Source organism: Allobosea sp. 2KB_26, assembly GCF_052115715.1.
Classification (GTDB): Bacteria; Pseudomonadota; Alphaproteobacteria; order Rhizobiales; family Beijerinckiaceae; genus Allobosea.
Genome location: NZ_JBFRHE010000004.1, coordinates 1 through 56,025, shown reverse-complemented (window position 1 = coordinate 56,025; position 56,025 = coordinate 1). Strand labels below are relative to the sequence as shown.

Here is a 56,025-nt window from a genome sequence, read left to right as displayed (position 1 = left end):
AGAATGCGCCAAGGCCGTGCGCTTCGCCGCGCGGCGATGCGCGCGCATCGGCGCCTCGATCGTGCTGCTCGGCGTCATCACACCGCCCGAGCACGAGACCTGGCTGGGTGTCGGTGAGGTGATGCAGGCCGAGGCGGAGGCGGAAGCCGAAAAGCTGCTGGACGATGCTGCAGCAACCGTGCGCGCGCTTGCCGGGCTCGAACCCGAGAAGGTTGTCCGCACCGGCGTGAAGTCGGACGAACTCGTCAAGCTGATCGAGGCCGACGAGGACATCTCGCTGTTGGTGCTCGCCGCCGGCACCGGCCGCGACGGTCCGGGCCCGTTGGTCAGCGCGCTGGCCGGCAAATCGGCCGGCACCTTCCCGATCCCGGTTGCAATCGTGCCCGGCCATCTCGAGGACGAGGAGATCGACGCGCTGGCCTGAGCTGCAAGGCAGGGTTGGCGCTGGAATGATTCCAGCAACGCGCCTATATCGGGCTCAGGAACGGCGGCCTTGACCCGCCGGCACCGGAGGCCACGATGTTCATCCAGACTGAAGCCACGCCGAACCCGGCGACATTGAAATTCCTGCCCGGACGCGCCGTCATGGCGGAGGGCACATTGGAGCTGCGCGACGCCGAACAGGCTGACCGCTCGCCGCTGGCCTCGCGCCTGTTCGCCGTCAGCGGGGTCTCCGGCGTCTTCCTCGGTTCCGATTTCATCACGGTCACCAAGTCAGACGGCGAATGGCCGCATCTCAAGCCCGCAATCCTCGGCGCGATCATGGAGCATTTCATGTCGGGCGCGCCGGTCCTCTCGGACGGCTCAAAGGCCGATGTCACGGACGAAGGCGAATTCTTCGCGCCGGAGGACGCCGCCACCGTCGAGACGATCAAGGATCTGCTGGAGACACGCATCCGCCCGGCAGTTGCCGGTGATGGCGGAGACATCACCTTCCGCGGCTTCAAGGACGGCGTCGTCTATCTCGCGATGAAGGGGTCCTGCTCGGGCTGCCCGTCCTCGACTGCAACGTTGAAGCACGGCATCCAGAATCTGCTGCGCCACTTCCTTCCGGATGTGCGCGAAGTCGAGGCCGTCTGATTCGCCTGGGCATGATCTTGTCCGAACGCCGTTTTGCATTCCTCAGGATCGTGACCTGATGCGCATTCTCGCCATCGACACCGCGCTTGGCGCCTGTTCCGCCTGTGTCCTCGACATGGGTGAAACCACGCCCCTCGCACGCGAACAGGTTGCGATGGATCGCGGCCATGCCGAGGCATTGATGCCGCTGATCGAGCGGGTGATGCACGCCGTCGAAGGCGGGTTCTCCTCGCTCAACCGGGTTGCCGTCACCATCGGCCCAGGCAGTTACACCGGCCTGCGCGTCGGAATCAGCGCCGCACGCGCCATCGCGCTGGCTGCGGGAATTCCCGCCGTCGGCGTGACGACGCTGGCGGCAACCGCCGCGCCACTCATCGGAAAGGAGTCGGGCCGCGTCATCGCCGCCGCACTCGACGCCAAGCATGGCCAGGTCTGGTTCCAGGCACTGAGCTCGCAGGGCAAGCAGCTCGTTTCGATACGGCAGGTCAATTACCGGGACGCTGCGCGCTCGATCGGGGCGGGCCCGGTCAGTCTCGTCGGCTCGTCTGCGCTCGCCGTTGCGAATGAGGCCTGGGCGATCGGGCTCGACGCGCTGGTGATCGACGATGCCAAGGCTCCGGATGTGACCTGGGTCGCACGACTAGGCCTTCTCGCCGATCCTGCCGCCGCGCCGCCGCGCCCGCTCTATCTCAAGGAGCCGGAAACGACGCCGCAAGATCGCGCCCGCTTGCCGCGGCGCTGACGGAGACCGTTTCGAGGTTTTGCCGGCTCCCGGGAACATGCGATCAAGCGGCATGGATTGGCTGCGTAAACTTCTGCACCCTCATGCTGCGCCGGCGCGTACAGCGCGCCTTGACGTGCGGCATGCACGCCATGTTGCGGCGCTTCATCATCTCGGGGGCTTTGCCCGTGGCTGGGAGCCCGGCGAATGCGCCGGGCTTCTCGTGGACGGTGCAGTCGTCGCCGACGGCGTGTTCGCCGGAAACGAGCCCAATCCCGCCGGCTTCGTGATGTCTCGACGGGCCGTGGACGAGGCCGAGATCCTGAGCATCGTCGTCTCACCCCGGCAGCGCGGCAGCGGCCTGGGTCGCGCATTGCTCTCGGCCCATCTCAGCCAGCTTGGAGGCATGGGCGTCGCCCATGTCTATCTCGAGGTCGAGGATGGCAACGCCGCTGCCGACCGGCTCTACCGGCATTTCGGCTTTCGCGAAGTCGGGCGGCGCAAGGGCTACTATCCCAAGGCCGACGGCACGCGCGCCACCGCCGTCACGATGCGGCTCGATCTCGCGTGACAGTGACAGCCACGTCGTCCATGAAGTGCACCGGATTTCTGTCCTTCACACTTTCGCGATCCGCGCGACGGGAGCCACGCCCCGCATGAATGGTCTCCGCCCCGGCGCGATCCTGCGGCTCGTCCTGCTTGGTCTCGGCACGACCGCACTGATTCCTGCGCAGCTCGTCGCATTGCGCTTTGGGCCACAACATGGCTGGACCCTGCCGCGGTGGTTTCATCGGCTGGCCTGCACCTGTCTGGGCGTGCGGCGGCGTGTCCGCGGCACCCCGCCACCAAAGGGCGCAGGTGGACTGATCGTCGCCAACCATGTCTCCTGGCTCGACATTCCCGTCATTGGCGCCGTGCAACCGCTTTCCTTCGTTGCCAAGGCCGAGGTTGCGACCTGGCCGGTGATTGGCTTCCTGGCCTCGGTGCAGCGCACTCTGTTCATCGACCGAACGCGCAAGACCGCAACGGCCGGCATCACCGCCGAGATGGGCAAGCGCATATCAGACGGGCAGGCGGTCGTGCTCTTCGCCGAAGGCACGACCGGGGACGGCACGAGGACGCTGCCGCTGAGGTCTTCGCTGCTCGGCGCCGTTCACGAAGCGCTCGGTCGCAACGACAATAATGGCGACATCACCGTCTATCCACTCTCGATCACCTATACCGGCTTTCACGGGATGGCGGGCGGGCGTGTCGAGCGTTCGTCGCTGGCTTGGTATGGCGATACGGAACTCGCACCCCATCTTAAGGCCATGCTCAATGCTGGCGCGATCGATGTCGAGCTCGCTTGGGGCGAGCCGATCCGCATGGGCCACGAGACCTCGCGGAAGGTCGCGACCCGGCGGGCGGAGCAGGCGATCCGCCGCGCTCGCCGCGAGGCGGTGACCGGACGGCCGCTCGCGTGAAGGTCATTATGCGTATTGGCGCGGATGTTGCTTTGTGAAGGATCGGTCGCGCGAGGTCATTTTCACGGCGCGCGATCCAGAGTAAGGAGACGGTTTGGAGACCCGATCCGAAACGATGAAGAAAGTCCACATCAAGTCCTTCGGCTGCCAGATGAACGTCTATGACGGGCAGCGCATGGCCGATATCCTGGCCGCGCAAGGCTACGAGGAAACGGCGGCGCCGGAAGGCGCGGACCTCATTCTGCTCAACACCTGTCATATCCGCGACCGCGCGGTGCAGAAGGTTTATACCGAGCTCGGCAAGCTGCGCGACCTGAAGAATGGTCAGAATGCCGCCGGCCAGGAGACGAGAATCGTCGTCGCCGGCTGCGTCGCCCAGGCCGAAGGTGCGGAAATCCAGCGCCGGCAGCCCGCCGTGGACCTCGTCGTCGGCCCGCAAGCCTATCACCGGCTCCCCGAGCTGCTGGCGGAGGCGAAGCGCAAGCGCGTCGTCGACACGGACCTCCCGATCGACGACAAGTTTGGCTTTCTGCCCGCGCCCAAACCGGCGGCTATCCGGGGCCGCGGCATCTCCGCCTTCGTCACCATCCAGGAAGGCTGCGACAAGTTCTGCGCGTTCTGCGTCGTCCCCTATACGCGCGGCGCCGAGTTCTCGCGGCCGGTCACGGCGCTGGTGAGCGAGATCGAGCGGCTGGCGGATGCCGGCGTGCGCGACGTCACCCTGATCGGCCAGAACGTCAATGCCTATCATGGCGAAGGCCCCGACGGACAGATCTGGGGCCTGGCGCGGCTGATGCAGCGCGTTGCCGAGATCGCAGGCATTGTCCGCATTCGCTACACGACGAGCCACCCGCGCGACATGGATGACGAGCTGATCGCCGCCCATCGCGACCTGCCGCAGGTCATGCCGTTCCTGCATCTGCCGGTGCAGGCGGGCTCGGACCGCATCCTCGCAGCCATGAACCGCAAGCACACGGCAGACGAGTATCGCCGGCTGATCGAGCGCGTGCGCCAGGCGCGTCCCGATATCGCGTTGTCCTCCGACTTCATCGTCGGCTTCCCCGGCGAGACCGAGGCGGATTTCGCCGAGACGCTGCGGCTGGTCGAGGATATCGGCTTCGCTTCGAGCTACACCTTCAAATACTCGCCCCGTCCAGGCACGCCCGCGGCCGAGCTGGACCACCAGATCGCGCCGGAGGAGATGAGCGAGCGCCTGCACCGCCTGCAGGAGCGCGTCGAGCATCACCGGCAGTCCTTCAACCACGCCATGGTCGGCCGCACCGTCGATGTCCTGTTGGAACGTGTCGGACGTCACCCCGGACAGCTTGCGGGGAAATCGCCATACCTTCAGGCTGTGCAGATCGACACCAAGACGAATCAGATCGGCGACATGGTGAGGGTGCTGATCGAACGGGCTGGCTCCAATTCGCTGTTCGGCCGCGAGGCCGGGCCAGAGGAGCTCGCCGCGTGAGCGCCAGATCACCAGGCCCAGCGTTCGTGCCAGTTCTCAATGCCTGTCATCAGGATGAGATCGACGCGTCCGGATATGCCGAAGGACTACCCGGCCTCACGCCCCTGTTCGGCCGGGCACGCGCGCCAGGGAGACGACTCTATTGGCACAGACTGACCAGGTGACCCCGAGATCCGATCGAGAGCCGCGCCGCGAGGGCGCATCGCCACGCGTCGAGAGCCTGACGCGCGACGGGGTCCCCGCCACGGAAGTCGTGTTATCCTTCGAGGATAATCGGCTGGCCAGTCTGGTCTTCGGTCAATACGACCAGAATCTGGCGCATCTTGAGCGCCGGCTCGGTGTCGTGATCAGCCCGAACGGCAACCATGTCACCGTCAAGGGCCCGCGCGAGACGGCCGAGCAGGCCGGGCGCGTGCTGAAGACGCTCTATACCCGCGCCAAGGCGGGCGCGCCGCTCAATCTCGGCGAGGTCGACGGCGCCATCGAGGAAAGCAACGTCCAGCGTTCGCTGTTCCCGGCGGAGAATACCGGCAAGGCCTCCTTCGAAGCGATCGTCACCCGCAAGCGCGGCCCGGTGCGGGCTCGCAATGCGGCCCAGGATGCGTATCTGCGCCAGCTCAAGCGCCACGAGCTCGTGCTCGCGGAGGGGCCGGCCGGCACTGGCAAGACCTGGCTCGCTGTCGGGCATGCCGTCTCGCTGATCGAGCAAGGCGTGGTCGAGCGCATGGTCCTGTCACGTCCGGCGGTCGAGGCAGGCGAGCGCCTCGGCTTTCTGCCCGGCGACATGCGCGAGAAGGTCGATCCCTATCTGCGTCCGATCTATGACGCGCTGAACGACTTCATGGAGGCGCGACATGTCGAGCGCGCCCTGCAAACCGGCATGATCGAGATCGCTCCGCTCGCTTTCATGCGCGGACGGACGCTGACCAATGCTGTCGTGCTGCTCGACGAGGCTCAGAATGCGACCTCCGTGCAGATGAAGATGTTCCTCACCCGGCTCGGCGAGGGTTCGCGCATGATCATCACGGGCGACCCGAGCCAGATCGATCTGCCACCGGGACAGCGCTCGGGATTGGTCGAGGCCGTGAGGCTGTTGTCCGGCGTCGAAGGCGTCGGCCATGCCCGCTTCGAGGAAGGCGACGTGGTTCGGCACGATCTCGTGCGCCGAATCGTGATGGCTTACGAGGATGCCTCCCGCCGAGAGCGGGATGAGCGCGAGGAGCGCGCCCGTTCCGTCGTCGCCGAGGCGCCGCCTGAGGACCACAGCGAAGGCCTGCGCCGCACATTGTCGCGGGAGAGGCCGCGATGAACGACCGACCTCGTTCGCGGCGCGCGGCGCCGCGAACGCAAAGCCTTGCGATCGATATCCGCCTGCAGTCGCGCCGCTGGCGCGAGCTCGCGGATTTGCGTGAGCGCGTCGCCCAGGCAACAGAGGCGGCGCTCACCGTCGCCGCCATCAAGCCGCTGGCCGAAGCAGAGCTCAGCCTTCTCTTCACCGACGACAAGCGCATCCGCATCGTCAACCGCGACTGGCGTGGTTTCGACAAGGCGACGAATGTGCTCTCCTTTCCGGCCGCAACGCCAGAGCGGATCGGATCGAGCCCCGTCCTCGGCGATATCGTGCTGGCCTATGAAACCGTCGCGCGCGAAGCCGAGAGCGAAGGCAAGAGCATGGGCGACCATCTCAGCCATCTCGTCATCCACGGCCTCCTGCATCTGCTGGGCGAGGATCACGAGACCGAAGCCGAAGCAACGCGGATGGAAGGGCTCGAGATCGCCGCGCTCGCGAGCCTTGGCATCGCCAATCCCTATGCCGGCACCGAACCAGAAGCCGCTCCAGCGGCACAGACCAAGGCAGATCACCCCGTACCATGAGCGACGACAGTAGACCCTCCCCAAGCGAACCTCCCAGTCGCGGCCTGGCGCAATGGCTGAGCCATTTCCTCGACCGGCTGGGCCTGCGGAACGGGGCAACGATTCGTGAGGACATTACCGAAGCACTCGCCCAGGGGAGTGGCCAGCTCGCCGATCTGAGCCCGCAGGAGCGGGCGATGCTCTCAAATGTTCTGAGCCTGCGCGAGCGCCGCATCGCCGATGTCATGGTGCCGCGCGCCGACATCATTGCGGTCCAGTCCGAGGCAACACTTGGCGAATTGCTGGCCCTGTTCCGCACCGCCGGCCATTCGCGCCTCCCGGTCTATGGCGAGACGCTCGATGACCCCCGCGGCATGGTCCATATCCGCGATTTTCTCGACTTCATCGCAGCCCGCGCCAAACCTGGTCGCCGTGGCGCACAGCCCGGAACCGCCGGCCCCAATCTCGGTGCGATCGATCTCTCCGTCACCCTGGCTTCCGCCAAGATCCTGCGGCCCGTGCTCTATGTGCCGCCGTCGATGCCTGCCGTCGACCTGCTGGTCAGGATGCAGGCCACCCGCACGCATATCGCCCTGGTCATCGATGAGTATGGCGGCACCGATGGCCTGGTCTCGATCGAGGATCTGGTCGAGATCGTGGTCGGCGATATCGAGGACGAGCATGATCTCGACACCGCGCCGACGATCGCAGTGGCTGGCGAGAACCGTTTCACCGCCGATGCCCGCGCGACGCTAGAAGATCTCAAGGACGCCACGGGGATCGACCTCTCCGAGACTGATGTCGCCGAAGACGTCGACACGCTCGGCGGCCTCATCGTCACGCTCGCCGGGCATGTCCCGGCGCGGGGCGAGTTGATCCAGGGACCCGAGGGACTCGCCTTCGAGATTCTCGACGCCGATCCGCGCCGCATCAAGCGGCTGCGCATCCATCGGAATGTTCCTGCCGCCCCCGAGGCTCAAGCGGCGACGGACCCCGGCTGATGCGTTTCGCTGCACTGGCAGACAGGGTCATCCTCGCCTGGGGCTGGCCGAAGCGCCTGATCGCGCTCATCGCGGGTGCCAGCGGCGCCCTCGCCCTGCCGCCACTCGATCTCTGGCCACTGATCGTCGTGCCGATGACCATTGCGGTGTGGCTGATCGACGGCGCAGTCGGCACGAGCCGCGGGGCACGCTTCCGGGCTGCCATGGCGGCCGGCTGGTGGTGGGGCTTTGGCTTCTTTCTCGCGGGGCTGTGGTGGCTTGGTGCTGCCTTTCTCGTCGAGGCCGATAAGTTCGCCTGGGCCATGCCGCTCGGCGTCATCGCCCTGCCCGCCTTCCTCGCCGTCTTTCCGGCCCTGGCCTTCGGCACCGCCCGCCTGGTCTGGCCGCATGGCAGCGGCCGCATCCTCATCCTCGCCGTCGCGCTCGCCTTGAGCGAGTGGCTGCGCGGGCATGTGCTGACGGGCTTTCCCTGGAACGTCTACGGCATGATGCTGGCCGGTCAGCCATGGATTGCCCAGTTCGCCTCGGTCACCGGCCTTTACGGCCTGACCTTGGTGGCGGTCGCGCTCGGCGCCGCACCAGCGGTGCTAGGCACCGGCAAGCCCGGCCCGGAGCGCTGGCAGGCGCCAGTTCTGGCGCTCGCGGTCCTGTGCGGGCTGCTCGGCTTTGGTGCTTGGCGCATTCCGTCTGCGCCATCCCCCACCGTGCCCGGCGTGAAACTCCGTCTGATGCAGCCCAATCTGCCGCAGGACGCCAAGTTCAATCCGCGCAATGGCGAAGCGATCCTCAACCGTTATCTTGCGCTCAGCGACCGGGCGACAAGTCCCACGACTCTGGGCGTCCAGGACGTCACCCATCTGATCTGGCCGGAATCGGCCTTTCCTTTCCTGCTCGGCCGAACCCCCGGAGCACTTTCGCGGATCGCGGCCCTTCTGCCGCCCAACACGACCTTGATCACCGGCGCAGCCCGCGCCGGCGAAACGCTGCCGGGCGAAAGTCGGCCCCCGATCTTTAATTCGGTCCAGGTTGTCGACGATCAGGGCGTGATCGTCGCGAGCTATGACAAAGTCCATCTCGTGCCGTTCGGGGAGTACCTGCCCGCCTTCCTCGAGACATTGATCCGCAGCGTCGGGCTGTCCGAATTCGTCGCCATTCCCGGCGGTTTCACCGCCGGGGCGCGCCGGACACCGCTCGCGGTGCGCGGGTTGCCGCCGGTCGCATCGCTGATCTGCTATGAGGCCGTGTTTCCCGGTGAGGTGATGCCCCAGGGGCCGAGACCCGGCTTCATGCTCAATCTCACCAATGACGGCTGGTTCGGCCAGACGAGCGGCCCTTACCAGCATCTCGCCCAGGCCCGGCTGCGGGCCGTCGAACAGGGATTGCCCTTGGTGCGCGTCGCCAATACCGGCATATCCGCCGTCATCGACGCCTATGGCCGGATCACCGGCAGCCTTCCGCTCGGGACGGAAGGGGTGCTCGACTCCGCCTTGCCCAGTCACGCCTCTGTTACGCCTTACGCGCAGCTCGGGGATGTCTTTTTTGCAGGCCTTGTTGTAATATTCTTGCTTGTCTCGCGCTTGCGACGTTCAAAATAATTCCAACTGGAACTATTCCCAGCACCGAAGATGTCGGTTAAGAAGCAATTTAGTTGAAGCTAGTGTATTGTATTTGACCATAGGACACTGCCGGATTGCGGCTTCGGCAGAATGCCCCTGATCCGAGGCCCGTCGATCCATGCTGAAGAAAATCCCCAATCCGATCGATCGCCATGTCGGCAGCCGCGTCCGGATGCGCCGCATGCTTGCCGGCGTCAGCCAGGAAAAGCTTGGCGAAGCACTTGGGCTGACCTTCCAGCAGGTCCAGAAATACGAAAAAGGCGCAAACCGCATCAGCGCCAGCCGCTTGCAGCAGATCGCCAAGATGCTGGATGTGCCAGTCTCCTTTTTCTTTGAGGGCGCCCCGTCTGGCGACATGCCATCGGGAGGCTTCTCGGACGCCGCCTCCACGACCTATATTTCGGATTTCCTGGCGACCAGCGAAGGCGTGCAACTCACCAAGGCCTTCGTGCGCATTAAAAATGGGCAGGTGCGGCGCCGGGTTATCGATCTGGTTGAGGCCATTGCCGAGGAACACGCCGAAAAGCCGTGATTGAGGCGGCTCAGCGTTCGTCTTGACGAACGTTTCTCCCGATAAACGGATTTGAGCGCTTGACGGCGAACACGTTCGCTGCAAGAACGCTGCGCCCCGCACCGGCAGGGTCCGTGCTGGCGGCCACCAGCTTGCCCGTGCATGAAGGATCCTTCGTCCGTGTCACGCCAGAACTACCTCTTCACCAGCGAGTCCGTTTCCGAAGGTCATCCTGACAAGGTTTGCGACCGGATTTCCGACGAGGTCGTCGATCTGTTCTTCAAGGAAGCCGTCAAGGCCGGGATGGATCCGTCCCAGGTGCGCGTCGCCTGCGAGACCCTGGCCACGACGAACCGCGTCGTCATCGCCGGTGAGGTCCGCACCTCGCTCGACGAGAAGGCGCTGAAGAGCAAGGTCAAGTCGGCAGCCCGCAAGGCGATCCGCGCGATCGGCTACGAGCAGGACGGCTTCCACTGGAAGAAATGCAAGATCGACGTGCTGCTGCACTCGCAATCCGCCGACATCGCCCAGGGCGTCGACGCCGCCGGCAACAAGGAAGAAGGCGCGGGCGACCAGGGCATCATGTTCGGCTATGCCTGCCGCGAGACGCCCGAGCTGATGCCGGCGCCGATCTACTACGCCCACAAGATCCTCGAAGTCCTGGCCAAGGCCCGCCATGCGGGTGAAGGTCCGGCTGCCAAGCTCGGCCCCGATGCCAAGAGCCAGGTCACCGTCAAGTACGAGAACGGCAAGCCGGTCGGTGTCACGCAGATCGTGCTCTCGACCCAGCATCTCGACGACACGCTGAGCTCTGCGGATGTCCGCAAGATCGTCGAGCCGCATATCCGCGAGACGCTGCCCGAGGGCTGGATCTCGAAGGACACCGTCTGGCACGTCAATCCGACGGGCAAGTTCGTGATCGGCGGCCCCGATGGTGATGCCGGCCTCACCGGCCGCAAGATCATCGTCGACACCTATGGCGGCGCCGCCCCGCATGGCGGTGGTGCGTTCTCCGGCAAGGATCCGACCAAGGTCGATCGTTCGGCTGCCTATGCTGCGCGCTACCTCGCCAAGAACGTGGTTGCCGCCAAGCTCGCCGAGCGCTGCACGATCCAGCTCTCCTACGCCATCGGCGTTGCCAAGCCGCTCTCGATCTATGTCGACCTGCATGGCACCGGCAAGGTCGACGAGGCCAAGCTCGAAAAGGCTCTGGGCGAAGTGATGGATCTCAGCCCGCGCGGCATCCGGACCCATCTCAACCTCAACAAGCCGATCTATGCGAAGTCTGCCTCCTATGGCCATTTCGGCCGGAAGGCCGGCCGCGATGGCAGCTTCTCCTGGGAGAAGACCGACCTGATCGACACGCTGAAGAAGGCCGTGGCCTGATCCAGCGCGGATGTTATGACGGGGTTCGGTCTACCGGATCCCGGAAAGGCCGGAGCGAAACCGCTCCGGCCTTTTGCTTTCGCCGGTGACGACGGGGGTTTGGGATCATGAGCGAAGAACGAGACCTGGAGAGAGATCTCGAGCGAGCCTTCTTCGGCCGGCGCAAGGGCAAGCCCCTGCGTGAAGGTCAAAGCGTGCTGATCGAGGGCACCCTGCCGCGACTGCGCCTGCCCGAAGGCGAGATCCTGGATCTGAAGGCGCTGTTCCCCAAGCCCGTCGAGGCGGTGCGGCTGGAAATCGGCTTTGGCGGCGGCGAACATCTGCTCTCCCGCATGCGGGAGAGCCCGGAGATCGGCTTCATCGGCTGCGAGCCTTTCGTCAACGGCATGGCGAAGTTCCTGGCGGTGATCGAGCGGGAAGGCCTTACCAATATCCGGCTCTGGGATGGCGATGCAGCGCTGATGCTGCCGCGCCTGCCTGAAGGCGGCCTCGATGCGATCGACCTGCTCTATCCCGACCCCTGGCCGAAGCGCAGGCAACGCAAGCGCCGTTTCGTCTCGGAGCGGACGCTCGCCCTGTTCGCCCGGGCGCTGAGGAAGGGTGGGCGTTTCCGCTTCGCCAGCGATATCGACGATTACGTCGGCTGGACCTTGTCCCGGCTGCTGCACTCACCCGATTTCGACTGGGCCGACACGCGCGCCGACGACTGGCGCCAACCCTATCCGGGCTGGATCCGCACACGATACGAGGCCAAGGCGATCGCTGCCGGGCGCGTGCCGAGCTATCTCACTGCACGCCGTCGCGCATCCTGAGGAAGCCGAGGACGCGCTGCGCCGTCACCGGCGTCAGGTTGCGGAAGTTCTGCCGGGCCCGCTCGACCGCCGGTGCCGATTTGCCATCGCCCTTGCGCAACGTGATCAGCGCACGGGTGGTCTCCCAGGACCAGCCGAGCCCCCGGCCGACGAGCAGCACGGCATCGCGATCGGGACCGAGGATGATCTGCTCCGTCGCCTGCAGGCCGAGCCTCGCCAGGATGGCAACGCCGCAGATGGCGTGTTCGATCGCGCCCGAAGCGGCGAGCTCGGCGACCTTGGCCTCGTCCAGCTTGCCCTCATCATGGAAGGCCTTGATATCGGCCAGCGCGGCGCTGAACTTGCCGAGATCGTCCTGAAGCTGGTCTTGCGAGGCGACCGCATCGGCGCTGCGCTCGACAGCGCGATCGACGGCACCGCCCATCGCCGGCTCGAACGTCGCGGCGAGCCTGCGGCGAGCCGAGTTCTTCGCAGCCAGTGTCAATTGCTCGACCAGCTCTGCCGGGATGTCGCTCCGGCTTCCCAGCGTCGCCTGCAGGCCGTCATCCTGGACTGCCCGCATCACCAGCACGCCCATGCCGTGCCGCGAGAAGCGGGCGGTCTGGTTGGCCGCAACCGCATGGGTCACGACACGGCCGCCCCGCAGGATGAGGAAATCCGTGACCGGTTCGGCAAGATCCGGACGCTCGGTGATCGCGAGCATATGATCGCGCCCCTTTGCGGCGGAGATCGCAACCAGATCCTGATCTGACAGCACGGGCGAGCCGACCAGAACCGGGCGCGCAACCGCGATCTCGTCGAGCGCAAGCTGCCGCACCACGCCGCCTGGCGCATTCGGCACGACGGACAGCCGTTCGGACAATTCGACACGCGCGCGGGTTTCGATGGCGCGGGCCAGCCTGCCGATCACCACGTCGAAGACGCTGATCTGGTCGTCGCCCATTGTTGCGGCCGTGCTGACGAAGAGATCGGTCAGGCGCATCAGGATCTGGACGCGCTCGTCGCCCGAGCCACGCGACATCGTCGCTTCAAGATCACGCAACAGCGCGCTGACCGAACTCATAACGCAACCTCTTTACGCACCATTAGCCGACGCTAGACGAGAAGAATGACCAGCCGGTTAGCGCAATTGCATAAAGCCGGGCGCGGAAAGGGCGCACCATTGCCGTTACATGGCGTTCCTTTCGACACCCTGCTTCCTGCCAGGACAGCTTTGATCTTGCATGCCCGGCCGTTGCGGACTAAATAGCGACGCAACAGCTCTGGTTTCGGTGTAAGCCGATGATCAAGAGCGGGCCGGCCGGCCCGCTCTTTTTTGTTGGCCGCAAGCCCTGCCGGAGCGAAGGCAGGCAGTCCGAACATGAACGAGCCGACAGCAGCAGATCAGGACAGACGCGTGGTGACCGAAAGCGGTGTGGCCGCGCGTGTCGCTGCCATCATCGAGCCGGCGATCATCGATCTCGGCTACAGGCTGGTGCGCGTGCGCGTCTCCGGCCAGAACGGTTGCACCGTGCAGATCATGGCCGAACTCCCGGACGGCACGATGACCGTCGAGGGTTGCGAAGCGGTGAGCCAGGCGGTTTCGCCGGCGCTCGACGTCGACGATCCCATCCAGGCCGCGTATCATCTCGAGGTGTCGTCGCCGGGGATCGACAGGCCGCTGGTGCGCCCGAGCGATTTCGCGCGCTGGTCCGGCCACCTTGCCAAGATCGACACGCACGAGCCGGTCGGCGGTCGCAAGCGCTTCCGTGGCATTCTGCGCGGCGTTGAGGGTGATACGGCCCTGCTCTCGCGCGACGATGCGAAGACCGAGGAAGAGCGCGACGTCGCGATTCCGATGAACGCCATTGGCGAAGCGCGGCTTGTTCTGACCGACGCTCTGGTCACCGAATCACTGCGGCGGGGCAAGTCTGGCCTGCCGCCCGAGATGCCGCCGGCGGACGAGATCGCCAGCCCGAAGAAGGGCAGGGGCAAATCACTGGGACCGCGCCCGGGCACACAGCCCAAGCCGGCTCCGCAGAACGACAACGAAGAGGAGTGAGCGTCATGGCTGTTAGCGCCAACAGGCTCGAACTGCTGCAGATCGCGGATGCCGTCGCCCGCGAGAAATCGATCGATCGGCAGATCGTCGTCGACGCGATGCAGGACGCCATCGCCAAGGCCGCTCGCTCGCGTTACGGCGCCGAGACCGACGTTCATGCCGAGATCAACACCAAGTCGGGCGAACTTCGCCTGGCGCGCCACCTGCAGGTCGTCGAGCAGGTCGAGAATACCTCGACCGAGATCACGCTCGCCGAAGCCAAGCGCCACAATCCGGCAGCCCAGGTCGGCGACGTCATCTCCGATCCGCTGCCGCCCTTCGATTTCGGCCGCATCGCCGCTCAATCGGCCAAGCAGGTCATCGTGCAGAAGGTGCGCGAGGCCGAGCGCGATCGCCAGTATGACGAGTACAAGGATCGCATCGGCGAGATCGTCAACGGCGCAGTGAAGCGCGTCGAGTACGGCAATGTCTTCGTCGATCTCGGCCGGGGTGAAGCCATCATCCGTCGCGACGAGATGATCCCGCGCGAGACCTTCAAGGTCGGCGACCGCGCCCGTGCCTATGTCTACGACGTGCGCCGCGAGCCGCGTGGCCCGCAGATCTTCCTGTCGCGCACGCATCCGCAGTTCATGGCCAAGCTGTTCGGCCAGGAAGTGCCTGAGATCTATGACGGCATCGTCGAGGTGAAGGCTGTCGCCCGCGACCCGGGCTCGCGCGCCAAGATCGCCGTGATCAGCCGCGATTCTTCGATCGATCCCGTCGGCGCCTGCGTCGGCATGAGGGGCTCGCGCGTGCAGGCCGTCGTCGGCGAGCTGCAGGGCGAAAAGATCGACATCATCCCGTGGTCGCCGGATGTTGCGACCTTCGTCGTCAATGCGCTGCAGCCGGCTGAAGTCGCGAAGGTCGTGCTCGACGAAGAGGCCGACAAGATCGAGGTCGTGGTTCCCGACGAGCAGCTCTCGCTCGCCATCGGCCGCCGCGGTCAGAACGTCCGCCTCGCCTCGCAGCTGACCGGCTGGGATATCGACATCCTGACCGAGGCCGAGGAATCGGAGCGCCGCCAGAAGGAATTCCTGCAGCGCACCGAGACCTTCATGAACGCGCTGAATGTCGACGAGACCGTCGGCCAGCTTCTGGCCTCGGAAGGCTTCCGCTCGGTCGAGGAAGTCGCCTATGTCGACCTCGCCGAACTCGCCTCGATCGAAGGATTCGACGAGGAAACGGCGGGCGAGATTCAGGCGCGTGCCCAGGAATACCTTGCGACGGTCGAAGCCGAGCTTGACGACAAGCGTCGTGCTCTGGGTGTCGAGGACGCATTGCGCGAAGTCGAAGGCATCACCACATCCATGATGGTCGCGCTCGGCGAGAACGATGTGAAGTCCGTCGAGGATTTGGCGGGCTGCGCGACCGACGATCTCGTTGGCTGGACCGAACGCAAGGATGGCGAGAGCACACGCCATTCCGGCTATCTCGATGGGTTCGACCTGTCGCGCCAGGATGCCGAAGCCATCATCATGGCGGCACGCATCAAGGCGGGCTGGGTCGAGGCTCCCACTGAGGAACCCGAGGCCGACAGCGAAGCGGCCGAGGCCTGAGCCAGGGCACGCGTGATGAAAAGGCCGGAAGCGGCGCGGCCCGCGCACAAGGACGGCCCTGAGCGCAGCTGCGTCGTGACCCGCATGGTCAAGGCGCCGGAGGATTTGATCCGGTTCGTGGTCAGCCCCGACGGGGTTCTCACGCCGGATTTGCGCCGCAAGCTTCCGGGCCGCGGCGTCTGGACGAGCCTCAGCGCGGCCACGGTCGCCGAGGCGATCAAGCGCAAGGCCTTCGAGCGCTCGCTCAAGACCAAGGTCACGATACCGCCTGATCTTGCGGTTATGATCGATGGCTTGATGCATCGCGACGCGGTCCAGGCGCTGGCCATGGCCAACAAGGCGGGACTGGTTTCGTCCGGTTTTGCCAAAGTCGAGGCTTCTATTGGATCGGGGCGGCTCGCCGCGGTCATCGAAGCCAGCGATGGTGCCGAGGATGGCCGACGCAAGATTGGACAGGCTCTCAGGCGGGTCGCGGCAGCGCGAGCCGAGGATGGGCTGAAGGTCCGAAACACACCTGTCGTCGCAGAATTCGCGGCGGCTGATTTGGAATTGGCGTTGGGGCGGTCACATGTGATACATGCGGCCCTTGCTCCGGGACCGGCGGCCGAGGGTTTCCTCTCCCGCTGGCGTCGGCTCGTCCGTTACCGGACGGGCGATGCCGGTGCGTTGGGCCCGGAAAGCCCGACGGATTTCGACGAGACAGACGAACACACGACCGAACCGGCAGGACCGAAAGCGGAATGAGCGATACCAAAAACCCGGGCGACAAGACTTTGACGGTCAGCCCTCCGAAGACCCTGACGCTGAAGCGGCCGATCGAGCAGAGCACGGTTCGGCAAAGCTTCTCGCATGGGCGCTCGAAGCAGGTCGTCGTCGAGGTCAAGCGCCGCGTCGGTGGGCCCGAAGTCAAGGAAGCGCCGGTGGCTCGCGCACCGCAGCCGGCCGTGCAGCCTGCTGCCCCGCGTCCGGTCGTACCACAGCCGGCCCCCGCGGCTCCGAAGCCGGGCGGCATGCTGCTGCGCACCCTTTCGGACGACGAGAAGGATGCGCGTCAGCGCGCCCTGTCCGACTCGCGAGCCCGTGAGCTCGACGAGCGCCGTCAGGCCGAAGAGGAAGCACGCCAGCGCGCGCTTGTTGCGGAACGCGAGCGGGCCGAGCGCGAGGCGGCACTTGCCCGCCAGCGCGAGGAAGAAGAGCGCCGTCGTCAGGAAGACGAGCAGAAGCGTCGCGCCGAAGTCGCCGCTCGTCAGCGCGATGATGCTCAGGCCGCCCGTCCGGCAGCTCCCCAGCAGCCGCGTGAGCAGGTCTCGGCCCCGGCCCCATCGGCTCCGCCGCAGCAGCAGGCGCAGCCGTCCCAGCCTTCAACCTACGCTCCCGCCGCACGGCCCGCATCCGGCCCACGCGAGTTCGGTGGCGCCCGTCCGCAGATGCGCGATGTAGGAGCCCGTCCGCCGCGGCTCGACTCGCGTCCTGCCCGGGTCGACGCGCCGCGTCCGCCCCGTGCCGGTGATCCGAGCGCTCCCGCAGAGCCGGCTGTCGTCCGCCCGGCCCGCCAGGCCCCTTCGGCCGGCGCCCCGCGCAGCCGCCCCGATGATGGTGAGGCCAGGCCCGCGTTCCGTCGCCCCGGCGGCGCTCCCGGCGCTGCCAATCGCGGCGCGCCGACCCCTGCCCCGAAGACGCCCAAGGCCGGCGAGAAGCCGCGTGGCCGCCTGACGCTCTCGACCGCTACCGGCGGTGATGACGAGCGGACACGGTCGGTTGCAGCCTTCCGCCGCCGCGTCCAGCGCATGACCGGGCACCGTGCCTCGGACGTCGCCAAGGAACGCGTGATGCGTGAGGTGATCATCCCCGAGACGATCACCATCCAGGAACTCGCCAACCGCATGACCGAGCGTGGCGTCGACGTCATCCGCCTGCTGATGAAGCAGGGTGCGATGCACAAGATCACCGACGTGATCGACGCCGACACCGCTCAGCTGGTGGCCGAGGAAATGGGCCACACCGTCAAGCGCGTCGCCGAATCCGACGTCGAAGAGGGCCTGTTCGATACGCCCGACACCGATGAGATGCTGACGCAGCGTCCGCCGGTCGTGACCATCATGGGCCATGTCGACCACGGCAAGACCTCGCTCCTCGATGCGATCCGCCAGACTCATGTCGTGACCGGCGAAGCCGGTGGCATCACCCAGCATATCGGCGCCTATCAGGTGACGACGCCGACCGGCTCGAAGGTGACCTTCATCGATACCCCGGGCCACGCCGCCTTCACGGCGATGCGTGCGCGCGGCGCCAAGGTGACGGATATCGTCGTTCTCGTGGTGGCGGCCGACGACGGCGTGATGCCGCAGACGGTCGAGGCCATCAACCACGCCAAGGCGGCCAAGGTTCCGCTGATCGTGGCGATCAACAAGATCGACAAGCCCGACGCCAACCCGGACCGCGTGCGCTCCGAGCTGCTGCAATACGAGATCCAGGTCGAGACGCTGGGCGGCGAGACGCTGGAAATCGAGGTTTCGGCCAAGACCGGCCAGAACCTCGACAAGCTTCTCGAGGCTATCTCCCTGCAGGCTGAACTGCTCGATCTCAAGGCCAATCCCGATCGCGCTGCCGAAGGCACCGTGATCGAGGCGAAGCTCGATCGTGGCCGCGGCCCAGTCGCGACCGTGCTCGTCCAGCGCGGTACGCTGCGCACCGGCGACATCGTCGTGGCGGGCTCGGAATGGGGCCGCGTGCGTGCCCTGATCGGCGACACCGGTGCCCAGATCAAGGAGGCGCCCCCGTCGCTGCCGGTCGAGGTTCTCGGCTTCAACGGCACGCCTGAGGCCGGCGACCGCGTCGCGGTGGTCGAATCCGAAGCGCGTGCCCGCGAGGTCACCGATTACCGTGAGCGCCAGAAGCGCGACCGCATCGCGGCTCGTGGGGGTGGATCGGCAGCCGGACGCTCGCTCGCCGAGATGATGCGCGATCTCAAGGAAGGCGCCGGCCGCAAGGAGTTCCCGCTCGTCGTCAAGGGCGACGTGCAGGGTTCGGTCGAGGCCATCGTCGGCACGCTCGAGAAGGTCGGCAACGACGAGGTGCGCGCACGCGTCCTGCAGTCCGGTGTCGGCGGCATCACCGAATCCGATATCACGCTCGCCCAGGCTTCCGGCGCGGCCGTGATCGGCTTCAACGTGCGTGCCCACAAGGAAGCGCGCGAGGCGGCCGAACGGGCCGGCGTCGAAATCCGCTACTACAACATCATCTACAACCTCGTGGATGACGTGAAGGCGGCGATGTCGGGCCTGCTGGCTCCGACCCTGCGCGAGACGATGCTCGGCAACGCCCAGATCCTCGAGATCTTCAACGTCTCGAAGGTCGGCAAGATCGCCGGCTGCCGCGTCACCGACGGCACGATCGAACGCGGCGCGAATGTCCGCCTGATCCGCGACAATGTCGTGGTCCACGAGGGCAAGCTCTCGCAGCTCAAGCGCTTTAAGGACGACGCCAAGGAAGTGGTTGCCGGCCAGGAATGCGGCATGTCCTTCGAGAATTATCAGGACATGCGCGCAGGCGACGTGATCGAGTGCTATCGCGTCGAGGAGATCAAGCGGACGCTGTGATCCGTCGTGGCCGGGTTTGTCCCGACCACCTGACGATGACGAGCGCACGCTCCTTCGCAGAACCTTGACGTCATGGCCGGGCCGAGCCCGGCCATGACGTTTCTACGATCCACGCTCATCCGGTCCGAGTCCGGAGATCGAGAACCATGGCAAAACCAGCAAAACCTAGCGGCCCCTCGCAGCGACAATTGCGCGTCGGCGAACTCATCCGTCACGCACTGGCCGAGATGCTCGCCCGCGGCGACATTCACGACGACGTGCTGGCGAAGCATGTCATCACCGTGCCGGAGGTGCGCCTCTCGCCCGATCTCAAGCTCGCGACGGCCTACATCATGCCGCTCGGCGGCAACGACATCGCGCCGGTCCTGAAGGCGCTCGATGGTCACAAGCGCTATATCCGGGGCGAGATCGCCCATCGGGTGAACCTGAAATACGCGCCCGATATCCGTTTCCGTCAGGATGAGAGCTTCTCGGAGGCCGAGCGCATCGATGCGCTGCTCGATTCCGACACGGTGCGCCGCGACACGCTGCGCCAGCCCCTGAAGATCAACCAAGACGACCATCATGACGACGAATGACGAGACACTGGCGCCTCCGCACGCACAGCAGCCGCGCCCGAAGAAGCGCGACGTGCATGGCTGGGTGGTGCTCGACAAGCCCGTCGGCATGACCTCGACTCACGCGGTCAGCGTGGTCAAACGTGCCTTCAGCGCCAAGAAGGCCGGCCATGCCGGTACGCTCGACCCGCTCGCTTCAGGCCTGCTGCCAATCGCGCTGGGCGAGGCGACCAAGACCGTCCCCTTCGTCATGGATGGCCGGAAGGCCTATCAGTTCACCGTCGCCTGGGGCTCGCAGACCGAGACCGACGATACCGAAGGCCGCGTGATTGCGACCTCGGAGCTGCGCCCGCAGGAAGACGCCATCGCGGCCCTGCTGCCGCTCTTCACGGGCACGATCCTGCAAACGCCCCCCAAATACTCCGCGATCAAGATCGCCGGCGAGCGCGCCTATGACCTCGCCCGGGATGGTGAAGAAGTGGTGCTGCAGCCGCGGCCGGTGGAGATCGATGCGCTGTCGATCGTCAGCCATGACGGCGCGACGACGACCTTCGAGGCCGAATGCGGCAAGGGCACCTATGTACGCGCCATTGCCCGCGATCTCGGCGTTGCGCTGGGCTGCCTTGGGCATGTCGCGCATCTCAGGCGCACCCGCGTCGGTCCCTTCACGGTGACCGAGGCGACAACCGTCGAGACGCTGCGCAGCAGCCAGGAAGAAGCTGAGGGCGCACTCCGGCCGGTCGCAGCGGCGCTTGAGCTCATTCCGGAGATCGTGGTCCATCGCGACGCGGCCCTGCGGCTGAAGCGTGGCCAGAGCGCGCTGCTGCGCGGCCGCGATGCGCCGATCGAGGCCGAGGCCGTCTATGCCACCAGCGGCGGCGTGCTGATCGCCACTGGCTCGATCAGCAACGGCGAGCTGGTGCCGCACCGGGTCTTCAATCTCTAATCCATGGGGTCGGATCTTGTATCCGATCCCACGATTCAACCCTCTGCGTTTGCATCGGCTTTTTTCGAAAGCCGGAATCCACTTTTCGGGCCGATGTTTCAGGCCGGAACGAAACTGACCTGCGTGGCGCGCAAGCGCGGCGCGCCGAATAGGAGGCTGTACTCCCGGCTGAACTGCGACGGGCTTTCATAACTCACCCTGAAGCCCGCCGAGGCGGCATCGAGTGCCGCTCCCAGGATCAGTCGCCGCGCCTCCTGAAGCCAGAGTTGCTTCTGGTACTACAGCGGGGCTCATCGCGGTCACCGCCTTGAAATGCTGGTGCAGGACGGAAGGGTCATGCACGCCTCCGCCTCAACCCTCTCGAGGCTGAACGACTTGTCATAGTTGAGCTTGATCCAGCCCATCGCCCGGTTGACCTGCTGCAGCTTGCCTTCGCCATGGGCGATCTGGCGCAGCCGCGCACCGGCTTCACCGCTGAGCAGGCGGGCACCGCCCCTCATGCCTATGGCTATGGCGTTCACTACGAATCGACCGGTCGCGTCTCTATTTCGAAGACGATACCGGCCTCGTTGCGCCGGGCGAACTGCGCCGCGGCGGCCGCCGCTACGAGAAAGCCTGAATTGCTCGCGATGGTTCAGTAACCGACGGTGAAGCGCTGGCGCGAATGGGCCGGCTTCTCAAGTTCGTCGACCAGTGCGGCCGCGTAGTCCTCAGCCGAAATTGCGCTCTTGCCCTGCGCATCGACCAGAAGCTGATCCTTGCCGAGGCGGAATGTGCCGGTGCGCATGCCGGGCTGGATCAGGGCCGAGGGTGACAGGAACGTCCAGTCCAGTTTGCTCTCACTCTTGAGCAGGTCGAGGAAGGTGCCGCCCTTCTTCGCCTCGGCCAGATAGATCGCCGGGAACTCCGGCGTGTCGAACAGCTGTTTGCCTGGCGCGACTTCGAGACTGCCTGCACCGCCGACAACGAGATAGCGCTTCACGCCGGACTGCTTGACGGCAGCCAGCAGAACCGCCGGGTCGCTTGCGGTGAAATGCACGGCGCTGATCACCGCGTCATGGCCAGCGAGCACGCTGGCCAGCCCGTCGCGATCGAAGACATCGCCCTTCAGCGCGGTCACTCCAGCCGCCGCTGCGACCTTTTCAGGGTTGCGGGTGATCGCCGAAACCGCGTGTCCGCGGGCAGACAGCTCGGCCAGAAGGCGCGAGCCGATGAAGCCGGTGGCGCCAATGAGAGCGATTTTCATGAGATCTGCCTTCAGCTAGTATCTTTCAGGAACCAACATCCTGTGTGATACTAGATGGAGGCAGCGTGGAGCCTCGTAAAGAAGGCACTTTCACGCGACATGGTCACCTCGGGGAAACCACGATGCTGCAACGCCCGGACGCCTTCAACGCCCAATGCCCGACACGTCAGGTCCTCGACCGCATCGGCGACAAATGGGCGGTGCTGATCCTGATCCTGCTCGGAGAGGGGACCTTGCGCTTCAACGAGCTGCGCCGACGCATCGACAACATCTCGCAGAAGATGCTCTCGCAGACATTGCGGAGCCTGGAGCGCGATGGGTTGATCAGCCGCGAGGCCTTCGCCACCGTGCCCGTGACTGTCGAGTATTCGCTGACCGAGCTCGGCCGCACGCTTGCCGCGACCGTGCGCGGATTGACGTGCTGGGCCGAGACCCATATCGGCGAGGTCGAGGAAGCGCAGAGGCGCTACGACCGGGGTCTGCCCCGGCCTGCCTCGTCGCCGCGCTAGCGTTTTACCCAGATTCGTGTATATCCCGCGCCAACCGGCCTTGCGGCTGGCTGCGCATCTCCTCCGCGATGAGGTGGATTGCGGGTTCCGGACCTTGCTGGACGACATCCCGGCCTGGCCCGCCAGATCAACATCCAACTGAAGGATCACACGATGTCGATTACGCCGGAGCGCAAGACTGCGCTCGTGAAGGAACATGCCACCAAGCCGAATGACACCGGTTCGCCGGAGGTCCAGGTCGCGATCCTGACGGAGCGCATCAATAACCTGACCGGTCACTTCAAGTCGCATGTCAAGGACAACCACTCGCGTCGCGGCCTGCTGAAGCTGGTTTCGCAGCGCCGTTCGTTGCTCGACTATCTCAAGGGCAAGAGCGAAGCGCGCTACAGGACGCTGATCGAGAAGCTCGGCATCCGCCGCTGATCGATCGCAAGAGCTTCCCGCCCGGCACCGATCGGTTCCGGGCGGTTTTTCCAGAGCATGATGCCGAAGGGTGGGAATCACTTTTCGGGCGACATAATGCTCCTACTCCAGGGTCTGGCCGCAATGGTGCGGCGCCCTGACTTCAACGCGGCGGCCGCATGGGTGGCTTAGCCGCAGGCCTCCGCCGGACGCCCCGACGTCCATGGCAGGATCGCCGAGCGCTCGGGCGCAATGCTCACCGTCACCCGAGCTTTCCGCCGTCTTGCCCATGGGCTTGAGACGTCCGGACGTGTGCCACATCCGATCCGAAAGAGAACCATGTTCGACATCCAAACCGAAGAGCTGATCTGGGGCGGGCGCAAGCTCGTGCTCGAAACCGGCAAGGTCGCCCGCCAAGCCGACGGCGCCGTGCTCGCCACCTATGGCGAGACCGTCGTGCTCGCCACCGTCGTCTCGGCCAAGGAGCCGAAGCCAGGCTTCGACTTCTTCCCGCTGACCGTGAACTACCAGGAAAAGACCTTCGCCGCCGGCCGCATCCCGGGCGGCTATTTCAAGCGCGAAGGCCGCCCGAGCGAGAAGGAGACCCTGGTCTCCCGCCTGATCGACCGGCCGATCCGCCCGCTTTTCGCTGACGGCTACAAGAACGACACCCAGGTGGTCTGCACCGTGCTCCAGCATGACCTGGAGAACGATCCCGACATCGTCGCGATGGTCGCAGCTTCGGCCGCGCTGACCCTGTCCGGCGTGCCCTTCATGGGCCCGGTCGGCGCCGCCCGCGTCGGTTATTTCGACGGCGCCTACAAGCTCAACCCGCTGGTCGACGAGATCAAGGAATCGAGCCTCGACCTCGTCGTCGCCGGTACCCAGGACGCCGTCCTGATGGTCGAGTCGGAAGCCAAGGAACTCTCCGAAGAGATCATGCTCGGCGCCGTGATGTTCGGCCACAAGCATTTCCAGCCGGTGATCGACGCCATCATCCGTCTCGCTGAAAAGGCCGCCAAGGAGCCGCGCGACTTCCAGCCGGCCGACCAGTCGGCGATCCTTGATGCCGTGCTCAAGGTCGGCGAAGCCGAGCTCCGCGCCGCCTACAAGATCACCGCCAAGGCAGAGCGCTATAAGGCTGTCGACGCCGTCAAGGCGAAGGTCGTCGAGGCGCTGGTCTCGGCTGAGCCAGATGGCGTGAAGACCTTCACCAAGGAGCAGGTCGCCGGCCAGTTCAAGGAAGCCCAGGCCAAGATCGTGCGCTGGAACATCCTCGACGACGGCATCCGCATCGACGGTCGCGACGTCAAGACGGTCCGCAAGATCGTGGCGGAAGCGGGCATCCTGCCGCGCACCCACGGCTCGTCGCTGTTCACCCGCGGCGAAACCCAGGCGCTGGTCGTGACCACGCTCGGCACCGGCGACGACGAGCAGTTCATCGACTCGCTGGAAGGCACCTACAAGGAAACCTTCCTGCTGCACTACAATTTCCCTCCCTACTCCGTCGGCGAGACCGGCCGGATGGGTTCGCCCGGCCGCCGCGAGATCGGCCATGGCAAGCTCGCCTGGCGCGCGATCCGTCCGATGCTGCCGGCCAAGGGCGAGTTCCCCTACACGATCCGCGTCGTCTCGGAGATCACCGAGTCGAACGGCTCCTCCTCGATGGCCACCGTCTGCGGCACCTCGCTGGCGCTGATGGATGCCGGCGTGCCGCTGAAGGCTCCGGTTGCGGGCATCGCCATGGGCCTGATCCTGGAAGGCGAGCGCTTCGCGGTGCTCTCCGACATCCTCGGCGACGAGGATCATCTCGGCGACATGGACTTCAAGGTGGCCGGTACCGCTGCGGGTATCACCTCGCTGCAGATGGACATCAAGATCGCCGGCATCACCGAGGAGATCATGCAGGTCGCGCTTGGCCAGGCCAAGGGCGGTCGTGACCACATCCTCGGCGAGATGTCCAAGGCGCTCTCCACCTCGCGCGCCCAGCTCGGCGAATATGCCCCGCGCATCGAGACGATGAAGATCCCGGTCGACAAGATCCGTGAAGTCATCGGTTCGGGCGGCAAGGTCATCCGCGAGATCGTCGAGAAGACCGGCGCCAAGGTGAACATCGAGGACGACGGCACCATCAAGATCGCCTCGGCCGACGGCAAGTCGATTGAAGCCGCGATCAAGTGGATCAAGTCGATCGTCTCGGAAGCCGAGCCCGGCATGATCTATGACGGCACCGTGGTGAAGATCATGGAGTTCGGCGCCTTCGTGAACTTCTTCGGCGCCAAGGACGGCCTTGTTCACATTTCCGAGCTGGCCGCCCAGCGCGTCCAGAAGGTCTCGGACGTCGTCAAGGAAGGCGACAAGGTCAAGGTGAAGTTCCTCGGCCAGGACGAGCGCGGCAAGATCCGCCTCTCGATGAAGGTCGTCGACCAGGAGACGGGCGAGGATCTGACCGAGAAGCTCAAGGCTGCCCGCGACGCCGAGAAGGCCCGCGAGAAGCAGTCCGCCAGCGAGTAAGCTCCGGCTTCATCGACTGACTAAAGGACGCCCTGCATCTCACGATGCGGGGCGTTTTCTGTTTTGCGGTGCGAAGATGGCTGGCGCTCTCGCTCGCCTGGCAATAGTCTAGACTTATTGGTTCTTGGAGATCGGCATGACCGACCACAGCATCACGTCGCTCGAGACGCTCGCCGCCCGATATCCCAACCCAGTCGCGCCGGCCTCGATCGCCAAGGAGATCGACCATGTCGACGAGAACTATGCTGCGCTGATCGCCGCCTCGCCCTTCATGGTGCTCGCAACCAACGGTCCGGAGGGCCTGGATTGTTCGCCGCGCGGGGATTTGCCGGGCTTTGTCACGGTCCGGGACGCGAAAACGCTCCTGATTCCGGACAGAAAGGGCAATAACCGCCTGGATTCGTTAAGAAATATCCTGTTCGACCCGAGAATCGGAATGCTCTTTCTGATCCCCGGTTACGGCGAAACCCTTCGGGTGAACGGCACAGCGACCCTGTCGACCGACCCCGAGCTCTGCGCGCGCTTCGAGATGGCCGGAAAGCTGCCGGCCTGCGTGATCGTGGTCGATGTGGAACGGGTCTACTTCCAATGCTCACGCGCCGTGGTCCGGGCCGACCTTTGGAACCCGGCCAAGCATGCCGAGAGGCGTGAGCTGCCAAGCGCCGGACAGATCCTGCGTGACATCACGGCGCGGAATGAGGCGATCGAGACCTTTGACGGCGCTGCCTATGACAAGGCGCTGCCGGAGCGCGTGAAGGCGACGCTCTACTGAATCGTCCTGCGCGGCGTTCCTGCCGAGCAGCCGCGTCTTGTGACGCGGCTCATGAAAAAGGGTGTCAAGCTCGGGGCCGGCCCGACCATGACACCCCGAGCCTGAAACCCGATCAGTTCACAGCAGGCCGTTGTCGCCCGCCAGCACCTTCAGGTTCACATCCGGCCTTGCGCCGACATGGCTGATGATCTCGGCAGCGGCGAGCGCGCCGAGCCGCAGCGAGTCCCGCACCTCGCGACCCGAGGTCAGGCCGAAGAGGAAGCCCGCGGCGAAGAGGTCGCCAGCGCCGGTCGAATCGACGATGCGCTCCACCGGGAAGACCGGTTCGGCCACGATGCCGTCCGGCGTCACCGCCAGAGCGCCCTTCTCCGAGCGCGTCACCGCCGCAACGATATTCTCCGCGCGCAGCGCAGCGAGCGCGCTGTCGAAGTCGCCGGTCTGGTAGAGGCTCTTCAGCTCGTGCTCATTCGCGAAGACGATATCGACCAGCCGGTTGCGGATCAGCCCGAGGAATTCGTCGCGATAACGATCGACGCAGAAGGAATCCGAGAGGGTGATCGCGACACGGCCGCCAGCTGCATGGGCAAACTCCGAGGCCTTGCGGAAGGCTTCCTTGGCCGCCGGCGGATCCCAGAGATAGCCCTCGAGATAGATGATGTCGGCGTTCTGGACCGTATCCTTGTCGACATCCGCGACAGTCAGGCCCTGACAGGCACCAAGATAGGTGTTCATCGTGCGCTCGCCATCAGGCGTGACGAAGATGAAGGACCGCGCCGTCGCCGGACCGTCGGCGGCGAAAGCGGTATCGAAGCTGACGCCCTGCGAGGTCAGGTCATGACGGTAGAGCTTGCCGAGCTCGTCCTGCTTCACCTTGCCGATGAAGGCGCCCTTGCCGCCAAAGGAGGCAAGGCCCGCGATGGTGTTGGCGGCGGAACCACCCGAGATGACCTTGGCCGGGCCCATTGCCGCGTAGAGCGTCTCGGCACGGGGCTCGTCGATCAGCATCATCGCGCCCTTGGTCAGCTCATGCGCGACCAGAAAATCCTCTTCCGCGCGAGCGATGACATCGACGATGGCGTTGCCGAGCGCCAGGACATCATAACGGGCATTTTTCATGAAGGAGTTCCGTGGGTTGGCGAGGATAGGACGAATGATGGGCGTTTCGCATCAGGACCCGATGCGGTCAAGCGCGGCCGCGCCGGCGGCTGGCTTGGTCAAGCACGGCGCGCAGCGCGGCAAGTTCGTCGGGACCGAGTTCGGCGATCTCAAGGGCAAGCCGGTTGGCGACCAGCGTCGCCTCCGGTGCGAGTCCCGCAGTATCGACCGTGATGCGGGGGTGGGAGAGCTCGGCGAGACGAACGAGTTCGTCAGCCTCGTCCCAGATCACGCCGAGCAGATGGATCACGCCCTGGATCAGCGCAAAGGTCGGCTGGCCGCGCTTGCCATGCTCAAGGGCCGAGAGATAGGCCGGAGTGACCCCCAGCGCCGCCGCCATTCCGGCCAGCGTCACGCCGCGCGCTGCGCGCAGCTCCCGAACGCGCTGGCCAAAGGGTGTCACGCGCCGCTCTCACGGTGCCGGCGCAGACGGATATAAAGCGCGCCGGCGCCGCCATGGCGCTGCTCTGCCTCCTCGAAGCCGACGACGAAAGGGCGCAGATCCGGTAGCCGCAACCAGTGCGGCACGCTGCGGCGCAGGACGCCACGCTCTTCGCCGAAGATCGCGTCGCCCGCGGCGCCCTTGCCCGTGACGACCAGAGCCAGCCTGGTGCCGCGCGCCTGCTCGCGGCGCAAAAAGGCACATAAAGCTGCATGAGCAGCATCCTGCCGCAGGCCATGCAGGTCAATCACCGCCTCGACGGATTGGGTTCCACGACGCAACTGGGTGCGCAGGCGGCGCTCGAGCGGCGCCAGTGGCGGCGGGGTGGTCCTGGCCGGTTTGACGGCGACGATCAGGACAGGGGCGGCAGCCTCAGTAGGAGGTGGCACTGGGGCCGCTGTGGGCTCCTCAGGGGGCGGCGCGGCACGCCCCGGCAGTGGCGTCACCGAACGCGCAACCTGCCGCCACAGGGCAATGTCGGCCTCCGACAAGGTCTTCTCGCGACGGCGGCGCATCGCTCAGCGCGCCTCCGCCCGCGGCCAGAGCACCGTGAAGTCAAAGGAATGGCGGACCAGCCCGGCGCGATGACCTGCCGCCTGGCCCGAACCAACAAACAGGTCGACCCGCGACGGTCCGACAATGGCCGATCCCGTATCCTGCGCAATCATCAGGCGTGACAGCCGCTCCATGTCGCCGATGCCCGTGGGAATTGTCGCATCGATCCAGGCCGGCAATCCGTAGGGCCAGATAGCGCGGTCGACGGCGATGCTACGCAGCGGCGTCAGAGCCAGACCCGCGCCGCCAATCGGCCCCGACGCGGCCGGCAAGTCGTCCTTGCGGGCAAAGAAGACGAAGGAACGGTTCAGCCGGATCAGATCGCGGGCAAAACCCGCATCGGCCTTCAACCGGGCGACCAGCTTGTCCATGGTCATCTCGGCCGGCGGGATGTTCTCGCGCTCGCTGAGCACCCGGCCGAGCGAGGTATAGGCGTGGCCGTTGCGACCGGAATAGACCAGCCGCACGACCCTGCCGTCCTGCAACCGAACCCGGCCGGAGCCTTGCACCTGCAAGACGAAGCGGTCGACCGGATCGCGCAGCCACGCGATTTCCAGGCCCTGCCCATCGAGCGCGCCGCTCTCGATCGCCGCCCGATCGGGATAAGGTTCGAGGCCCCTGGAGGTACGGCGGGCGGCCGACAAGTCAGGTTCCAGCCCAGGCCAGGCGTCGCCTGCAAGTCGCGTCACCAGATCCGCAGGGCGGGCATAAAGCGGCGTCGGGAACTGGGCGGAGCGGGTGAGCGAGCCCTCGAACTCCGGCTCGAAATAGCCGGTCATGAAGCCGCGCTCGGCGCCGCTCGGCCGAATGCGCCAGAAACTGAAACGCTCCTCGAAGAAGCGCCGCGCCGCCGTCCGGTCGATCGGCCCGCGCGCCGTCAGCCTGCCGGCTTCGGCGCAGATACCGGCGAGGGCGGCGGGGATCGGCGCGCCTTGCCGAAGCGGCGGATCGGCGGCGCAGCCAGCTGCGAAAATCGCAAGCGCAATGCGGTGATCGTCATCGCGCCATCCTGGAATGGCGCCGGGAGAGACGGAATCTGCACGGGCGCCAGGCGGCAAGCTCGGACCGGCGGGCGCCTGTGTCATTGCAGCGGACAACATGGCGGCCACCAGCGCAATGCGCCCGAGGCCACGCGTCACGCGCCGGCTTCGGTCGCGACCAAAAGCCAATTCGGGTCGCGGCTGCCGAGCTGGCGCGAGAAGGTCCAGATATCGTTGACCTCCGAGACCGCCTCGGCGCTGCCATCCACCACGACGCCCTGCGCATCACGGACAACACTGATCAGCTGCGAGACGAAAGCGATCGTCACCTGAGCCGTCTTGCCCTTGACGTCGACGGCCGTGATTTCGGCCTTGTCGATCGAAACGAAGGAGGATTCCGCTTTCTCGCCGCGCTTCTCACGATCGGTGATCGCCTGCTCGAAGCCATCATAGACCTCCTTGGCGAGGAGGCCCTTCAGGACCTTGCGGTCACCGCGGGCGAAAGCGGTGACGATGGTCTCATAAGCGGATTTCGCACCCTGCAGGAAACCCTTCGGGTCGAAATCCTGCTCCTGGCGAACGATGGCCTCGATGCCGGCAATGATCGGCGAATCCGCAGGCGCAATATCCTTCCAGCGCTCGGCCGCCGGAACGACCGTCGCGGCGGGATCATTGGCTGCGCCCGGCAGGCGAATGACGTTGTCGCGCTTGGCTTCGGGAGCGCCGGGCTGATCAGGACGCATCGGCGGTGTCTCACGCCGGGCGAAGGGATCCTTTGGCGGCTGCTCGCTGCCGGTCTTCTGGCCAAGCACGGAGCGAAGCTTCCAGGCGACGAAAACGGCCAGAGCCAGGAAGACCAAAGTCGTCATGTCGAAGGAATTTTGCATCGAACGCTGATCCGGAACCCCAGTGACCGCCTCGCATCAACGGCGGCGGTCGGCCGGCCGCCGCATGCGATATGGTGATCAAGGCTCGTAACATCCACCCCCGAGCTTGTGAAGGCGGCTTCTTGTGCCTGAGGAAGCTCCATGATAGCCGACGCAGGCATTGCACCGGGGAGCGGTGCGCAGTCCCGGGCGCCGGCAAGGCGTGGGATTTCCCGATTAAAGCCTGCCAGACGATGATGGGACCGATGGCCAACGACATCCCCAACGGCAACGGCGCGAGCGAGGCAAACGCTCAGCCGAGCATGAATGCGCTGATCCAGTACACCAAGGACTTCTCCTTCGAGAATCCGAAGGCGCCCCGCGCGCTCGGCCAGCAGAACGAGCAGGGCCCGCAGATGTCCCTGCAGGTCAATGTCTCGACCACCGCGCTGTCGGAGACCGATTACGAGACCGTGCTCCAGCTCGAGGGCAAGGCCGTCCTGAACAACGAGACGCTGTTTGCGTTCGATCTCAGCTATGCCGGTGTGTTCCGGCTGCTGAACATCCCGCAGGAGCACATTCATCCCGTTCTCGTGATCGATTGTGCGCGGCTGCTGTTCCCGTTCGCGCGCCAGATCATCGCGGATGCGGTCCAGACCGGCGGCTTCCCGCCCTTCTATGTTCCGCAGATCGATTTCGCGATGCTGTATCAGCAGCGCATGCAGGAGCTTCAGGCCCAGCAGCCGCAGGCACCCAACGCCTGAGCCAGCCTGCTGCCTCTGCAAGCCAACGATATCGAAAGGGCCCTCACGGGCCCTTTCTTGCATTTCAATCAATAATCGCGCGCATTTCGCAACGCCTTGCGCATCGGCAAGGCAGCCTCCATCTCCCACGTTCATTGAAGCGGGCGCCAATCCGGCGCCCGCCTTTTGCTATGTGGAGACCCGATGGACCATCTGATGACGCTTGCTGCCGACCCCGCCGTCTGGGCGGCTCTCGGGGCACTGATCGCCATGGAGGTTGTCCTCGGCATCGACAATCTGATCTTCATCTCGATCCTGACCAACAAACTGCCCGAGGAGCAACGCTCGCTCGGCCGCAAGATCGGCATCGGGCTCGCCCTGTTCATGCGTCTCGCGCTGCTCGGCACCGTCGCCTTCATCGTGCAATTGACGGAGCCGATCGTTTCGCTCTTCGGCAAGGCCTTCTCCTGGCGCGATTTCATCCTGATCGCCGGCGGCCTCTTCCTGGTCTGGAAGGCGACGACGGAAATCCATCACAAGGTCGACGTCAATCACGGACCCGATGTCTTCGACGGCGGCCGGGCTGCAACCGTGACCTTCGGCGCCGCGATCTTCCAGATCCTGCTGCTTGATCTCGTCTTCTCGATCGACAGCATCATCACAGCCGTCGGCATGACCGAGCATGTCCCGGTGATGATGATTGCGGTGATCGTCGCCGTGCTGGTGATGCTGCTCGCCGCCGACCCGCTGGCGAAGTTCATCGAGAAGAACCCGACGATCGTGATGCTGGCGCTCGGCTTCCTGCTGATGATCGGCGCCACGCTGATCGGCGAGGGTTTCGGCGCCCATATCCCGAAGGGCTATATCTACGCCGCCATGGCCTTCTCGGCGCTGATCGAGGGCCTCAACATGATGTCGCGTCGCGCCGATCGCCGCCGCGACTGACCGACGAAGCTGAGCCGCGTGAGGCGGCTCAGCTCTCCTTGGCCAGACCGAGATAGCCGCTCCAGAGCGGTGTCTTCAGGGTCAGGATGAAGCTCTCATGAGCGGCCATTGCCGCCTCGTCGAGGCAAGACGCGAGCGGGCGCTGGCGCTGCGGCCGCTCTGAAAGATCGGCGAGACCATTGCCGGGACCGGCAGCAGTGACCACGCCAAGTCCGAGATCGGCCTGTTTGCCGCCGATCAGTTCGATATAGACCTCGGCGAGAATCTCGGAATCGAGCAGCGCGCCGTGCTGGGTACGCCTGGTATTGTCGATGCCGTAGCGCTGGCAAAGCGCATCGAGACTGTTCGAGGCTCCGGGATGCTTGCGCCGCGCCATCGCCAGCGTATCGACGACCAGCGAAGGCTCGATCGGGCCCCGGCCGACGCGCCTCATCTCCATGTTCAGGAAGCCGACGTCGAAGGACGCGTTGTGGATGACGAGCCGTGCGCCATCGATGAAGGCTGCAAACTCCTCGGCAATGGCCGCGAAGACGGGCTTGTCCGCCAGGAAGGCATCGGACAGTCCGTGGACCTTGAAGGCGCCTTCCGCCATCGCCCGCTCGGGGTTGATGTATTGATGGAAGGTCCGGCCAGATGGGCAGTGATTGACCAGTTCGACGCAACCGATTTCAACGACGCGATCGCCGCCATTGGCTTCGACGCCGGTCGTCTCGGTATCGAGGACGATCTCACGCATGCCTGGACGCCTTTTCTTGCCGGCTCCGGCCAGGACGGCCGGCCAATGCCTGGAGGATAGAGCGGACCTGCCTGCGTGCCACCAGCAAGCCATGTGAGGTGTCCACAAGGAAGTGGGCGTGCCGGCGCTTCTCGGCATCCGGCATCTGGCGCGCCAGGATCGCGTCCAGCTTCTCCGCCGTCATTTCCGGACGCGCCAGGACGCGGGCGCGCTGCACTGCGGCTGATGCCGTGATTACGACGACGGCGTCACAGCGGTTTCCGGCTCCAACCTCTAGAAGGAGCGGAACATCGAGGACGGCGATATCGCTCCCCGCTGCAATGCAGTTCTTGATGAAAGCGATCTCCTCCTCCCGCACCAGAGGATGGATGATCGCTTCCAGCGCGCGCAGGGCTTCGGGCTTGCCCATAACCATGGCGGAGAGTCGGGCACGATCGACGGCCCCGTTCACCACGGCCTGCGGAAAGGCCGCCGCGATCGGTGCGACCGCCCTGCCCCGGTAGAGCGCATGGACGGTGGCATCGGCATCATGGACAGGCACGCCGTGGGCCCGGAACATCTCCGAGGTGGTCGACTTTCCCATGCCGATCGAGCCGGTCAGTCCCAGGATGAAGGTCATGCGGCACCCAGCGAATCAGGCGCCCAGGATATCGGCTTCGAGCCGGGCCCGCAGTGCAGGCGTGACCTTCGGGGTCACACCGAACCAGCGCGCGAAACCGGGAACGGCCTGATGCAGCAGCATGCCGAGGCCATCGACCGGAACACCGCCGCGACGTTCCGCCTCTTCGAGCAGGGGCGTCCGCAACGGCACGTAGACGATGTCGTCAACGATCGTTCCGGGGCGCAGCCTGGTGAGATCGAGATCGAGCGGCGGCTTGCCGTTCATGCCAAGCGCCGTCGTGTTGACGATCAGATCGGCCGCTTCGACCAAGTCATGACGCCTTGACCAGTCTTGCGCCTCGACCGGAGCTCCGAGCGCCCGGGCGAGTTCCGTGGCTCGTTCCGCGCTGCGGTTGACGAGGACGATCCGCCCGAGGCCGCGTGCCTTCAGTCCAAAGCCGATGGCGCGGGCTGCGCCGCCCGAGCCAAGAATGAGAGCTGTCCGGACCCGCTGGCTCCAGCCGGGTACGCTGCCGTCGAGATGGGCGAGGAAGCCGGCTGCATCGGTGTTGTCGCCGAATAGGCGACCATCGTCACGCCAGATCGTATTCACCGCACCCATCGCGCGGGCGACGGGGCTGAGGTCATCGACCAGCACCAGCGACGCCTCCTTGTGCGGAACCGTGACGTTGCCGCCCGCGAATTCTCCGCTCCTGACCCGGGCAATGAATGACGGGAGCGCAGCCGGTGCGACATCGATGCGTTCATAGGATCCATCGAGCCCATGCTCGGCGATCCAGCTGCCGTGAATGAGCGGCGAGCGTGAATGGGCGATCGGGTGACCGATGACGAAGCAGCGACGGGTCATGGAATTCAGATGTCCGGATCAATCGATGAGAGCACCCTGCTCGCGCAGGGCTTCGAGTACGGCAAGGAGCGGAAGGCCGAGAATGGTGAAATGGTCGCCCTCTATCGTAGCGAAGAGCTGGGAGCCGAGGCCCTCGAGCTGATAGCCGCCAACGCTGGTCAGGATCGCCGGGCCAGCGAGTTCGACATAGGTCGCGATGAAATCCAGCTCCAGTCGCCGCATCGTCAGCCGTGCAGTCTGCCCGCCTTCAGCCAGGATCTCGCCGTCGCGTGCCAGCACAAAGGCGGAATGGAGCTCGTGCGCACGCCCGGCCAGAGTGGCGATCTGCGCAGCGGCGTCAGCGAGATTCTCTGGTTTGTGAAAGATCTGCCCCTCGCAGGTCAACGTCTGGTCGGCCCCGAGCACGAAGCGGCCAGGCTTCATAACCGAGACATGCAACGCCTTGGCGCAGGCAAGCGCCGCTGCGATCGCCTCGCCCTCGACACCCTGTGCGAGCAGCGGCCCCTCGGCAGCTCGCTCGTCGATATCCGGCTTCAGGGTGTCGACAGGGATCCCGGCCGCACGCAGCATGCCTGCCCGGGTCGCACTGCCGGAAGCAAGCAGCAGAGGCTCCGCCGCACGCCAGAGAGAGTGGCTCTTCGTCATGTCGCGATGAACTTCATGCGATGGTCGCGCAACAGGTCGAGGATGGCTGCCGCAGTCTCCTCGATCGAGCGCCGGGTGACATCGATCACCGGCCAGCCCCGGCGGGCACAAAGCTTGCGCGACTGTGCGATCTCATCGGCAACGGCTGTCGGGTCGACATAGGGTGTCTCATCATCCGCCTTCATCGAGAGCAGCCGGTTCTGCCGAATCTGCACAATGCGCTCAGCACTGGCGACCAATCCGACGATCAGCGGCTTTCGGAGCCGCTCGAGCTCGGCCGGCAAAGGCACATGGGGGACAAGCGGCACATTGGCGGTCTTGATACCGCGATTGGCGAGATAGATGCTGGTCGGTGTCTTCGAGGTGCGGCTGATGCCGACGAGAATGATGTCCGCGCTTTCCAGGTCGCCACCGAGCTGACCGTCATCATGCATCAGCGTGTAGTTCATCGCGTCGATGCGGCGAAAATATTCAGCGTTGAGGACATGCTGCGCGCCCGGCCGCGGCGACCCCGCCTGACCGAGATAGGACTGGAACAAGGACAACACCGGGTTCAGCACCGACAGGCAGGGGCAGCCGAGCTCCTGGCAGAATTTCTCGAGCCGCTCCGCCCACTCCGCTTCGACGAGAGTGTAGAGCACGACCCCTGGCGAGGATTCGATCTCCGCCAGGACGCGCGCAAGCTGCGCCTCTGAGCGCACCAGCGGATAGACATGCTCGATGGCCGAGACCGATTCATATTGGGCGGCGGCGGCCCGGCTGACCGCAATCAGGGTCTCGCCGGTGGCATCTGACACCAGATGCAAATGAAAATAGTTGCGCGCCACGTGGGCTCCCGGGGCTTAACGAAGTTGCAACCTCTAGCGCGCCATATCGGCAATGCAAATCGTCGTCCTGGACCGGGACCCCCCAGCGCTAGCCGCGATGAGGGGTCACGCTGGTCATGGGGACTGCTGTGGACAACCGAACATCCGGCCGGCGCCCCGGAGCGCGACTGTATAAGTCCCTCTTTCCATCAACAGGCTGGCCCCTGGGGACACGTGGGGCGATGTTTCACGTGAATCATTTTAACGATCGGCGGCCCCGACGCCGATTCTGATTTCTTACTAATCAGTTAAGGCGCCCTACCCCCCGGTTGATTCCAGCCTGCGACATCGGCTCGCCCTGTGGACCGGTTGTGGACAAAGTTGGGCCGGGCTATTTGCCCCTGACCAAGAGTCAAAACAAAAGAATCTCTCTCTAAGATTCTTTTAAGATTCAGACCTGAAGGGCTGACCGGAGTGGGCATGGCGAACGACGATCCGGCTTTCCTGCGGAGCCTTTCGGGCGAGGTGATGGCAACGCCGCCGATCTGGCTGATGCGCCAGGCTGGACGCTATCTGCCGGAGTACCGCGAGGTCCGTGCCAAGGCAGGTGGCTTTCTCGAGCTTTGCTACAATCCGGCCTTTGCCACCGAAGTGACCCTTCAGCCGATCCGTCGTTTCGATTTCGACGCAGCGATCCTGTTCTGCGACATCCTTGTCGTGCCCCATGCGCTCGGCCAGAAGCTCTGGTTCGTCCAAGGAGAAGGCCCACGGTTGGAGCCAGTGGGCGACGCAAAGAGGCTTGGCGAGATCCATGAGGAGATCGACCAGGACGTGCTGGCGCCGGTCTACGAAACGGTTGCCAAGGTCAAGGCTGCCCTGCCCGACAAGACTGGCTTCATCGGTTTCTGCGGGGCGCCTTGGACAGTCGCGACCTACATGGTGGCGGGGCGGGGCACGCCGGATCAGGGTCCGGCCAAAGAACTTTTCACCCGTGACCCGGAGCTGTTCGCTCGGCTGATCGATCGGATCGTGATCGCGTCCATCGCTCATCTCAACGCTCAGATCGATGGCGGCGTTGATGCGGTGCAGATTTTCGACAGCTGGGCGGGCTCGCTTGGCGAGGCTGATTTCGCGCGCTGGTGCATTGCTCCGACCAAGCGGATCGTCGACGGGGTCCGGGCGCGTCATCCCAAGGCAAAGATCATCGGCTTTCCCCGGGGCGCCGGCCGCCTGATCCCCAGTTATGTCAGGGCGACCGGGGTTGATGCTGTCGGGCTCGAGACGGATATCGATCGCGAATTTGCGCGGACGCAGATCCAATCGCTTGCGCCGATCCAGGGTCATCTTGACCCGCAACTTCTCCGGGCTGGTGGTGCCGATCTGGAGCGGGAGGTCGAGGCGATCCGTACGTCCTTCGGCGCTGGTCCGTTCGTTTTCAATCTTGGGCACGGCATCCTGCCGGATACGCCGATCGCTCATGTCGAGCGTTTGGTTGCGGCTGTCAGGTCATGATGAGGTTGCAGTGATGCTGATCGAATGGATCAAGGCATTTCACGTGATGGCGGTCATCTCCTGGATGGCCGGCATGCTCTATTTGCCTCGGCTGATGGTTTATCATGCGGAGGCGCAGACCGGCTCCGTGCAGTCCGAGACCTTCAAGATCATGGAGCGCCGGCTGCTCAAGGGCATCATCAATCCGGCGATGATCGCGACCTGGGTCCTGGGCCTGTACCTTGCCTGGGCGATCTACGGCTTCAAGGGTGGCTGGTTGCACGGCAAGATTCTGCTCGTGGTCATCCTCTCCGGCATCCATGGCATCCTGGTCGGACGGGTCAGGGCCTTTGCCGAAGATCGCAACGACAAGTCAGCGCGCTATTACCGGATCATCAACGAGGTGCCGGCCCTGCTGATGGTCGGAATCGTGATCCTGGTCATCGTCAAGCCGTTCTGAGCGATGCCGACGTTTCCGGCTTGAGAGTCCACCGGAAACCAGCTATCAAGCGCGACGCGACTTTTTGCGTCCTCCCTGTTGTCGATGGTTTGTGAGCTGGCTGCCGGTGCAGACGCTCATGATGCGCATCCCCTGCGCACTGGCCCTTCCAGGCCCTGTCGAGCCCTCCACTGAGTCCCTGACCTCCGCCATTCGTGTGGGGGCGTTTACGATCCGGGTGCCCCATGCGGGAAATCAAGCTTCACGAACTCAAGGTCAAATCGCCGACCGAGCTTCTTGCCTTCGCCGAAGGCATGGAGGTCGAGAACGCCAGCACGATGCGCAAGCAGGAGCTGATGTTCGCGATCCTCAAGCAGTTGGCCGCCAAGGAAACCGAGATTCTCGGCGAGGGCGTGGTCGAGGTCCTGCAGGATGGATTCGGCTTCCTGCGCTCCTCCGACTCGAACTATTTGCCGGGTCCGGACGACATCTACGTTTCGCCTTCGCAGATCCGCAAGTTCGGCCTGCGCACGGGTGATACGGTTGAAGGGCCGATCCGAGGGCCCAAGGATGGCGAGCGCTATTTTGCGCTGCTCAAGGTCAACACGATCAATTTCGAGGACCCTGAGAAGATCCGGCACAAGATCCATTTCGACAACCTGACGCCGCTTTATCCGGACGAGCGTCTGCGGCTGGAAGTCCAGGATCCGACGAAGAAGGACTTCTCGCCTCGCGTCATCGACATCGTGGCTCCGATCGGCAAGGGCCAGCGCGCCTTGATCGTGGCGCCGCCGCGTACCGGTAAGACGGTGCTGCTGCAGAACATCGCGCAGTCGATCACCAACAATCATCCCGAGTGCTATCTGATCGTGCTGCTGATCGACGAGCGGCCCGAGGAAGTCACCGACATGCAGCGTTCGGTGAAGGGTGAGGTCGTGTCCTCGACCTTCGACGAGCCGGCCACGCGCCACGTTCAGGTCGCGGAGATGGTCATCGAGAAGGCCAAGCGCCTGGTAGAGCATGGCCGCGATGTCGTGATCCTGCTCGACTCGATCACGCGCCTCGGCCGTGCCTACAACACCGTCGTCCCCTCTTCCGGCAAGGTCTTGACGGGTGGTGTCGATGCCAACGCCCTGCAGCGGCCGAAGCGTTTCTTCGGCGCGGCGCGCAATATCGAGGAAGGCGGTTCGCTGACCATCGTCGCGACCGCGCTGATCGATACCGGCAGCCGCATGGACGAAGTCATCTTCGAAGAGTTCAAGGGCACCGGTAACTCGGAAATCGTGCTTGACCGCAAGGTGGCCGACAAGCGCATCTTCCCGGCGATCGACATCCTCAAGTCGGGCACCCGCAAGGAAGAGCTGATCACCCCGAAGGATGTGCTGCAGAAGACCTATGTGCTGCGCCGCATCCTGAATCCGATGGGACCGCAGGACGCGATCGAGTTCCTGATCGACAAGCTGCGGCAGACCAAGCAGAACTCCGAATTCTTCGACTCGATGAACACCTGATCGGATCGGGAATCGCCGCGCCGCATGAGGCGCGCAGCGTCGGAGTCCAACACATTCAGCGAGGCGGGTCGGCAGTCATGCCGAACCCGCCTTTCTTGTTTGGATCCGAGGTCACCGCCCAGCAGCAATGGCATCCTGCAATTGATTCGGATCCGTTACGGGAGGCAGGCAACGCCCGGCGAAGCAGATGAAGGCGGCACCGCTGCCTGCAAGACGCGCCATGGAAGCGGCTGGGTGATCCGATGCCAGCGCGCTGGCATCGGGGCAGTCGACGATCATCGTCGTCGTGTAGGGCAACGCCAGCGCGGCTTCGCGAAGCCGTTCACGCTCGGGTCCGGCCAGGACGATCTCGACGCCGTGCCGCGCCAGATCATAGGCATTGAGTATGGAGCCATGGGCGATGGGCGCGCGCTCGGCAGCGGCCAATACTGCTGCGAGAAACTGTTCGGCCTGGGCCCTATCGGTCGAGGCTCCCGTCTTGGTCGCCAGACGAAGCAGGTTCCCTGCATGCAGGCCATTGGCGTTGGGAACTGCATCATCATGAGTCGGCCTCGGTACGACCGGAAGAGCGATGCTGTCACCCAGAGTCATACCAAGTAGACTCGTATCGGCGTGGCGGTAGTGCCGCCAGAGATGGGCCGACCAACGCAGGGCGTGGTCTAGGAAATGTGGTTCCGATGTGGCGTCGTGGAGCGCCAGGGCCGCATCGATCATCGCTGCGTGATCGAGCGCAAAGCCCGGGGCGATCAGCCGGCCCGCGCGGTAGGAGTGAGCGAGACCATCGCCATGTCTCATTGATTCGGTGACGAAATGGTAAGTTCGTCGGGCAAGGCCCAGCCAGGTGGGCTCGGCGAGCAGCCTGGAGGCACGGGCGAGCGCTGCGATCACCAGCCCATTCCAGTCGGCCAGGATCTTGTCGTCGCGGGTGGGAGGGACCCGGCGAGCTCGCAACGCCAGGAGCTCGCGCCGAATGCTGGCCAATTGCTGCTCGGATGCCGGATCGGGATCGGGCGTGTCGAGCCGGTTGAGGATCGTGACCCCTTCCCAGTTGCCATGGGCGGTGACGTCATAGTGTCGGGCGAAGAGCCCTGCGTCCGCTGGCGCGAGATGGCTGGCCAGTTCCGGTGCGGTCCAGACATAGAACTTGCCTTCGACCCCCTCGGAATCGGCATCGAGGCTGGAGGCGAAGGCACCCTCCCGCAGCAACATATCCCGCTCAAGCCAGGTGACGATGCCCTGGGCCGCGCTGCGCGCCAGTGGATCGCCGCTGCGCTTCGCCTCGAGCGCATAGAGTCCGAGAAGCTGGGCATTGTCATAAAGCATCTTCTCGAAATGCGGCACGAGCCAGCGCTCGTCGACCGAGTATCGGGCAAAGCCGCCGCCGAGGTGATCGTGAATGCCGCCACGCGCCATGCGTTCCAGGGTGCGGGTCGCCGGCAGGAGCGTGGTCGCATTCCCAGTGCGGCTGCCGTGACGCCAAAGCAGCTCGGTCAGGCCAGGGTTGGGGAATTTCGGTGCGCCGCGCAGCCCACCATGATGCGGATCGAAGGATTGGGCGATCTCGCTGGCGATCGGGTCGAGGCCAGGTTCGTATTGGGCTTCTGCCCTGGCCGCGGTCTCACTCTGCTGGAGTGCAGCCTTGATCGCGGAGGCATTGCGCGCGATCCGCTCGGGCTCCTGTGCATGGATGGCCGCGATCTGCTGCAGCACCTGGATGAAGGAGGGCCGTCCATTGCGCGCGGTTGGCGGAAAATAGGTGCCGCCCCAGAAGGGCTGAGCGTCGGCCGTGAGGAACATGGTCAGCGGCCAGCCCCCCTGTTCGCCCAGGCTGTGCAACGCACTCATGTAGACGTGATCGATATCGGGTCGCTCCTCCCGGTCGACCTTGATGTTGACGAAGAGCGCGTTCATCAGCGCCGCGGCTGCCGGGTCCTCGAAGCTCTCATGCGCCATGACGTGACACCAGTGACAGGCGGCATAGCCGACCGAGAGCAGGACCAGGCGGCCGCTTGACTTTGCTTCGGCAAAAGCTTCTTCGCTCCATTCCCACCAATGGACGGGATTGTCCTTGTGCTGCAGGAGATAGGGGCTGGCCGCGGCTCCTAGACGATTCATCGACGGGTCTCCCAGGCGGATCAGCGTCGCTACGGAAAGATGTCTGCCTATGACGACCGGACAGGATTACCCAACGATTGTGGCGCTATCGTCGGCCAATGGTCGTGCCGGAGTGGCCGTCCTGCGGGTATCCGGGCCTCAAGTTCGATTCGTCCTCGAAACAATTTCGGGCGTTATCCCCAACCCGAGGCATGCGGTGCTTCGGCATCTGCGCCACCCGGTTTCCCGCGAGGTGATCGATTCCGCTTTGGTCCTGTTCTTTCCCGGACCAGCGAGCTTCACTGGCGAGGATGTCGCCGAGTTCCATATCCATGGCTCGCGTGCGGTGATGGCGGCCCTGCTCTCGGCACTGACCAGCCTGCCAGGGCTTCGCTTGGCGGAGGCCGGAGAGTTCACCCGGCGGGCCTTTGAGGCCGGAAAGCTCGATCTTGCAGCGGTCGAGGGCTTGGCAGACCTGATCGATTCGGAGACGGAATGGCAGCGTCGACAGGCGCTTCGGCAAATGGATGGGGCCCTCGGTCATGCGGCTGCGCTGTGGCGAGACCAGTTGATCGGCGCCATGTCCCTGCTGGAGGCCGAGATCGATTTTTCGGATGAAGGTGATGTTTCCGGAGAGCTGCTCGATAACGCGATTGCCGCCGTCGAACAAGTACTGGCGAGCCTGCGCGACGCCCTGGGGTCATTTCGGATGGGCGAGCGTGTTCGCGAGGGATTTGTCGTCGTGCTGGCGGGGCCGCCCAATGCGGGCAAGTCGAGTCTGCTGAACGCCCTCGCCCGCCGCGACGTGGCAATCGTCTCGCCGCAGCCTGGCACGACCCGAGACATGATTGAAGTCAGGCTCGATTTGGCCGGTTTCCCGGTGACGTTGATCGATACGGCGGGTTTATGCGAGAGCGTCGATCCGATCGAGGCAGAAGGTGTTCGCCGGGCGAACGCCCTGGCCGAGAAGGCGGATCTGGTGCTGAGACTTCGCGCAGTCGATTCGCTTCCGGACCGAAGAGCCGTTGAGCCGCAGGACCTGATGGTAGCCACCAAGTGCGATTTGCCCGGGCAAGTCCGCGTCGGCGAGCTGGCGCTGTCCGTGCAAAGCGGTGTCGGTCTCGATGCGCTCTTGAGGAGCATCTCCGAGCGGCTCGGTGCGCTGACCAATCCCGAGCCCGCATTGTTGACCCGCGAGCGACAGCGCGTAGCGGTTACGGATGCGGTCGCGGCGCTGCAGCGGGCCGCAGCTTCCGGGCACGGCCAGGTCGAACTGCTGGCCGAGGATGTCAGGATCGCCGTGCGCGCGCTCGAACGACTCGTGGGGCGGATCGACGTCGAGGATGTGCTGGACCGACTGTTTTCCGGCTTCTGCATCGGGAAGTAGAGAAACCCTGCGCGGCGTTTCACGTGAAACTCTCGGCTGAGAGATCACAAGAATCTTGACCCCTGGCACGGTGTTGGCTAGCGACATGCGCATGTCCCATTCCATTGCCACTGATCGCTACGACGTCATCGTCGTAGGTGGCGGCCATGCCGGCGCCGAAGCGGCGGCGGCGGCTGCGCGTCTTGGTGCGCGCACGGCGCTGCTGACCCATCAGCGCGAGACGATTGGCGTGATGTCCTGCAATCCTGCGATCGGCGGGTTGGGCAAGGGCCATCTCGTGCGCGAGATCGATGCGCTCGACGGTATCATGGCCCGCGCAGCTGACCGTGCCGGCATTCAGTTCCGAATGCTGAACCGCCGCAAGGGCCCGGCCGTTCGCGGCCCGCGTGCACAGGCCGACCGCAAGCTCTACCGGAGCGCGGTCCAGAATCTTCTTGCCGAACACGATCATCTCGAGATCGTTGTCGGCGAGGCCTTCGACCTCGATATTGCGAATGGCACCGTTCAAGCTGTCATTCTGTCGGACGGCCGTCGATTCGCCTGCGGAACGGTTGTCCTGACGACTGGCACTTTCCTGCGTGGATTGATCCATATCGGCGAGAAGACAATTCCGGCAGGACGTGTTGGGGAAGCCCCGTCGCTTGGTCTATCGGCTACGCTGGAGCGTCATGCGTTTCCGCTTGGTCGCCTCAAGACGGGTACGCCGCCACGGCTGGATGGGCGCACGATCGCCTGGTCCGCGCTGGAGATGCAGGCCGGTGACGATCCGCCGGAGCCGTTCTCTGCGCTGACCGACCTGATTACGACGCCGCAGATTTCCTGCGGCATCACCCGCACCACGCTGGCCTCGCACGAATTGATCCGCGCCAATCTCCATCGCGCGCCGATGTTTTCGGGCCAGATCGAGGGCCGAGGGCCACGCTATTGCCCATCGATCGAGGATAAGGTCGGCCGCTTCGGGGATCGCGACGGCCACCAGATCTTTCTGGAGCCGGAGGGGCTCGATGATCCCACCGTCTATCCCAACGGTATCTCGACCTCCTTGCCGGAAGATGTACAGCTCGACTTGCTGAGGACGATTCCTGGGCTTGAAGATGCAGCCATGCTGCGTCCTGGCTATGCGATCGAGTATGATTTCGTCGATCCTCGCGCTTTGAAGAACACGCTTGAGACGCGCGCGATCGCTGGTCTGTTTCTCGCGGGCCAGATCAACGGAACGACCGGCTATGAGGAGGCGGCGGCCCAGGGGCTCTTTGCGGGCCTCAATGCGGCACGGCGTGCCAGTGGTGCAGAGCCGGTCGCGATGGATCGGACCACCTCCTATATCGGCGTGCTGGTTGATGACCTCGTTACCCGCGGCGTGACCGAGCCCTATCGCATGTTCACCTCGCGCGCGGAGTTCAGGCTGTCGCTGCGAGTCGATAATGCCGATGAGCGGCTAACCTCTTTGGGTATCGCGCTTGGCTTGGTCGGTGGCGAGCGTGAACGCCGGTTCCGGGCCAAGGCGGAGCAAATTGACGGATTGCGTGAGCAATTGAAGAACCTCCGGCTATCGCCACAACAGGCCGACCAGGCCGGCCTGCAGTTGAACAGGGATGGCGTGCGGCGCAGCGCTTATCAGCTCCTATCCTATCCAGATATCAGCTTCGAGCACCTGACGGCGATCTGGCCCGAGCTCGGCGCCTACCCTTCCTTTGTGGCGTCGCGGGTTACGGCCGATGCGACCTATGCGGTCTATCTCGACCGGCAGGCTGCCGAGATCGGCGCCTATCAGCGCGATCAAGCGCTGGAGGTTCCGGCGGATCTCGATCTTGATGGCATTTCCGGGCTCTCGAATGAACTGAAGGCGAAGCTGTCGCAGCAGCGCCCGGCCAATCTCGCGCAAGCATCACGGATCGAAGGCATGACTCCTGCTGCACTGACTTTGCTGGCGGCCCATGCGCGGCGGGATCGCAAGCGCGCGACTGAGACGGCGGCCTGAGTCGTGTCTGTTGACAACGATGACCGCGCCCGCGCTCTGCGCTTGACTCCTGTTTCACGTGAAACACAGGAGCGGCTCGCGCTGCTGGTCGCAGAGCTGGTCAAATGGCAAAATGCGAAGAACCTGGTCTCTTCAGCAACGCTTGCGGATGTCTGGACGCGGCACATCGCTGATTCGCTCCAGCTCTTCGCATTGGCGCCTGACGCCAGGGCTTGGCTCGATCTCGGCTCAGGCGGTGGATTTCCCGGGCTTGTGATCGGGATCTGTCTTGCCGAGCAAGGGCAAGGTCGGATCCATCTGGTCGAGAGCAATGCTCGCAAATGCGCCTTTTTGCGCCACGCGGCCCGGGTGACCGGTGCGCCTGTGACGGTTCATGCCTCGCGGATCGAGGATATCGTTGGGGAGTTCACAGAAAAAGTCGACGTCGTGACGGCCCGGGCGCTCGCACCCCTCCCGATTCTGCTAGGGTGGTGCAAGGAGTTGTTGAGAACCGGGACACTTGGGCTCTTTCCCAAGGGACAATATCTAGATGCTGAATTGACCGAAGCGTCTAAATATTGGAAGATTCAGGCCTCGACAGTTGTCTCCGTGACAGATCCGGCAGCTCGCATTCTGTTGATTCGCGAGGCCGAGCAGCGGGCCGATACATGACCGATCTGACTCCCATTACCCTTCCTCCCCGCCGGCCACGTGTGCTGGTGCTCGCCAACCAGAAGGGCGGCGTCGGCAAGACGACGACGGCCATCAACCTCGGCACGGCTCTCGCCGCGATCGGTGAGAAGGTGCTGATCGTCGATCTCGATCCGCAGGGGAATGCCTCGACCGGCCTCGGCGTTGACCGGAAGAGCCGGCAATCCTCGACCTATGACGTGCTATGCGGTGATATCGGCCTTGGTCAGGCGCTGCAGGAAACCGCCGTACCCGGTTTGTTCATCGCGCCGTCGACGCTCGACCTGCTTGGTGTCGAGCTCGAGATCGCCAGCGCCAAGGATCGCACCCAGCGCCTCAAGAAGGCGATCGACGAGATCTCCGACGATCAGCGCTGTGCGGACCTGACCTATATCCTGATCGACTGCCCACCTTCGCTCAGCCTGATCACCATCAATGCGATGACGGCGGCCGACGCCGTGCTTGTGCCGCTGCAATGCGAGTTCTTCGCGCTGGAAGGCCTCAGCCAGCTGCTCAAGACGGTCGAACAAGTTCGCAACGGCCTCAATCCGCGCCTGATCATTCAGGGCGTGGTGCTGACCATGTTCGACCCGCGCAACAATCTCTCCGGTCAGGTCATGGCCGATGTTCGCGAGTTTCTGGGCGACAAGGTCTATGAGACCGTGATCCCGCGCAATGTCCGGGTTTCCGAAGCCCCGTCCTATGGCAAGCCCGCCCTGCTCTACGATCTCCGCTGTGCCGGTTCGCAGGCCTATTTGCGGCTGGCATCCGAAGTCATCAGGCGGGAGCGTGCGCTGCGCGCCGCTGCCTGAACTCATTTCGTATTTGGTATCAAGAGGTTGAATTATGGCCGAGGAACAGGGACGTTCACGTCTTGGCCGGGGTCTCGCCGCTCTGATTGGCGATGTCGGCGACGAGATCGGAGCTCTCGAGCGTGCCAGGGGCCAGCGTCGGGTTCCGGTCGAGTTCCTGCGGCCGAGCGCGCGCAACCCGCGGCGCAGTTTCGCGGATGACGAGCTCGAGGATCTCACGGCTTCCGTTCGCGAGCGCGGGATCCTGCAGCCGATCATCGTCCGGCCGCTCAAGGGCATGGCCGACGCCTATGAGATCATTGCCGGAGAACGGCGCTGGCGCGCCGCGCAGCGCGCCGGCCTGCACGAGGTTCCTGTCATCCAGGTCGAGGCAGACGACCGCGAGGCGCTGGAAATCGCCATCGTCGAGAACGTCCAGCGCAGCGACCTGAACGCGATCGAAGAGGCAGCCGGTTACGAGCGCCTGATTGCCGAATTCAGTTATACGCAGAACGATTTGGCCCGCGTCATCGGCAAGAGCCGAAGCCATGTCGCGAATACGTTGCGCCTGTCAAAACTGCCGGAGCCTGTCCGGCGGATGGTGGCTGAGGGCGCCGTTTCGGCTGGCCACGCGCGCGCCCTGCTCTCGGTCGCGGACCCGGAGCTGATGGCGCGCAAGATCGTCGACGAGGGCCTCAGCGTTCGCGACATTGAACGACTGGTTCAGGAAGAGACGCGGGGCGAGAGCAGGAGCGCCCCTGGCAAGCCGAAGCCCGACAAGGATCCGGACACGCGCGCGTTGGAAAAGGCGCTCGAGGAGGTTCTGGGGCTTTCGGTGTCGATTCAGCACCGCCCGAGCGGTGGGGGCGACATGAAGATCGGCTACAAGACGCTCGATCAGCTCGACGCGCTGTGCCGGCGCCTGAAGGCCTGATCAGACCTGCTTACGCGCTAAAGCGTCGGCCCGAACCGTGGACCGCCGGTTTTCGGGAAAGCCGATGCGAACACAGGAGGTTAGATTATCGAACCGGATACGATATCTGGTCGGATAATCTAGGAACCGCGCCCGCCGCTTTGCGCCAGCCGGGCGAGAGTCCAAAGGGTGCGTGCAGCCGTTGGGCGGGCGAGTTCGCCATCGCGCCTGACCGCAAGTGTTGCGGTTCCCAGGATCCCGACCGCTTCGGTGAGCTTCTGCACGGACCATGCGTTCAACGCCGCTTCAGCGGCCGCCATGCGGGGAAAGGGCAGCCGCATGCTGGAGACCGCGTCCCGGGCGCTGCGGCCGCCATCGACGCTCTGACGGGCTTTCAGCAGCGTCAGGGCGTGGCGCAACAAGCCACCAAGCATCACCCCGGAATCGAGGCCTTCGCTGGACAGCTTTGCGAGCGCCAGATCGAGCACGGCCAGACGGCCGGCGAAGACCGCATCGACCAGCGCAGCCTGCTCGCGTTGTGCCGTATCGCCGACGACTGCGTCGATATGCGCTTCGGTGACGGCTGAATCTTCGCCAACATAGAGCAGAAGCTTTTCGATCTCGCGGCGCGACGTCTGGCGATCGCCGCCCAATAGCCCGGTCAGCTGTTCACGCGTGGTGCGGTCGATGGATTTGCCGGCAGCCCGGACCATTTCATCGATGATACTACCAAGATCGCGCGCCGCATCGCCGTAGCAGGGCACTGCGAGGGCCGTTCGTGCCTTCTCACAGGCCTGGCGCAGGGGATTGGTGCGTTGGAGATCGCCCGCCTCGACGATGACGATCGCGTCCTGTGATGGCGTCGACAGCAGCGGCTCGACCGCCGCGAGGAGCAGCTTCGATGTCGGTGACACGCGAATGGCACGCCGGCCGCCGAACAGGCCGATCGTATTGGCTTCGTCGACCAGCTTGAGGGGATCGGCAGCGATATCATCGCCATCCATGCGAATGAGCTGGAAGGCGTCATTGATATCGTCGACGCTGGCGCGTGCGAGCGCTGTCGCCCGCTCGGAGACCAGGCCGGAATCGGGGCCATAGATCAGAATGAGGCGCCAGGCCGGGTCCAGCTTGGTCAGGGCCCGGTCGGCCTCATGCGCCTTGATGGCGACCATTGCCTGTCGTCCGGCTCAGCCGCCGACGAGATCGGCGGCGATCTGCCCTTGGATCAGCGTTGCCAACGACTTGCCGGCGCGAACCTGGGCATCTCGTGCTGCGCGGACCGTGGAAAAACGCTGCTGCGAGCGTTCATAGGGCGCCCGCGTTATGGTCGTGCCGGAGGATACGACCTCTCCTGTGCCTTCGCGGACGAGCGACCAGGTGGCTGTCGCGACGAGAACGGCGGAGTCGGCGCGACCACTGACGTAGTCGACGGTGACGACTTGGATCGATTCCTGGACGGAGGCCTGGAGCTTCAGACGCTTCGGGCCGGTCGCCTCTCCGGCTCCGCCGCCGTCGAGTTCGAAAACGAGCTCGTTGCGCAGGTAATGACCGACCAGGCCCTTGATCTCGGGGACCTCGATATTCCTGAGCGCCGCTTTGACACTGCCGCCGACAGTGCTGGTCGTATTCTCCGCGTAGAGCGGGCGCAGGCAGCCGCCGGCAAGTGCGGCCGCAGCGAGTGCGGCGGCCAGCATGAGGCGGCGGGTAGGCACACCGCGACCAGCCTGGCAGCGGTGCGAATCAGACGACGACATTCACAATTCTCCCCGGCACCACGATGATCTTCCGGATCGGGCGATCGTCCAGGGCCTTGATGACGGCCTGGGATGACCGAACGATGGCTTCGACGGAGACCGTATCCGCATCGGCTGGCACGGTCACCTCTGCTCGCTTCTTGCCGTTGATCTGGACCGGCAGGGTGACGCTGTCGTCCCGGAGCAGTTCGGCGTCGGCAACCGGCCAGGAGGCTTCGCCAACGAGGCCGGGCTGGCCGAGCGCGTGCCAGCACTCCTCGGCAAGATGCGGCATCATCGGCGCGACAAGCTGCGTGACGATGGTGGCGGCCTCATGAAGCGCAAAAGCCATATCGCTGGAAAGCGCGGCTTCCTCGGCAGCTCCGTCGAGCGCCTTCGCGATCGCGTTCGTCAGCGTGTAGATGTGAGCGACGCACCGGTTGAAGCCGAGGCGCTCGATATCGGCGCCGACGGCCTGCAGGGCACGATGGCTGGCCTTGCGCAAGGTGAGGGCGGCCTCACCGAATTCGGCGGCAGCACCCACTGAATTGCCGGTCCGCTCGGCGATCTCGCCGATCAGCCGCCACAGGCGTTGCACGAAGCGGGCTGCGCCCTGAACCCCCTCATCCGTCCAGATCACATCGCGATCCGGCGGCGAGTCCGAAAGCATGAACCAGCGGGCGGTGTCGGCGCCGTAGGAGGCGATGATGTCGTCGGGGTCGACCACATTCTTCTTCGACTTCGACATCTTCTCGATGGAGCCGATCTCGATCGGTGCGCCGGTCGAGACATGGAAGCCACGACGCTCGCTGCCATTGGCCTCGATGCGGACGTCGCCGGGCTCGACCCAGGCCCCATCCTCGGCCCGGTAGGTCTCATGGACCACCATGCCCTGGGTGAAGAGGCCGGCAAAAGGCTCGTCCAGCCCGGCATGGCCGGTCGCCTTCATGGCGCGGGTGAAGAAGCGCGAATAGAGCAGGTGCAGGATCGCGTGCTCGACGCCGCCGATATACTGGTCGACAGGGAGGAAGCGGTCGACGACCTTGCGATCCGTCGGGCTCTCGGTGCGCCAGGGATCGGTGAAACGGGCAAAATACCACGAGGAATCGACGAAGGTGTCCATCGTGTCGGTTTCGCGCCGGGCCGGCTTGCCGCAACTGGGGCAGGCGACATGTTTCCAGCTCGGGTGATGGTCGAGCGGGTTTCCGGGCTTCTCGAAGGAGACGTCGTCCGGCAGCTTGACCGGCAGGTCGGCATCCGGGACCGGGACGGTGCCGCAATCGGCACAGTGGATGATCGGGATCGGGCAGCCCCAGTAGCGCTGGCGCGAGATGCCCCAATCGCGCAGTCGGAAATTCACCTTGCGCGTGCCAACGGGCTGATTGCCGCGTGTCTCGCTCTCCAGCCGGCGGGCCACCTCTTCTTTCGCCTCCGGAATGGTCATGCCATCCAGGAAACGCGAATTGATCATGCGGCCATCCTCGACATAGGCCGTGTCCGTGATGACGAAGCTCTCGGGGTCGACACCTTCGGGGCAGACGACCGGGATGTTGCCGAGCCCGTATTTATTGACGAAGTCGAGATCGCGCTGGTCATGGGCCGGGCAGCCGAAAATGGCACCGGTGCCATATTCCATCAGGATGAAATTCGCGACATACACCGGCAAAGTCCATGACGGATCAAAGGGATGGACCGCGCGCAGGCCGGTGTCGAAGCCGAGTTTCTCGGCCTTGTCGATCGCTTCCTGCGCGGTGCCGGTGCGCTTGCACTCCTCGATGAAGGCCTGCAGTTCCGGGCTCCTGGCTGCGGCGGCCTTGGCCAGCGGGTGATCAGGCGCGATCGCCATGAACTTCGCGCCGAACAGCGTGTCCGGGCGCGTCGTATAGATCTCCAGCTCGGATTGGCCGAAGGTATTCGATTCGAGCGCGAAACGAATCAGCAGCCCTTCCGAGCGGCCGATCCAGTTCTTCTGCATCAGCCGCACTTTCTCGGGCCAGCGCGTCAGCCCTTCCAGGGCGTCATGCAGCTCCTGACCGTAATCGGTGATCTTGAAGAACCACTGGGTCAGCTCGCGGATCTCGACGAGGGCGCCGGAGCGCCAGCCACGCCCGTCGATGACCTGTTCGTTGGCGAGCACGGTCTCGTCGACTGGATCCCAGTTGACCTTGGCGGTCTTGCGATCGACCAGCCCGGACTTGAGGAAGTCCAGGAACATCTTCTGTTGGTGGCGATAATAGCTCGGGTCGCAGGTGGCGAGTTCGCGGCTCCAATCCAGTGACAGCCCCATCGACTGCAACTGCGTGCGCATCGTCGCGATATTGGCGTAGGTCCATTCGCGCGGATGGATCTTGTTGGCCTTGGCAGCGTTCTCGGCCGGCAGCCCGAACGCATCCCAGCCCATCGGGTGGAGAACGGAAAAACCCTTGGCCCGCTTGTAGCGCGCAACGACGTCGCCCATCGCATAGTTGCGCACATGGCCCATGTGGATGCGCCCTGACGGATAGGGGAACATCTCGAGCACGTAGTAGCTCGGGCGCGTGTCGTCATTGCGGGTCTCGAAGAGCTTGCGCTCATTCCAGACCTGGCGCCATTTCGGCTCGGATTCCTTGGGATTGTAACGTTCGACGGCCATGATGCGCGGGCAATTCTTGGATAAGCGGAGCCTGCCGGCCGCTTCCTACGAAATCGCTGGGCGCTTTCAGAGGAAACAGAAGGCCGTTTCCGCAGTTAGAGCGGGATTCGGGCGGAAAACCGGTTCCGGCTTTTCCACATCTTGTTCTAGGACACCATTGCACGCACGCGGTCAACGTCGCGCGCGAGATGGAAGGGTTTCACGATGAACGATACGGTTACGCGGCTGGCCGCCACGCAAGCGGCGATTGCACGCGCCGCGCGTGATTTCGAGCGCCGCCCAGCGGATGTGACGCTGATCGCCGTTTCGAAGACCATGCCCGAGGAGGCGATCCTTCCTGCCCTGGAAGCAGGACAGCGCGTCTTCGGTGAGAACTACGTCCAGGAGGCCAAGGCGAAATGGCCGGGCCTGCGCGAGCGCTTTCCCGATGTCGAACTGCACATGATCGGCCCGCTGCAGTCGAACAAGGCCCGGGACGCGGTGGCCCTGTTCGATGCGATCCATACGCTCGACCGGGAGAGCCTGGCGAAGGAACTTGCCCGCGAGATCGCGAGGGCCGGTCGGGCACCGAAACTCTTTGTGCAGGTGAATACCGGCGAGGAGCCGCAGAAGGGCGGCATCAGCCCGAGCGAGGCCGATGCGTTCATCGCGCTCTGCCGTACGCATCACGGTTTAGTGATCGAGGGGTTGATGTGCATTCCGCCGGCCGAGGAGCCGCCTTCGCCGCATTTCGCGCTGCTTGCCAAGATGGCCTCGCGCAACGGGCTTCGCGGGCTCTCGATGGGAATGAGCGCCGATTACGAGGCGGCGATCCAGCTCGGTGCTACCCATGTTCGTGTCGGTAGCGCGATCTTTGGGGCCAGGGCGTAGAGAACTCCCTGCCCCCAAGTCGGTAGCGGTCCGACGCGACGGGTAGTGCCGAGTCGGTCCCAAGCGCTACCGATCCGGCTGACGGCGGATCCTACCGGATTTCCATGACGCAGTGCCGGGCGAGGCGCGGCAGCAGCTTCTGAAAGACATCGCGCTCGACAGCGACGCAACCCGCCGTCGGAGTGAAGCCCGGCCGGGCCAGATGCCAGAAAATCGCGCTGCCGCGGCCGCGAATCACCGGGGCGTCGTTCCAGCCCATTTCGACGATGACGTCGTAGAGATGGTCCTCGCGTGTGAGCCGCTCCTCGGCTTCGCCGGGCGGGCGCTCGATCAGACGATTGTAGCGCCGGTCGGCACTATCGTCGCACCAGGCATCGCGAGGTGCGATTCTGCGCAAAGGCAAGCTGGTCTGGGGGCGGGGCAAGCGGTCGGCGCGATAGAATATGCGGCGCAGCGGCAATGTGGCGCGGGGGGTGCCGCCATCGCCCTCGCGCTTGGCGACAATGATGCCGGAGCGGCCAAGCGCACAGGGAAAACAAGCGCCGCCGGCGATCAGAAAACCCTTGCGGCTATCATGCACGGAGCGGACGACTCGCAACCGGGTAAGGCCGCGCCGGACCTCACCTGGACCGGCACCGCCGGCCTGATCACATTTTCTCACGGATATTCCACCCCACCTGACTTGCAGTCGCGATTCAGCGGGCTCATGGTGCCGGAATCGCAAACCGTTCAAATGATTGCCATGCCCGCCGTCCATCATATTCTTCTGGTTGACGACGACCAGACGTTGCGTGACGCGCTCGCGGAGCAGCTCGCGCTTTATGACGAGTTCCGGATCTCGACGGCTGCGACGGCGTCCGCCGGCGTGAAGGCCGTTCAGGCCGAACGGGTCGATCTCGCCGTCATGGATGTCGGGCTTCCCGACATGGATGGTCGCGAGGCGGTCAAGGTGATGCGCCGCAATGGCTTCAAGAGCCCGGTGATCATGCTGACCGGGCAGGGCTCGGACGCCGATACCGTGCTCGGGCTGGAAGCCGGCGCCAATGATTATGTGGTGAAGCCGTTCAAGTTCGCGGTGCTGCTCGCGCGTATCCGTGCCCATCTGCGGCAGTACGAGGCGAGCGAGGATGCCGTCTTCCAGGTCGGGCCCTATACCTTTCACCCCGGCTCGAAGCTGCTTGTCAGCGAGAAGGGCTCGAAGACCAAGCTCACCGAGAAAGAGACCGCGATCCTGCGCTTTCTCTATCGTGCCGGCCGCAAGCCGATTGCCCGCGAGATCCTGCTTCAGGAGGTCTGGGGCTATAATTCACAGGTCACCACCCACACGCTGGAGACCCATATCTATCGTCTGCGCCAGAAGATCGAGCCCGATCCCGCCAATGCGCGACTGCTGGTGACGGATGCGGGCGGCTATCGCCTGAATCCTTGAGATTTCATGGCGCTTAACGACGATATCGCGTTCCTGGCCAAACAGCCGCTGCTGGGTCTCATGGACCATGACGCCCTGCGGCTCGTGGCCTTTGCCGCCGAGAACCGCATCCTGCGCGCCGGCGATGTGCTCTTCCGGCGCAATGACGGCTCGGACGGTGCCTATCTCGTCGTCTCGGGTGCGATTGCGCTCATGAGCCGGGATGACGGCCAACCCGCCGACGAGGTGGTCGGCCCAGGCGGGTTGATCGGGGAACTGGCGCTGTTTGCCTCGATCAAGCGGCCGGTGACGGCGGTTGCACGCGAGCCCACGCAGCTGATGAAGCTCTCGCGCAGCGTGATGCGCCGGGTGCTCGGCGAATCCCCGCAATCGGCTCAGGCGATCGCGGCTGCGATCGGAGAGAGACTGCAAGGCTTCATGAGCGAATTGTCACAGGTTCGCGATGCGCTGATCGCGATCGACCGAAGCTGAAGGGCGCGATCAGAGTTCCAGTGTCACCGTGACGGGAACGTGGTCCGAGGGCCGCTCCCAGCCGCGTGCTTCACGCAGGAAGGTGAGGTCGCGCAGGGTCGGCTTCAATCCGTCGGAGAGCCAGATATGGTCGAGCCGGCGGCCCTTGTTGGAGGCAGCCCAGTCGGCGGCACGGTAGCTCCACCAGCTATAGAGCTTCTCGGGTTCGGGCCGCAGCGTGCGTGCGGCATCGGTCCAGCCAAGCTCGGAGCGCAGCTTTTCCAGCGTCGTGGTTTCGATGGGTGTGTGGCTGACCACGTCGAGAAGCTGCTTATGGCTCCAGACATCGTGCTCATAGGGCGCGATATTGAGATCGCCGAGCAGGATGCTTGGCCGATCGGTTGGTCGTTTGGCGATTCCCCAGGCGCCGAGTTCGTCGAGAAAGGCGAGCTTATGGGCGAACTTGTCGTTCAGGTTCGGATCCGGGATGTCGCCTCCGGCCGGGATGTAGAAATTATGGATGGCGACGCCCGCGGCCGCGCCAGCTCCCTTGTCGAGCACGACCGTCATGTGGCGGGCATCATTGCGTCCGCACATCGCCATGGCGTCCTTCTCGCTGAAGGGCAGCCGTGAGACGATCGCGACGCCATTATAGCCCTTCTGGCCGATGAAGGCCTGATGGACATAGCCGATCTTCTCGAAGGCCTTGGCGGGAAACTGCTCGTCAGGAGTCTTGGTCTCCTGCAGGCACAGGACGTCCGGTGCGGTGGTGGTCAGGAATTCCGTCACCATGCCGATGCGCAGGCGCACCGAATTGATGTTCCAGCTCGTAACGGTCAGATTCACGCAGTGTTTCCGGATCGAAAGGGAGCCGGAAACTGGGTCCTGGCCGCCGAAAAAGCAAGCTGCCCCCAAGCCTGACGGCGTTGCAGTCGCCGCGGCTCTGTTCTCGCGCCAAAAGTCATCGGAAACGCCGCCCGGTCTCGATCGGAGGGCTGGCGCTTCAGCTTATGCTCAGAGCATGCGCTCGTAGTTGATCACGAAATTCTTCGGATCGGGGCGCCGTTGCGTGTCGAGATTGTAGAGCGAGACGGACGTCTCATAGCCCTGGGGATCGATGACCACCCATTGCCTGAGCTCGTTGGCCGCCATGTCGTAGTTCAGCGTGATCTTCGACGTGCCGCCCAGCGTCGAACGATCCTCGACGCTGACGGAGAGGATGTCGCCCTTGGTGCTGACCTTGGTGATGGTCGAGTCTCGGGCAAGGTCCATGCGCTCCTTGACGAGGAACTTCAGTGGCGTCTGGCCGATCGAGTAGAGATCCTGGGTCGCGAGCTTCTTGTCGCGGATCGCCACCGAGGTGCCGTCGGCGATGACCTCCATGGTCACAGGCGGCCGATACTCGAAACGCATCTTGCCCGGGCGCTGGATATAGAGCTTGCCTTCGAAGCGGCGGCCGTCAGCGGCGAACTGGATGAAGTCGCCCTGCAAGGTCGAGAAGCCGTTGAAATAGGCATTGAGACGCTCGACAGCTTCCTGCTGCGTGAGCGGGGCTGAAGGCCTGTGGGTCGACTTGGCCGGGATGGCAGCCGGACGGGGCTGTTCGGCGGCGACAGTGGTGACGACCGGAGCGGAGGTTGCCTCTGCGGTCCGCGGCAGGCCAAGGCCCGGCGGTCGCATGGGCGGCAGCGGGATCGCGCGGGGAGCTGCCGGCTTGGCGGCCGGTGCTGCGGGTTTGGCCTGAAGATCAAGCGGCTGGGCCGCGAGCGGGCCAGACGCAATGGCGAGCCCAAGCGCCACAAGGGCGCCGAGCGAAGCCTGCATTGGCGAAACGCGTGTCATGAGCAAAGCTGCTCCGATGCTGGGGCCATATCGGCCTGGATGTTCGCGTCATTGCCTGATGCGGGCAATGACTGGAGGCGGGCGAAATCGCCCGCCGCCTCAGGTAAACGCATCAACCACCGTATGAGTTGCACCTCAGCGTGGCAATTTGAGGACCTGCTCGGTCGTCTCTCTGCCGTCCGCTCAATCCTCGTCTTCCCTGGCGCGGCTGGCCTCGACGAGGATCTCTCGCTTGCCGGCGTGGTTGGCGGGGCCGACGATGCCCTCGTTCTCCATGCGCTCCATGATCGAGGCGGCGCGGTTGTAGCCGATCTGCAGGCGGCGCTGGATATAGGAGGTCGAGGCCTTCTTGTCGC

At 64.7% G+C, this 56,025-nt stretch carries 57 protein-coding genes (1 of these 57 only partly in view); 36 read left to right on the top strand and 21 right to left on the bottom strand.

Going from position 1 to position 56,025, the window contains the following annotated elements; translation table 11 throughout:
- The 13 genes from AB4099_RS13745 to trmB form a co-directional block, all read left to right on the top strand.
- Positions 1-424 carry the 3' portion of a universal stress protein gene (locus tag AB4099_RS13745; protein WP_043239063.1) on the top strand. 71 nt of this gene lie to the left of the window's left edge, so only the last 424 of its 495 coding nucleotides appear in the window; its start codon lies beyond the left edge, outside the window; the stop codon is at positions 422-424.
- A gap of 95 nt (positions 425-519) precedes the next feature.
- Positions 520-1,080, top strand: a complete 561-nt coding sequence (locus tag AB4099_RS13740; RefSeq protein WP_441478488.1) for a NifU family protein — start codon at positions 520-522, stop codon at positions 1,078-1,080.
- A gap of 58 nt (positions 1,081-1,138) precedes the next feature.
- On the top strand, positions 1,139-1,822 hold the full coding sequence (tsaB, locus tag AB4099_RS13735; RefSeq protein WP_441478487.1) for a tRNA (adenosine(37)-N6)-threonylcarbamoyltransferase complex dimerization subunit type 1 TsaB: 684 nt from the start codon (positions 1,139-1,141) through the stop codon (positions 1,820-1,822).
- Positions 1,823-1,874: 52 nt separating this feature from the next.
- Positions 1,875-2,372 (top strand): GNAT family N-acetyltransferase, encoded by a 498-nt coding sequence (locus AB4099_RS13730; protein WP_441478486.1) that lies wholly within the window; start codon positions 1,875-1,877, stop codon positions 2,370-2,372.
- Positions 2,373-2,457: 85 nt separating this feature from the next.
- The gene (locus AB4099_RS13725; protein WP_113515691.1) at positions 2,458-3,264 is read left to right on the top strand and encodes a lysophospholipid acyltransferase family protein; all 807 of its coding nucleotides are present in this window, start codon (positions 2,458-2,460) and stop codon (positions 3,262-3,264) included.
- A 115-nt stretch (positions 3,265-3,379) separates the two neighbouring features.
- On the top strand, positions 3,380-4,735 hold the full coding sequence (gene miaB / locus AB4099_RS13720; RefSeq protein ID WP_441478485.1) for a tRNA (N6-isopentenyl adenosine(37)-C2)-methylthiotransferase MiaB: 1,356 nt from the start codon (positions 3,380-3,382) through the stop codon (positions 4,733-4,735).
- A gap of 220 nt (positions 4,736-4,955) precedes the next feature.
- Entirely contained in the window at positions 4,956-6,044 is a 1,089-nt protein-coding gene (locus AB4099_RS13715) for a PhoH family protein (protein ID WP_113515739.1), read from the top strand.
- Positions 6,041-6,610 carry an rRNA maturation RNase YbeY gene (gene ybeY, locus AB4099_RS13710; protein ID WP_113515693.1) on the top strand — a complete coding sequence of 190 codons (570 nt, stop codon included), beginning with the start codon at positions 6,041-6,043 and terminating at the stop codon, positions 6,608-6,610. The genes AB4099_RS13715 and ybeY overlap by 4 nt, the downstream gene beginning before the upstream one ends.
- Complete coding sequence (locus tag AB4099_RS13705; RefSeq protein WP_113515694.1) at positions 6,607-7,590, top strand: hemolysin family protein; 984 nt, start codon at positions 6,607-6,609, stop codon at positions 7,588-7,590. Before ybeY ends, AB4099_RS13705 begins: the two co-directional genes overlap by 4 nt.
- A complete protein-coding gene (gene lnt, locus AB4099_RS13700) occupies positions 7,590-9,185 on the top strand; it encodes an apolipoprotein N-acyltransferase (RefSeq protein WP_441478484.1) in 1,596 nt (531 codons plus the stop codon). Before AB4099_RS13705 ends, lnt begins: the two co-directional genes overlap by 1 nt.
- Before the next feature lie 139 nt (positions 9,186-9,324).
- Positions 9,325-9,738, top strand: a complete 414-nt coding sequence (locus tag AB4099_RS13695; protein WP_069878567.1) for a helix-turn-helix domain-containing protein — start codon at positions 9,325-9,327, stop codon at positions 9,736-9,738.
- Between the two features lie 159 nt (positions 9,739-9,897).
- Positions 9,898-11,103, top strand: coding sequence for a methionine adenosyltransferase (gene metK / locus AB4099_RS13690; RefSeq protein WP_113515740.1), 1,206 nt, complete (start codon positions 9,898-9,900; stop codon positions 11,101-11,103).
- Positions 11,104-11,210: 107 nt separating this feature from the next.
- Positions 11,211-11,915 (top strand): tRNA (guanine(46)-N(7))-methyltransferase TrmB, encoded by a 705-nt coding sequence (gene trmB, locus AB4099_RS13685; protein WP_113515696.1) that lies wholly within the window; start codon positions 11,211-11,213, stop codon positions 11,913-11,915.
- Here trmB and AB4099_RS13680 read toward each other — a convergent pair.
- Complete coding sequence (locus AB4099_RS13680; RefSeq protein WP_113515697.1) at positions 11,890-12,978, bottom strand: DUF2336 domain-containing protein; 1,089 nt, start codon at positions 12,976-12,978, stop codon at positions 11,890-11,892. The two genes, trmB and AB4099_RS13680, sit on opposite strands and share 26 nt — an antisense overlap.
- A gap of 297 nt (positions 12,979-13,275) precedes the next feature.
- Between AB4099_RS13680 and rimP the strand changes: the two genes are divergently transcribed.
- The 6 genes from rimP (at position 13,276) to truB (ending at position 20,653) form a co-directional block, all read left to right on the top strand.
- Positions 13,276-13,956, top strand: a complete 681-nt coding sequence (gene rimP / locus AB4099_RS13675) for a ribosome maturation factor RimP (RefSeq protein ID WP_113515698.1) — start codon at positions 13,276-13,278, stop codon at positions 13,954-13,956.
- A gap of 5 nt (positions 13,957-13,961) precedes the next feature.
- Positions 13,962-15,551 (top strand): transcription termination factor NusA, encoded by a 1,590-nt coding sequence (nusA, locus tag AB4099_RS13670; protein WP_113515699.1) that lies wholly within the window; start codon positions 13,962-13,964, stop codon positions 15,549-15,551.
- Positions 15,552-15,566: 15 nt separating this feature from the next.
- Positions 15,567-16,295 carry an RNA-binding protein gene (locus AB4099_RS13665; RefSeq protein WP_113515700.1) on the top strand — a complete coding sequence of 243 codons (729 nt, stop codon included), beginning with the start codon at positions 15,567-15,569 and terminating at the stop codon, positions 16,293-16,295.
- Positions 16,292-19,150 carry a translation initiation factor IF-2 gene (infB, locus tag AB4099_RS13660; protein WP_113515701.1) on the top strand — a complete coding sequence of 953 codons (2,859 nt, stop codon included), beginning with the start codon at positions 16,292-16,294 and terminating at the stop codon, positions 19,148-19,150. The genes AB4099_RS13665 and infB overlap by 4 nt, the downstream gene beginning before the upstream one ends.
- A 146-nt stretch (positions 19,151-19,296) precedes the next feature.
- Positions 19,297-19,728, top strand: a complete 432-nt coding sequence (gene rbfA / locus AB4099_RS13655; protein ID WP_113515702.1) for a 30S ribosome-binding factor RbfA — start codon at positions 19,297-19,299, stop codon at positions 19,726-19,728.
- Positions 19,715-20,653, top strand: coding sequence for a tRNA pseudouridine(55) synthase TruB (gene truB / locus AB4099_RS13650; RefSeq protein WP_113515703.1), 939 nt, complete (start codon positions 19,715-19,717; stop codon positions 20,651-20,653). The genes rbfA and truB overlap by 14 nt, the downstream gene beginning before the upstream one ends.
- Positions 20,654-20,952: 299 nt before the next feature.
- Here truB and AB4099_RS13645 read toward each other — a convergent pair whose 3' ends face one another.
- On the bottom strand, positions 20,953-21,153 hold the full coding sequence (locus AB4099_RS13645; RefSeq protein ID WP_113515704.1) for a hypothetical protein: 201 nt from the start codon (positions 21,151-21,153) through the stop codon (positions 20,953-20,955).
- 134 nt (positions 21,154-21,287) lie between these two features.
- A complete protein-coding gene (locus tag AB4099_RS13640; RefSeq protein WP_441478483.1) occupies positions 21,288-21,899 on the bottom strand; it encodes an NAD(P)-dependent oxidoreductase in 612 nt (203 codons plus the stop codon).
- A gap of 122 nt (positions 21,900-22,021) precedes the next feature.
- On the opposite strand from AB4099_RS13640, the gene AB4099_RS13635 reads away from it, so the two are divergent.
- The 4 genes from AB4099_RS13635 (at position 22,022) to AB4099_RS13620 (ending at position 26,096) form a co-directional block, all read left to right on the top strand.
- Positions 22,022-22,408 carry a winged helix-turn-helix transcriptional regulator gene (locus AB4099_RS13635; protein ID WP_441478482.1) on the top strand — a complete coding sequence of 129 codons (387 nt, stop codon included), beginning with the start codon at positions 22,022-22,024 and terminating at the stop codon, positions 22,406-22,408.
- 153 nt (positions 22,409-22,561) lie between these two features.
- The gene (gene rpsO, locus AB4099_RS13630) at positions 22,562-22,831 is read left to right on the top strand and encodes a 30S ribosomal protein S15 (RefSeq protein WP_043239192.1); all 270 of its coding nucleotides are present in this window, start codon (positions 22,562-22,564) and stop codon (positions 22,829-22,831) included.
- 318 nt (positions 22,832-23,149) lie between these two features.
- Positions 23,150-25,324: a polyribonucleotide nucleotidyltransferase gene (gene pnp / locus AB4099_RS13625; RefSeq protein WP_043239101.1), complete on the top strand. Its 2,175-nt coding sequence runs from the start codon at positions 23,150-23,152 to the stop codon at positions 25,322-25,324.
- A 136-nt stretch (positions 25,325-25,460) separates the two neighbouring features.
- On the top strand, positions 25,461-26,096 hold the full coding sequence (locus AB4099_RS13620) for a pyridoxamine 5'-phosphate oxidase family protein (RefSeq protein ID WP_113515706.1): 636 nt from the start codon (positions 25,461-25,463) through the stop codon (positions 26,094-26,096).
- Between the two features lie 117 nt (positions 26,097-26,213).
- Here AB4099_RS13620 and AB4099_RS13615 read toward each other — a convergent pair whose 3' ends face one another.
- The 5 genes from AB4099_RS13615 to AB4099_RS13595 all read right to left on the bottom strand — a co-directional run bounded on the left by AB4099_RS13615 (position 26,214) and on the right by AB4099_RS13595 (position 30,115).
- Entirely contained in the window at positions 26,214-27,212 is a 999-nt protein-coding gene (locus AB4099_RS13615; protein ID WP_113515707.1) for an adenosine kinase, read from the bottom strand.
- A gap of 67 nt (positions 27,213-27,279) precedes the next feature.
- Entirely contained in the window at positions 27,280-27,654 is a 375-nt protein-coding gene (locus AB4099_RS13610; protein ID WP_113515708.1) for a helix-turn-helix domain-containing protein, read from the bottom strand.
- Positions 27,651-28,208, bottom strand: coding sequence for a Smr/MutS family protein (locus AB4099_RS13605; RefSeq protein ID WP_441478481.1), 558 nt, complete (start codon positions 28,206-28,208; stop codon positions 27,651-27,653). Before AB4099_RS13605 ends, AB4099_RS13610 begins: the two co-directional genes overlap by 4 nt.
- A 3-nt stretch (positions 28,209-28,211) precedes the next feature.
- The gene (mltA, locus tag AB4099_RS13600) at positions 28,212-29,387 is read right to left on the bottom strand and encodes a murein transglycosylase A (protein ID WP_441478480.1); all 1,176 of its coding nucleotides are present in this window, start codon (positions 29,385-29,387) and stop codon (positions 28,212-28,214) included.
- Entirely contained in the window at positions 29,384-30,115 is a 732-nt protein-coding gene (locus AB4099_RS13595) for a Tim44/TimA family putative adaptor protein (RefSeq protein ID WP_113515710.1), read from the bottom strand. The genes mltA and AB4099_RS13595 overlap by 4 nt, the downstream gene beginning before the upstream one ends.
- Before the next feature lie 245 nt (positions 30,116-30,360).
- Between AB4099_RS13595 and secB the strand changes: the two genes are divergently transcribed.
- Together secB and AB4099_RS13585 are read left to right on the top strand one after the other, a co-directional pair.
- Entirely contained in the window at positions 30,361-30,858 is a 498-nt protein-coding gene (gene secB / locus AB4099_RS13590; protein WP_069878580.1) for a protein-export chaperone SecB, read from the top strand.
- 183 nt (positions 30,859-31,041) lie between these two features.
- On the top strand, positions 31,042-31,782 hold the full coding sequence (locus AB4099_RS13585; RefSeq protein ID WP_441478479.1) for a TerC family protein: 741 nt from the start codon (positions 31,042-31,044) through the stop codon (positions 31,780-31,782).
- Between the two features lie 28 nt (positions 31,783-31,810).
- On the opposite strand, the gene dnaQ is transcribed toward AB4099_RS13585, so the two are convergent.
- The 5 genes from dnaQ to AB4099_RS13560 are packed head-to-tail and all read right to left on the bottom strand — an operon-like array spanning position 31,811 to position 35,458.
- Positions 31,811-32,518 carry a DNA polymerase III subunit epsilon gene (gene dnaQ, locus AB4099_RS13580; protein ID WP_441478478.1) on the bottom strand — a complete coding sequence of 236 codons (708 nt, stop codon included), beginning with the start codon at positions 32,516-32,518 and terminating at the stop codon, positions 31,811-31,813.
- Positions 32,511-33,137 carry a dephospho-CoA kinase gene (gene coaE / locus AB4099_RS13575; protein WP_441478477.1) on the bottom strand — a complete coding sequence of 209 codons (627 nt, stop codon included), beginning with the start codon at positions 33,135-33,137 and terminating at the stop codon, positions 32,511-32,513. The genes dnaQ and coaE overlap by 8 nt, the downstream gene beginning before the upstream one ends.
- A gap of 15 nt (positions 33,138-33,152) precedes the next feature.
- A complete protein-coding gene (locus AB4099_RS13570) occupies positions 33,153-33,986 on the bottom strand; it encodes a shikimate dehydrogenase (protein WP_441478476.1) in 834 nt (277 codons plus the stop codon).
- An 18-nt stretch (positions 33,987-34,004) separates the two neighbouring features.
- The gene (locus tag AB4099_RS13565) at positions 34,005-34,631 is read right to left on the bottom strand and encodes a Maf family protein (protein WP_441478475.1); all 627 of its coding nucleotides are present in this window, start codon (positions 34,629-34,631) and stop codon (positions 34,005-34,007) included.
- Positions 34,628-35,458, bottom strand: a complete 831-nt coding sequence (locus AB4099_RS13560; RefSeq protein ID WP_113515716.1) for a pyruvate, water dikinase regulatory protein — start codon at positions 35,456-35,458, stop codon at positions 34,628-34,630. Before AB4099_RS13560 ends, AB4099_RS13565 begins: the two co-directional genes overlap by 4 nt.
- 459 nt (positions 35,459-35,917) lie before the next feature.
- Here AB4099_RS13560 and hemE point away from each other — a divergent pair, with 459 nt between their 5' ends.
- The 3 genes from hemE (at position 35,918) to rho (ending at position 38,878) form a co-directional block, all read left to right on the top strand.
- Positions 35,918-36,949: a uroporphyrinogen decarboxylase gene (gene hemE, locus AB4099_RS13555; RefSeq protein ID WP_441478474.1), complete on the top strand. Its 1,032-nt coding sequence runs from the start codon at positions 35,918-35,920 to the stop codon at positions 36,947-36,949.
- 13 nt (positions 36,950-36,962) lie between these two features.
- On the top strand, positions 36,963-37,388 hold the full coding sequence (hemJ, locus tag AB4099_RS13550) for a protoporphyrinogen oxidase HemJ (protein ID WP_113515718.1): 426 nt from the start codon (positions 36,963-36,965) through the stop codon (positions 37,386-37,388).
- A gap of 224 nt (positions 37,389-37,612) precedes the next feature.
- Positions 37,613-38,878 (top strand): transcription termination factor Rho, encoded by a 1,266-nt coding sequence (gene rho, locus AB4099_RS13545; RefSeq protein WP_069878589.1) that lies wholly within the window; start codon positions 37,613-37,615, stop codon positions 38,876-38,878.
- 111 nt (positions 38,879-38,989) lie between these two features.
- Here the strand turns inward: rho and AB4099_RS13540 are convergent, their stop codons facing one another.
- Positions 38,990-40,993 (bottom strand): thioredoxin domain-containing protein, encoded by a 2,004-nt coding sequence (locus AB4099_RS13540; RefSeq protein WP_441478473.1) that lies wholly within the window; start codon positions 40,991-40,993, stop codon positions 38,990-38,992.
- Between the two features lie 49 nt (positions 40,994-41,042).
- Here AB4099_RS13540 and mnmE point away from each other — a divergent pair, with 49 nt between their 5' ends.
- From mnmE to AB4099_RS13515, 5 genes are all read left to right on the top strand, one after another.
- Positions 41,043-42,359, top strand: a complete 1,317-nt coding sequence (gene mnmE, locus AB4099_RS13535) for a tRNA uridine-5-carboxymethylaminomethyl(34) synthesis GTPase MnmE (protein WP_441478472.1) — start codon at positions 41,043-41,045, stop codon at positions 42,357-42,359.
- A gap of 91 nt (positions 42,360-42,450) precedes the next feature.
- Entirely contained in the window at positions 42,451-44,340 is a 1,890-nt protein-coding gene (mnmG, locus tag AB4099_RS13530) for a tRNA uridine-5-carboxymethylaminomethyl(34) synthesis enzyme MnmG (protein WP_441478471.1), read from the top strand.
- Positions 44,341-44,343: 3 nt separating this feature from the next.
- Entirely contained in the window at positions 44,344-44,991 is a 648-nt protein-coding gene (gene rsmG, locus AB4099_RS13525; protein WP_113515721.1) for a 16S rRNA (guanine(527)-N(7))-methyltransferase RsmG, read from the top strand.
- A complete protein-coding gene (locus tag AB4099_RS13520; RefSeq protein WP_069878593.1) occupies positions 44,988-45,821 on the top strand; it encodes a ParA family protein in 834 nt (277 codons plus the stop codon). Before rsmG ends, AB4099_RS13520 begins: the two co-directional genes overlap by 4 nt.
- Positions 45,822-45,855: 34 nt before the next feature.
- Complete coding sequence (locus AB4099_RS13515; RefSeq protein ID WP_113515723.1) at positions 45,856-46,734, top strand: ParB/RepB/Spo0J family partition protein; 879 nt, start codon at positions 45,856-45,858, stop codon at positions 46,732-46,734.
- Between the two features lie 119 nt (positions 46,735-46,853).
- On the opposite strand, the gene holA is transcribed toward AB4099_RS13515, so the two are convergent.
- From holA to leuS, 3 genes are read right to left on the bottom strand one after another with little or no spacing between them, the layout of a single operon-like run.
- Positions 46,854-47,885 carry a DNA polymerase III subunit delta gene (gene holA / locus AB4099_RS13510; RefSeq protein WP_441478470.1) on the bottom strand — a complete coding sequence of 344 codons (1,032 nt, stop codon included), beginning with the start codon at positions 47,883-47,885 and terminating at the stop codon, positions 46,854-46,856.
- Between the two features lie 15 nt (positions 47,886-47,900).
- The gene (locus AB4099_RS13505) at positions 47,901-48,467 is read right to left on the bottom strand and encodes an LPS-assembly lipoprotein LptE (RefSeq protein ID WP_162768160.1); all 567 of its coding nucleotides are present in this window, start codon (positions 48,465-48,467) and stop codon (positions 47,901-47,903) included.
- Positions 48,454-51,078 carry a leucine--tRNA ligase gene (gene leuS, locus AB4099_RS13500; RefSeq protein ID WP_441478469.1) on the bottom strand — a complete coding sequence of 875 codons (2,625 nt, stop codon included), beginning with the start codon at positions 51,076-51,078 and terminating at the stop codon, positions 48,454-48,456. The genes AB4099_RS13505 and leuS overlap by 14 nt, the downstream gene beginning before the upstream one ends.
- A gap of 204 nt (positions 51,079-51,282) precedes the next feature.
- Between leuS and AB4099_RS13495 the strand changes: the two genes are divergently transcribed.
- On the top strand, positions 51,283-51,948 hold the full coding sequence (locus AB4099_RS13495; RefSeq protein ID WP_113515727.1) for a YggS family pyridoxal phosphate-dependent enzyme: 666 nt from the start codon (positions 51,283-51,285) through the stop codon (positions 51,946-51,948).
- Positions 51,949-52,039: 91 nt separating this feature from the next.
- Here AB4099_RS13495 and AB4099_RS13490 read toward each other — a convergent pair whose 3' ends face one another.
- Positions 52,040-52,528 carry a L,D-transpeptidase family protein gene (locus AB4099_RS13490; protein WP_441478468.1) on the bottom strand — a complete coding sequence of 163 codons (489 nt, stop codon included), beginning with the start codon at positions 52,526-52,528 and terminating at the stop codon, positions 52,040-52,042.
- A gap of 162 nt (positions 52,529-52,690) precedes the next feature.
- Here AB4099_RS13490 and AB4099_RS13485 point away from each other — a divergent pair, with 162 nt between their 5' ends.
- Complete coding sequence (locus AB4099_RS13485; RefSeq protein ID WP_069882335.1) at positions 52,691-53,377, top strand: response regulator transcription factor; 687 nt, start codon at positions 52,691-52,693, stop codon at positions 53,375-53,377.
- Positions 53,378-53,383: 6 nt separating this feature from the next.
- Complete coding sequence (locus AB4099_RS13480; protein ID WP_069878600.1) at positions 53,384-53,848, top strand: cyclic nucleotide-binding domain-containing protein; 465 nt, start codon at positions 53,384-53,386, stop codon at positions 53,846-53,848.
- A gap of 9 nt (positions 53,849-53,857) precedes the next feature.
- On the opposite strand, the gene xth is transcribed toward AB4099_RS13480, so the two are convergent.
- From xth to AB4099_RS13465, 3 genes are all read right to left on the bottom strand, one after another.
- Positions 53,858-54,673, bottom strand: a complete 816-nt coding sequence (xth, locus tag AB4099_RS13475; protein ID WP_113515729.1) for an exodeoxyribonuclease III — start codon at positions 54,671-54,673, stop codon at positions 53,858-53,860.
- 168 nt (positions 54,674-54,841) lie between these two features.
- Complete coding sequence (locus tag AB4099_RS13470; RefSeq protein WP_113515730.1) at positions 54,842-55,669, bottom strand: LolA family protein; 828 nt, start codon at positions 55,667-55,669, stop codon at positions 54,842-54,844.
- Positions 55,670-55,852: 183 nt separating this feature from the next.
- On the bottom strand, positions 55,853-56,025 hold a 173-nt coding region (locus AB4099_RS13465; RefSeq protein ID WP_441478746.1), incomplete at its 5' end, for a DNA translocase FtsK.

Bases quoted from the DNA above. Each gene is read 5' to 3' on its own strand.
- AB4099_RS13570 (WP_441478476.1), bottom strand. From the start codon at position 33,986: ATGACCCGTCGCTGCTTCGTCATCGGTCACCCGATCGCCCATTCACGC.
- AB4099_RS13680 (WP_113515697.1), bottom strand. From the start codon at position 12,978: ATGAGTTCGGTCAGCGCGCTGTTGCGTGATCTTGAAGCGACGATGTCG.
- AB4099_RS13515 (WP_113515723.1), top strand. From the start codon at position 45,856: ATGGCCGAGGAACAGGGACGTTCACGTCTTGGCCGGGGTCTCGCCGCT.
- pnp (WP_043239101.1), top strand. From the start codon at position 23,150: ATGTTCGACATCCAAACCGAAGAGCTGATCTGGGGCGGGCGCAAGCTC.
- tsaB (WP_441478487.1), top strand. From the start codon at position 1,139: ATGCGCATTCTCGCCATCGACACCGCGCTTGGCGCCTGTTCCGCCTGT.
- ybeY (WP_113515693.1), top strand. From the start codon at position 6,041: ATGAACGACCGACCTCGTTCGCGGCGCGCGGCGCCGCGAACGCAAAGC.
- AB4099_RS13540 (WP_441478473.1), bottom strand. From the start codon at position 40,993: ATGAATCGTCTAGGAGCCGCGGCCAGCCCCTATCTCCTGCAGCACAAG.
- coaE (WP_441478477.1), bottom strand. From the start codon at position 33,137: ATGACCTTCATCCTGGGACTGACCGGCTCGATCGGCATGGGAAAGTCG.
- secB (WP_069878580.1), top strand. From the start codon at position 30,361: ATGGCCAACGACATCCCCAACGGCAACGGCGCGAGCGAGGCAAACGCT.
- rimP (WP_113515698.1), top strand. From the start codon at position 13,276: ATGAACGAGCCGACAGCAGCAGATCAGGACAGACGCGTGGTGACCGAA.
- AB4099_RS13620 (WP_113515706.1), top strand. From the start codon at position 25,461: ATGACCGACCACAGCATCACGTCGCTCGAGACGCTCGCCGCCCGATAT.
- AB4099_RS13565 (WP_441478475.1), bottom strand. From the start codon at position 34,631: ATGACGAAGAGCCACTCTCTCTGGCGTGCGGCGGAGCCTCTGCTGCTT.
- rbfA (WP_113515702.1), top strand. From the start codon at position 19,297: ATGGCAAAACCAGCAAAACCTAGCGGCCCCTCGCAGCGACAATTGCGC.
- truB (WP_113515703.1), top strand. From the start codon at position 19,715: ATGACGACGAATGACGAGACACTGGCGCCTCCGCACGCACAGCAGCCG.
- AB4099_RS13635 (WP_441478482.1), top strand. From the start codon at position 22,022: ATGCTGCAACGCCCGGACGCCTTCAACGCCCAATGCCCGACACGTCAG.
- rpsO (WP_043239192.1), top strand. From the start codon at position 22,562: ATGTCGATTACGCCGGAGCGCAAGACTGCGCTCGTGAAGGAACATGCC.
- AB4099_RS13520 (WP_069878593.1), top strand. From the start codon at position 44,988: ATGACCGATCTGACTCCCATTACCCTTCCTCCCCGCCGGCCACGTGTG.
- AB4099_RS13585 (WP_441478479.1), top strand. From the start codon at position 31,042: ATGGACCATCTGATGACGCTTGCTGCCGACCCCGCCGTCTGGGCGGCT.
- leuS (WP_441478469.1), bottom strand. From the start codon at position 51,078: ATGGCCGTCGAACGTTACAATCCCAAGGAATCCGAGCCGAAATGGCGC.
- mnmG (WP_441478471.1), top strand. From the start codon at position 42,451: ATGTCCCATTCCATTGCCACTGATCGCTACGACGTCATCGTCGTAGGT.
- holA (WP_441478470.1), bottom strand. From the start codon at position 47,885: ATGGTCGCCATCAAGGCGCATGAGGCCGACCGGGCCCTGACCAAGCTG.
- AB4099_RS13740 (WP_441478488.1), top strand. From the start codon at position 520: ATGTTCATCCAGACTGAAGCCACGCCGAACCCGGCGACATTGAAATTC.
- AB4099_RS13640 (WP_441478483.1), bottom strand. From the start codon at position 21,899: ATGAAAATCGCTCTCATTGGCGCCACCGGCTTCATCGGCTCGCGCCTT.
- AB4099_RS13695 (WP_069878567.1), top strand. From the start codon at position 9,325: ATGCTGAAGAAAATCCCCAATCCGATCGATCGCCATGTCGGCAGCCGC.
- AB4099_RS13725 (WP_113515691.1), top strand. From the start codon at position 2,458: ATGAATGGTCTCCGCCCCGGCGCGATCCTGCGGCTCGTCCTGCTTGGT.
- mnmE (WP_441478472.1), top strand. From the start codon at position 41,043: ATGACGACCGGACAGGATTACCCAACGATTGTGGCGCTATCGTCGGCC.
- AB4099_RS13595 (WP_113515710.1), bottom strand. From the start codon at position 30,115: ATGCAAAATTCCTTCGACATGACGACTTTGGTCTTCCTGGCTCTGGCC.
- AB4099_RS13495 (WP_113515727.1), top strand. From the start codon at position 51,283: ATGAACGATACGGTTACGCGGCTGGCCGCCACGCAAGCGGCGATTGCA.
- AB4099_RS13730 (WP_441478486.1), top strand. From the start codon at position 1,875: ATGGATTGGCTGCGTAAACTTCTGCACCCTCATGCTGCGCCGGCGCGT.
- AB4099_RS13605 (WP_441478481.1), bottom strand. From the start codon at position 28,208: ATGCGCCGCCGTCGCGAGAAGACCTTGTCGGAGGCCGACATTGCCCTG.
- AB4099_RS13665 (WP_113515700.1), top strand. From the start codon at position 15,567: ATGAAAAGGCCGGAAGCGGCGCGGCCCGCGCACAAGGACGGCCCTGAG.
- hemE (WP_441478474.1), top strand. From the start codon at position 35,918: ATGGCGAACGACGATCCGGCTTTCCTGCGGAGCCTTTCGGGCGAGGTG.
- AB4099_RS13480 (WP_069878600.1), top strand. From the start codon at position 53,384: ATGGCGCTTAACGACGATATCGCGTTCCTGGCCAAACAGCCGCTGCTG.
- dnaQ (WP_441478478.1), bottom strand. From the start codon at position 32,518: ATGCGTGAGATCGTCCTCGATACCGAGACGACCGGCGTCGAAGCCAAT.
- miaB (WP_441478485.1), top strand. From the start codon at position 3,380: ATGAAGAAAGTCCACATCAAGTCCTTCGGCTGCCAGATGAACGTCTAT.
- AB4099_RS13505 (WP_162768160.1), bottom strand. From the start codon at position 48,467: ATGTCGTCGTCTGATTCGCACCGCTGCCAGGCTGGTCGCGGTGTGCCT.
- AB4099_RS13645 (WP_113515704.1), bottom strand. From the start codon at position 21,153: ATGAGGGGCGGTGCCCGCCTGCTCAGCGGTGAAGCCGGTGCGCGGCTG.
- hemJ (WP_113515718.1), top strand. From the start codon at position 36,963: ATGCTGATCGAATGGATCAAGGCATTTCACGTGATGGCGGTCATCTCC.
- AB4099_RS13485 (WP_069882335.1), top strand. From the start codon at position 52,691: ATGCCCGCCGTCCATCATATTCTTCTGGTTGACGACGACCAGACGTTG.
- infB (WP_113515701.1), top strand. From the start codon at position 16,292: ATGAGCGATACCAAAAACCCGGGCGACAAGACTTTGACGGTCAGCCCT.
- AB4099_RS13705 (WP_113515694.1), top strand. From the start codon at position 6,607: ATGAGCGACGACAGTAGACCCTCCCCAAGCGAACCTCCCAGTCGCGGC.
- rho (WP_069878589.1), top strand. From the start codon at position 37,613: ATGCGGGAAATCAAGCTTCACGAACTCAAGGTCAAATCGCCGACCGAG.
- trmB (WP_113515696.1), top strand. From the start codon at position 11,211: ATGAGCGAAGAACGAGACCTGGAGAGAGATCTCGAGCGAGCCTTCTTC.
- lnt (WP_441478484.1), top strand. From the start codon at position 7,590: ATGCGTTTCGCTGCACTGGCAGACAGGGTCATCCTCGCCTGGGGCTGG.
- nusA (WP_113515699.1), top strand. From the start codon at position 13,962: ATGGCTGTTAGCGCCAACAGGCTCGAACTGCTGCAGATCGCGGATGCC.
- AB4099_RS13470 (WP_113515730.1), bottom strand. From the start codon at position 55,669: ATGACACGCGTTTCGCCAATGCAGGCTTCGCTCGGCGCCCTTGTGGCG.
- AB4099_RS13615 (WP_113515707.1), bottom strand. From the start codon at position 27,212: ATGAAAAATGCCCGTTATGATGTCCTGGCGCTCGGCAACGCCATCGTC.